The organism is Bradyrhizobium sp. AZCC 1721 (genome assembly GCF_036924715.1).
Lineage (GTDB): Bacteria > Pseudomonadota > Alphaproteobacteria > Rhizobiales > Xanthobacteraceae > Bradyrhizobium.
Genome location: NZ_JAZHSB010000001.1, coordinates 4,433,762 through 4,488,148 on the forward strand (window position 1 = coordinate 4,433,762; position 54,387 = coordinate 4,488,148).

At 62.4% G+C, this 54,387-nt stretch carries 59 protein-coding genes and 1 pseudogene (2 of these 60 only partly in view); 23 read left to right on the forward strand and 37 right to left on the reverse strand.

The window, feature by feature from the left end; all coding sequences use genetic code 11:
* The 7 genes from V1273_RS21400 to V1273_RS21430 all read right to left on the reverse strand — a co-directional run.
* Positions 1 to 52, reverse strand: partial view of an SDR family oxidoreductase gene (locus tag V1273_RS21400; protein ID WP_334410780.1) — the beginning only. The gene continues 827 nt to the left of window position 1, outside the view; the window shows 52 of its 879 coding nt (coding positions 1-52); the start codon lies at positions 50 to 52; its stop codon lies beyond the left edge, outside the window.
* Positions 53 to 205: 153 nt separating this feature from the next.
* Positions 206 to 1,066 carry a MaoC/PaaZ C-terminal domain-containing protein gene (locus V1273_RS21405; RefSeq protein ID WP_334363294.1) on the reverse strand — a complete coding sequence of 287 codons (861 nt, stop codon included), beginning with the start codon at positions 1,064 to 1,066 and terminating at the stop codon, positions 206 to 208.
* A 205-nt stretch (positions 1,067 to 1,271) separates the two neighbouring features.
* Positions 1,272 to 1,661, reverse strand: coding sequence for a Zn-ribbon domain-containing OB-fold protein (locus V1273_RS21410; RefSeq protein ID WP_334363295.1), 390 nt, complete (start codon positions 1,659 to 1,661; stop codon positions 1,272 to 1,274).
* On the reverse strand, positions 1,661 to 2,809 hold the full coding sequence (locus V1273_RS21415; protein ID WP_334410781.1) for a thiolase domain-containing protein: 1,149 nt from the start codon (positions 2,807 to 2,809) through the stop codon (positions 1,661 to 1,663). Before V1273_RS21415 ends, V1273_RS21410 begins: the two co-directional genes overlap by 1 nt.
* A 323-nt stretch (positions 2,810 to 3,132) precedes the next feature.
* Entirely contained in the window at positions 3,133 to 3,459 is a 327-nt protein-coding gene (locus tag V1273_RS21420) for a GcrA family cell cycle regulator (protein ID WP_334363297.1), read from the reverse strand.
* 178 nt (positions 3,460 to 3,637) lie between these two features.
* Positions 3,638 to 4,147, reverse strand: a complete 510-nt coding sequence (locus V1273_RS21425) for a DUF4262 domain-containing protein (protein ID WP_334410782.1) — start codon at positions 4,145 to 4,147, stop codon at positions 3,638 to 3,640.
* 384 nt (positions 4,148 to 4,531) lie between these two features.
* The gene (locus tag V1273_RS21430; RefSeq protein ID WP_334410783.1) at positions 4,532 to 8,023 is read right to left on the reverse strand and encodes an indolepyruvate ferredoxin oxidoreductase family protein; all 3,492 of its coding nucleotides are present in this window, start codon (positions 8,021 to 8,023) and stop codon (positions 4,532 to 4,534) included.
* A 337-nt stretch (positions 8,024 to 8,360) separates the two neighbouring features.
* Between V1273_RS21430 and V1273_RS21435 the strand changes: the two genes are divergently transcribed.
* From V1273_RS21435 to V1273_RS21445, 3 genes are all read left to right on the forward strand, one after another.
* On the forward strand, positions 8,361 to 8,648 hold the full coding sequence (locus V1273_RS21435) for a hypothetical protein (protein WP_334412322.1): 288 nt from the start codon (positions 8,361 to 8,363) through the stop codon (positions 8,646 to 8,648).
* Positions 8,603 to 9,013 (forward strand): hypothetical protein, encoded by a 411-nt coding sequence (locus V1273_RS21440; RefSeq protein ID WP_334410784.1) that lies wholly within the window; start codon positions 8,603 to 8,605, stop codon positions 9,011 to 9,013. Before V1273_RS21435 ends, V1273_RS21440 begins: the two co-directional genes overlap by 46 nt.
* 201 nt (positions 9,014 to 9,214) lie before the next feature.
* Positions 9,215 to 9,955: a class I SAM-dependent methyltransferase gene (locus V1273_RS21445; RefSeq protein WP_334410786.1), complete on the forward strand. Its 741-nt coding sequence runs from the start codon at positions 9,215 to 9,217 to the stop codon at positions 9,953 to 9,955.
* A 117-nt stretch (positions 9,956 to 10,072) separates the two neighbouring features.
* Here V1273_RS21445 and V1273_RS21450 read toward each other — a convergent pair whose 3' ends face one another.
* Positions 10,073 to 10,885, reverse strand: coding sequence for an isocitrate lyase/PEP mutase family protein (locus V1273_RS21450; RefSeq protein ID WP_334410787.1), 813 nt, complete (start codon positions 10,883 to 10,885; stop codon positions 10,073 to 10,075).
* 66 nt (positions 10,886 to 10,951) lie between these two features.
* Positions 10,952 to 11,260 carry an NIPSNAP family protein gene (locus V1273_RS21455; RefSeq protein ID WP_334363304.1) on the reverse strand — a complete coding sequence of 103 codons (309 nt, stop codon included), beginning with the start codon at positions 11,258 to 11,260 and terminating at the stop codon, positions 10,952 to 10,954.
* Positions 11,261 to 11,512: 252 nt separating this feature from the next.
* Here V1273_RS21455 and V1273_RS21460 point away from each other — a divergent pair, with 252 nt between their 5' ends.
* The 3 genes from V1273_RS21460 to V1273_RS21470 all read left to right on the forward strand — a co-directional run bounded on the left by V1273_RS21460 (position 11,513) and on the right by V1273_RS21470 (position 13,708).
* A complete protein-coding gene (locus V1273_RS21460; protein ID WP_334363305.1) occupies positions 11,513 to 12,217 on the forward strand; it encodes an ArsR/SmtB family transcription factor in 705 nt (234 codons plus the stop codon).
* A gap of 130 nt (positions 12,218 to 12,347) precedes the next feature.
* A complete protein-coding gene (locus tag V1273_RS21465) occupies positions 12,348 to 13,370 on the forward strand; it encodes an alpha/beta fold hydrolase (protein WP_334410788.1) in 1,023 nt (340 codons plus the stop codon).
* Between the two features lie 83 nt (positions 13,371 to 13,453).
* Positions 13,454 to 13,708, forward strand: a complete 255-nt coding sequence (locus tag V1273_RS21470) for a GCG_CRPN prefix-to-repeats domain-containing protein (RefSeq protein ID WP_334363306.1) — start codon at positions 13,454 to 13,456, stop codon at positions 13,706 to 13,708.
* A gap of 77 nt (positions 13,709 to 13,785) precedes the next feature.
* Here V1273_RS21470 and V1273_RS21475 read toward each other — a convergent pair whose 3' ends face one another.
* Both V1273_RS21475 and V1273_RS21480 read right to left on the reverse strand, forming a co-directional pair.
* Positions 13,786 to 14,115 carry a twin-arginine translocation signal domain-containing protein gene (locus V1273_RS21475; protein ID WP_334410789.1) on the reverse strand — a complete coding sequence of 110 codons (330 nt, stop codon included), beginning with the start codon at positions 14,113 to 14,115 and terminating at the stop codon, positions 13,786 to 13,788.
* 225 nt (positions 14,116 to 14,340) lie between these two features.
* On the reverse strand, positions 14,341 to 14,655 hold the full coding sequence (locus V1273_RS21480; protein WP_334410790.1) for a hypothetical protein: 315 nt from the start codon (positions 14,653 to 14,655) through the stop codon (positions 14,341 to 14,343).
* Positions 14,656 to 14,758: 103 nt separating this feature from the next.
* Here V1273_RS21480 and V1273_RS21485 point away from each other — a divergent pair, with 103 nt between their 5' ends.
* Positions 14,759 to 16,006, forward strand: a complete 1,248-nt coding sequence (locus tag V1273_RS21485; protein ID WP_334410791.1) for a glycerophosphodiester phosphodiesterase family protein — start codon at positions 14,759 to 14,761, stop codon at positions 16,004 to 16,006.
* A gap of 317 nt (positions 16,007 to 16,323) precedes the next feature.
* Here V1273_RS21485 and V1273_RS21490 read toward each other — a convergent pair.
* The 7 genes and pseudogenes from V1273_RS21490 to V1273_RS21520 all read right to left on the reverse strand — a co-directional run bounded on the left by V1273_RS21490 (position 16,324) and on the right by V1273_RS21520 (position 23,238).
* Positions 16,324 to 17,329 (reverse strand): annotated as a pseudogene (locus tag V1273_RS21490) (Bug family tripartite tricarboxylate transporter substrate binding protein).
* 210 nt (positions 17,330 to 17,539) lie between these two features.
* A complete protein-coding gene (locus V1273_RS21495) occupies positions 17,540 to 18,127 on the reverse strand; it encodes a GNAT family N-acetyltransferase (RefSeq protein WP_334410792.1) in 588 nt (195 codons plus the stop codon).
* 38 nt (positions 18,128 to 18,165) lie between these two features.
* Positions 18,166 to 18,885, reverse strand: a complete 720-nt coding sequence (locus V1273_RS21500; protein ID WP_334381872.1) for a DUF899 family protein — start codon at positions 18,883 to 18,885, stop codon at positions 18,166 to 18,168.
* Between the two features lie 142 nt (positions 18,886 to 19,027).
* On the reverse strand, positions 19,028 to 20,548 hold the full coding sequence (locus V1273_RS21505; RefSeq protein WP_334410793.1) for a sensor histidine kinase: 1,521 nt from the start codon (positions 20,546 to 20,548) through the stop codon (positions 19,028 to 19,030).
* Positions 20,548 to 21,267 carry a response regulator gene (locus V1273_RS21510; RefSeq protein ID WP_334363313.1) on the reverse strand — a complete coding sequence of 240 codons (720 nt, stop codon included), beginning with the start codon at positions 21,265 to 21,267 and terminating at the stop codon, positions 20,548 to 20,550. Before V1273_RS21510 ends, V1273_RS21505 begins: the two co-directional genes overlap by 1 nt.
* Positions 21,268 to 22,622: 1,355 nt before the next feature.
* Entirely contained in the window at positions 22,623 to 22,751 is a 129-nt protein-coding gene (locus V1273_RS21515) for a hypothetical protein (protein WP_334410794.1), read from the reverse strand.
* A gap of 28 nt (positions 22,752 to 22,779) precedes the next feature.
* Positions 22,780 to 23,238: a DUF3237 family protein gene (locus V1273_RS21520; RefSeq protein WP_334410795.1), complete on the reverse strand. Its 459-nt coding sequence runs from the start codon at positions 23,236 to 23,238 to the stop codon at positions 22,780 to 22,782.
* A gap of 330 nt (positions 23,239 to 23,568) precedes the next feature.
* On the opposite strand from V1273_RS21520, the gene V1273_RS34090 reads away from it, so the two are divergent.
* Positions 23,569 to 23,907, forward strand: coding sequence for a winged helix-turn-helix transcriptional regulator (locus V1273_RS34090; RefSeq protein ID WP_442894101.1), 339 nt, complete (start codon positions 23,569 to 23,571; stop codon positions 23,905 to 23,907).
* 212 nt (positions 23,908 to 24,119) lie between these two features.
* Here the strand turns inward: V1273_RS34090 and V1273_RS21525 are convergent, their stop codons facing one another.
* From V1273_RS21525 to V1273_RS21545, 5 genes are all read right to left on the reverse strand, one after another.
* Complete coding sequence (locus V1273_RS21525) at positions 24,120 to 25,667, reverse strand: FAD-binding oxidoreductase (protein ID WP_334412251.1); 1,548 nt, start codon at positions 25,665 to 25,667, stop codon at positions 24,120 to 24,122.
* Positions 25,668 to 25,761: 94 nt separating this feature from the next.
* Positions 25,762 to 26,502, reverse strand: coding sequence for a protein-L-isoaspartate(D-aspartate) O-methyltransferase (locus tag V1273_RS21530; RefSeq protein WP_334410796.1), 741 nt, complete (start codon positions 26,500 to 26,502; stop codon positions 25,762 to 25,764).
* Positions 26,503 to 26,666: 164 nt separating this feature from the next.
* Complete coding sequence (locus tag V1273_RS21535; protein WP_334381868.1) at positions 26,667 to 27,485, reverse strand: hypothetical protein; 819 nt, start codon at positions 27,483 to 27,485, stop codon at positions 26,667 to 26,669.
* A gap of 223 nt (positions 27,486 to 27,708) precedes the next feature.
* Positions 27,709 to 28,956, reverse strand: a complete 1,248-nt coding sequence (gene ftsZ, locus V1273_RS21540; protein WP_334363317.1) for a cell division protein FtsZ — start codon at positions 28,954 to 28,956, stop codon at positions 27,709 to 27,711.
* A gap of 48 nt (positions 28,957 to 29,004) precedes the next feature.
* Complete coding sequence (locus V1273_RS21545) at positions 29,005 to 29,511, reverse strand: hypothetical protein (protein ID WP_334410797.1); 507 nt, start codon at positions 29,509 to 29,511, stop codon at positions 29,005 to 29,007.
* A 241-nt stretch (positions 29,512 to 29,752) separates the two neighbouring features.
* Here V1273_RS21545 and V1273_RS21550 point away from each other — a divergent pair, with 241 nt between their 5' ends.
* The 4 genes from V1273_RS21550 (at position 29,753) to V1273_RS21565 (ending at position 31,859) form a co-directional block, all read left to right on the forward strand.
* On the forward strand, positions 29,753 to 29,962 hold the full coding sequence (locus V1273_RS21550) for a hypothetical protein (protein WP_334363320.1): 210 nt from the start codon (positions 29,753 to 29,755) through the stop codon (positions 29,960 to 29,962).
* A gap of 112 nt (positions 29,963 to 30,074) precedes the next feature.
* On the forward strand, positions 30,075 to 30,425 hold the full coding sequence (locus V1273_RS21555; RefSeq protein WP_334363321.1) for a cupin domain-containing protein: 351 nt from the start codon (positions 30,075 to 30,077) through the stop codon (positions 30,423 to 30,425).
* A 164-nt stretch (positions 30,426 to 30,589) separates the two neighbouring features.
* Entirely contained in the window at positions 30,590 to 31,051 is a 462-nt protein-coding gene (locus V1273_RS21560; protein ID WP_334363322.1) for a VOC family protein, read from the forward strand.
* A gap of 220 nt (positions 31,052 to 31,271) precedes the next feature.
* Positions 31,272 to 31,859, forward strand: a complete 588-nt coding sequence (locus V1273_RS21565) for a hypothetical protein (protein WP_334363324.1) — start codon at positions 31,272 to 31,274, stop codon at positions 31,857 to 31,859.
* A gap of 99 nt (positions 31,860 to 31,958) precedes the next feature.
* Here V1273_RS21565 and V1273_RS21570 read toward each other — a convergent pair whose 3' ends face one another.
* Positions 31,959 to 33,491 carry an acyl-CoA carboxylase subunit beta gene (locus V1273_RS21570; protein ID WP_334381865.1) on the reverse strand — a complete coding sequence of 511 codons (1,533 nt, stop codon included), beginning with the start codon at positions 33,489 to 33,491 and terminating at the stop codon, positions 31,959 to 31,961.
* 133 nt (positions 33,492 to 33,624) lie between these two features.
* On the opposite strand from V1273_RS21570, the gene V1273_RS21575 reads away from it, so the two are divergent.
* Entirely contained in the window at positions 33,625 to 34,032 is a 408-nt protein-coding gene (locus V1273_RS21575; RefSeq protein ID WP_334410798.1) for a DUF4260 domain-containing protein, read from the forward strand.
* 22 nt (positions 34,033 to 34,054) lie between these two features.
* Here the strand turns inward: V1273_RS21575 and V1273_RS21580 are convergent, their stop codons facing one another.
* Positions 34,055 to 35,425 carry a serine hydrolase gene (locus V1273_RS21580; protein WP_334410799.1) on the reverse strand — a complete coding sequence of 457 codons (1,371 nt, stop codon included), beginning with the start codon at positions 35,423 to 35,425 and terminating at the stop codon, positions 34,055 to 34,057.
* Between the two features lie 204 nt (positions 35,426 to 35,629).
* Between V1273_RS21580 and V1273_RS21585 the strand changes: the two genes are divergently transcribed.
* Positions 35,630 to 36,115, forward strand: coding sequence for a hypothetical protein (locus V1273_RS21585; RefSeq protein ID WP_334410801.1), 486 nt, complete (start codon positions 35,630 to 35,632; stop codon positions 36,113 to 36,115).
* A gap of 7 nt (positions 36,116 to 36,122) precedes the next feature.
* Here V1273_RS21585 and V1273_RS21590 read toward each other — a convergent pair whose 3' ends face one another.
* From V1273_RS21590 to V1273_RS21615, 6 genes are all read right to left on the reverse strand, one after another.
* Positions 36,123 to 36,941, reverse strand: coding sequence for a penicillin-binding transpeptidase domain-containing protein (locus V1273_RS21590; RefSeq protein ID WP_334363328.1), 819 nt, complete (start codon positions 36,939 to 36,941; stop codon positions 36,123 to 36,125).
* A gap of 130 nt (positions 36,942 to 37,071) precedes the next feature.
* Entirely contained in the window at positions 37,072 to 37,338 is a 267-nt protein-coding gene (locus V1273_RS21595) for an EscU/YscU/HrcU family type III secretion system export apparatus switch protein (protein WP_028349018.1), read from the reverse strand.
* A complete protein-coding gene (fliK, locus tag V1273_RS21600; protein WP_334410802.1) occupies positions 37,335 to 38,921 on the reverse strand; it encodes a flagellar hook-length control protein FliK in 1,587 nt (528 codons plus the stop codon). Before fliK ends, V1273_RS21595 begins: the two co-directional genes overlap by 4 nt.
* Positions 38,922 to 38,998: 77 nt before the next feature.
* The gene (locus tag V1273_RS21605) at positions 38,999 to 39,772 is read right to left on the reverse strand and encodes an ATP12 family chaperone protein (protein ID WP_334410803.1); all 774 of its coding nucleotides are present in this window, start codon (positions 39,770 to 39,772) and stop codon (positions 38,999 to 39,001) included.
* A 159-nt stretch (positions 39,773 to 39,931) separates the two neighbouring features.
* Positions 39,932 to 41,071, reverse strand: coding sequence for an amidohydrolase family protein (locus tag V1273_RS21610; protein WP_334410804.1), 1,140 nt, complete (start codon positions 41,069 to 41,071; stop codon positions 39,932 to 39,934).
* A gap of 197 nt (positions 41,072 to 41,268) precedes the next feature.
* Positions 41,269 to 42,471 carry an RluA family pseudouridine synthase gene (locus V1273_RS21615; protein WP_334410805.1) on the reverse strand — a complete coding sequence of 401 codons (1,203 nt, stop codon included), beginning with the start codon at positions 42,469 to 42,471 and terminating at the stop codon, positions 41,269 to 41,271.
* A gap of 128 nt (positions 42,472 to 42,599) precedes the next feature.
* Between V1273_RS21615 and V1273_RS21620 the strand changes: the two genes are divergently transcribed.
* From V1273_RS21620 to V1273_RS21640, 5 genes are all read left to right on the forward strand, one after another.
* Entirely contained in the window at positions 42,600 to 43,544 is a 945-nt protein-coding gene (locus V1273_RS21620; RefSeq protein WP_334410806.1) for an alpha/beta hydrolase, read from the forward strand.
* A gap of 128 nt (positions 43,545 to 43,672) precedes the next feature.
* Positions 43,673 to 44,134, forward strand: a complete 462-nt coding sequence (locus V1273_RS21625) for a hypothetical protein (RefSeq protein WP_334410807.1) — start codon at positions 43,673 to 43,675, stop codon at positions 44,132 to 44,134.
* Positions 44,131 to 44,811, forward strand: coding sequence for a winged helix-turn-helix transcriptional regulator (locus V1273_RS21630; RefSeq protein WP_334410809.1), 681 nt, complete (start codon positions 44,131 to 44,133; stop codon positions 44,809 to 44,811). Before V1273_RS21625 ends, V1273_RS21630 begins: the two co-directional genes overlap by 4 nt.
* A gap of 11 nt (positions 44,812 to 44,822) precedes the next feature.
* On the forward strand, positions 44,823 to 45,218 hold the full coding sequence (locus tag V1273_RS21635) for a TfoX/Sxy family protein (protein ID WP_334410810.1): 396 nt from the start codon (positions 44,823 to 44,825) through the stop codon (positions 45,216 to 45,218).
* Positions 45,215 to 45,502 carry a hypothetical protein gene (locus V1273_RS21640; RefSeq protein ID WP_028349025.1) on the forward strand — a complete coding sequence of 96 codons (288 nt, stop codon included), beginning with the start codon at positions 45,215 to 45,217 and terminating at the stop codon, positions 45,500 to 45,502. The genes V1273_RS21635 and V1273_RS21640 overlap by 4 nt, the downstream gene beginning before the upstream one ends.
* 18 nt (positions 45,503 to 45,520) lie before the next feature.
* Here V1273_RS21640 and V1273_RS21645 read toward each other — a convergent pair whose 3' ends face one another.
* The 4 genes from V1273_RS21645 to V1273_RS21660 all read right to left on the reverse strand — a co-directional run bounded on the left by V1273_RS21645 (position 45,521) and on the right by V1273_RS21660 (position 49,422).
* Positions 45,521 to 46,234: a tetratricopeptide repeat protein gene (locus V1273_RS21645; protein WP_334363340.1), complete on the reverse strand. Its 714-nt coding sequence runs from the start codon at positions 46,232 to 46,234 to the stop codon at positions 45,521 to 45,523.
* Entirely contained in the window at positions 46,231 to 47,568 is a 1,338-nt protein-coding gene (locus V1273_RS21650; protein ID WP_334410811.1) for a replication-associated recombination protein A, read from the reverse strand. The genes V1273_RS21645 and V1273_RS21650 overlap by 4 nt, the downstream gene beginning before the upstream one ends.
* On the reverse strand, positions 47,565 to 48,962 hold the full coding sequence (locus V1273_RS21655) for a DegQ family serine endoprotease (protein WP_334410812.1): 1,398 nt from the start codon (positions 48,960 to 48,962) through the stop codon (positions 47,565 to 47,567). The genes V1273_RS21650 and V1273_RS21655 overlap by 4 nt, the downstream gene beginning before the upstream one ends.
* A gap of 82 nt (positions 48,963 to 49,044) precedes the next feature.
* Entirely contained in the window at positions 49,045 to 49,422 is a 378-nt protein-coding gene (locus V1273_RS21660; protein WP_334410813.1) for a winged helix-turn-helix transcriptional regulator, read from the reverse strand.
* A gap of 129 nt (positions 49,423 to 49,551) precedes the next feature.
* Between V1273_RS21660 and V1273_RS21665 the strand changes: the two genes are divergently transcribed.
* From V1273_RS21665 to V1273_RS21680, 4 genes are all read left to right on the forward strand, one after another.
* Positions 49,552 to 50,622, forward strand: coding sequence for a zinc-binding alcohol dehydrogenase family protein (locus V1273_RS21665; RefSeq protein ID WP_334410814.1), 1,071 nt, complete (start codon positions 49,552 to 49,554; stop codon positions 50,620 to 50,622).
* 128 nt (positions 50,623 to 50,750) lie between these two features.
* The gene (locus V1273_RS21670) at positions 50,751 to 51,728 is read left to right on the forward strand and encodes a Bug family tripartite tricarboxylate transporter substrate binding protein (RefSeq protein ID WP_334363345.1); all 978 of its coding nucleotides are present in this window, start codon (positions 50,751 to 50,753) and stop codon (positions 51,726 to 51,728) included.
* A gap of 7 nt (positions 51,729 to 51,735) precedes the next feature.
* The gene (locus V1273_RS21675; RefSeq protein ID WP_334410815.1) at positions 51,736 to 53,229 is read left to right on the forward strand and encodes an amidase; all 1,494 of its coding nucleotides are present in this window, start codon (positions 51,736 to 51,738) and stop codon (positions 53,227 to 53,229) included.
* 193 nt (positions 53,230 to 53,422) lie between these two features.
* Positions 53,423 to 53,791 (forward strand): hypothetical protein, encoded by a 369-nt coding sequence (locus V1273_RS21680; RefSeq protein ID WP_334363347.1) that lies wholly within the window; start codon positions 53,423 to 53,425, stop codon positions 53,789 to 53,791.
* 61 nt (positions 53,792 to 53,852) lie between these two features.
* Here V1273_RS21680 and V1273_RS21685 read toward each other — a convergent pair whose 3' ends face one another.
* Both V1273_RS21685 and V1273_RS21690 read right to left on the reverse strand, forming a co-directional pair.
* Positions 53,853 to 54,203 (reverse strand): DUF1236 domain-containing protein, encoded by a 351-nt coding sequence (locus V1273_RS21685; protein WP_334363348.1) that lies wholly within the window; start codon positions 54,201 to 54,203, stop codon positions 53,853 to 53,855.
* 87 nt (positions 54,204 to 54,290) lie between these two features.
* Positions 54,291 to 54,387 carry the 3' end of a DUF1330 domain-containing protein gene (locus tag V1273_RS21690; protein WP_334410816.1) on the reverse strand. The gene runs 200 nt beyond the window's last position, so 97 of the gene's 297 nt are visible here — the last part of the coding sequence; its start codon lies off the right edge, out of view; its stop codon occupies positions 54,291 to 54,293.

Sequence of the window (54,387 nt, forward strand, 5' to 3'; positions counted from 1 at the left end):
GCCCGCCGCCTGCACCGGTGATGATGGCAACTTTGCCGTCGAGCAATCCCATGGTGTTTCTCCCGCCTTGTTTTCCGTTCTCGTGTCCCGGACGCGATGCAGCGTGAAAGGCTGCGTCGCAGAGCCGGGACCCATCGTGGCTCCGTCATGGGCCCCGGCTCAGCAGCGCATCACTACGTGCTGCGCTGCGTCCGGGGAACGAGATCTAACCCAGCACCGTCTTGCCGCTCTTGATCACCGTGACGCCGCGCGACTTCACCTTGGCTTCGAACGAGACGATGTTGCCGTCCTTCCACATCTCCATCGTTACGGTCTCGCCGGGATAGACCGGCGAGGAAAAGCGGGCAACGTGCTGCTTGAAGGCCGATGGATCGTAATCGGCGTAGGTCTGCAGCACGCCGCGGCAGGTGATGCCGTAGGTGCACATGCCGTGCAGGATCGGCCGCGGAAAGCCAGCCTTCTTCGCAAACTCGGGATCTGAGTGCAGCGGATTGCGGTCGCCGCAGAGCCGGTAGACCAGCGCCTGGTCCGGGCGCGTCGTGATATCGACGATCTTGTCGGGCGCGCGGTTCGGAACCTTGTGCGGCTCGGGCTGGCCTTCGGATGGGCCGCCAAAACCGCCGTCGCCGCGGGCGAAACGCGAAGCGACGAGCGTGGCCAGCTTGTCGCCGTTCTCGTCCTTCAACACGGTCTGGTGCCGGATGACGGCGCCCTTGTCCTTGCCCTTGTCGAAGACGTCGAGCACGGTCGAGTCGGCCGTGATCTTGGCCGCGCTCGGCAGCGGCTTGTGGAAGGTGATGTCGCGCTCGCCGTCGACCACCATGACACGGTTGAGGTTCATTTCGCCGGGGCTTGAGCCCCAGGCCGCCACCGAGGCGAAGGTCGGCACGACCTTCAGGGGACGCGGAGTTAAAGTGCCCTCGTTGACGAAGGCGAGTTCGCTCTCGTCCATCGGATCGGCGCCCATGCCGATGCCATAAGCGTAGAGCATCACCTCGCGATCGGTATAGGCGTATTTCTGGCCGAGATTTTTCAGGGCCATGAGCTGTTCGTAGTTGATCGGCATTTCGTTTCTTCTCCCCGAACCTCTTTTGCCGGCGCCCGTTACAGCGCCCTCTCCCCTTGCGGGAGAGGGCTACACCGGCGTCGAACACAAACTCGCTTGGGAGAGAGGTTGCCTCGGCAAATACATCTCTCTCGTGGAGAGACACCCCTCTTCCGGCAGCTTCGCTGCCATCTTCCCCCGCAAGGGGGGAAGGTACTTTCTAGGGCTAGGCCGCGGTGAAGAACGGCAGTGGAGCGCCGTCGGTTGGCTTCCACACCAGCTTCACCTTCTGGCCGATCTTCAGGCTCGTTAGATCGCAGTCGACGATGTTGGTCTGCAGCGACGGTCCTTCCTTCAGCGTCACATAAGCGATCGCATATGGACCAGTCGGCGACTTCCGCATCAGGCTGTAGGTGTAGACCGTCGCCTCGCCGGAAGCTTCCTCCCACACCGTCTTGTCCGAAAAACAGAACGGGCAGATCGAGCGTGGGAAGTAGTGCGCCTCGCCGCAAGCCGTGCAGCGCTTGATCATGAACTTGCCGGCCTTGGCGGCTTCCCAGAACGGGGCAGTTTCGGGATTGGTCACCGGCGCCGGATATTTCTTTGCTTCAGCCATCACACGCGCTCCAGAATGCAGGTTGAGGCGGCGTGACGCACGCCGAGAAGACCGCCGGTGCCATGGGCGATCGCGAGGTCGCAATTCTTGACCTGCACCTTCGGGTGCGCTTCGCCGCGCAATTGGCGGACGGCCTCGAGGATTTTCGTCATGCCGCCGCGGTTGACCGGGTGATTGCTGCAGAGGCCGCCGCCGTCGGTGTTGAACGGCAGCTTGCCAACGCCCGAAATGAGATTGCCGTCGGCGACGAACTTGCCGCCCTCGCCTTTCTTGCAGAAGCCGAGGTCTTCGAGCTGCATCAGCACCGTGATGGTGAAGCTGTCGTAGATCGAGGCGTACTTGATATCCTTTGGCGTCACGCCCGCTTCCTCGAAGGCGCGCGGGCCGGACCAGACGCCGGCGGAATACGTAAGATCGAGATCCTTGCCGCCGCGCGGACCCTTCATCGCCTCGCCATGGCCGATCAGCCGCACAAGCGGCTTCTTCAGGCTCTTGGCGATCTCCGGCGTGGTCACGATCATCGCGCCGCCGCCATCGGTGACGACGCAGCAGTCCATGCGGTGCAGCGGGTCCGAAATCAGCGGCGAGTTGATGACGTCCTCGACGGTGACGACTTCCTTCAGCATGGCGTGCGGGTTGTACTGGGCGTGATGAGATGCCGCGACCTTGATCCAGGCGAGCTGCTCACTGGTGGTGCCGTAGTCGTGCATGTGGCGCATGGCACACATGCCATAGGCATTGTGGGTGGTGGCGCCATAGGCCGCCTCGAAATCAGCCTCCGCGCCCGCTGCGCGCGGCGGCATCGGGCCGGTGCGCGGCTTGCCCGCGAGCGTGACCAGCGCGATCGAGCATTTGCCCGCGGCAATCGCTTCAGCCGCATGGCCGAGATGGATCAAATAGGAACAGCCGCCGGTCTCGGTGGAATCGACGTGGCGCACCTTCAATCCGAGGTAATCGACCATCGGCCAGGCGCCGCCGGGAGCGTCACCGGCACAGAAATAGCCATCGATATCGGCTTTGGTGAGCCCGGCATCCTCGATCGCGCCCTTGGCGACCTCGGCGTGCAACTGTGCCGTTGATTTATCGGGTGCGTGCCGGGTGGGATGCTCGTAGATCCCGGCAATGTAGGCTTTGCCTTTGATGGTCAAATCGTTCTCCGTTGGCGTTTCTTCTTTCCGAAAGTTTTTCTGGCCTGTCGCCGCCCCCTTGGCAAGCGCGGAAATATTCCGCCGGGCGAGAGCGTAGCGACTAGACTCAAGTCGGGATGATTATCGGCGAAAATCTTATCAGGCCGGAACGCGCGCCCGCCGTTCGGCTCCACGTTTCACAGCGCCGCGTTCTCGCGGCGCGGCGCCCTCATTGATGAGAGGGTGCAGGGAATGCCGGGTGACGGCAGCGGGCTTGTGGATGGTTTTGGATGGGTGCCGCACGGCGGCGCCCGCTGGTTTGCCGACGGGCCAATCAGCAAGCGTCAGCCGGTATTCCTGACCGCATCGACCAGCATCGCGTAGAGCTGGCGCTTGGTGAATTCCTTGGGCTGCGTTGCCGCCGGCTTGCGCTGGGACACGACCTTGTCGGCCGGGCGGGCACAGGCCGACTGCGCTACCTTTCGCTTCGGCACCGACACGATCCTGGGGTTCGCGGTTGGCGGCTTGCGACCGCGCTTCTGGCCCATGCGCTGCAACTTGGCGCTCACGGCATTACGGCTCAGGCCTAGCCGACTTGCGATCTGACCGGCGCTGTGGCCATCGGCCCAGAGCTTTTTGAGCAGTGCTACGTCTTTCGCATCCCAACCCATGGAGATGATTATACATCGACTGCGAGCGACAGGCTAGTCGTTGCTCACGTTGCTTGAGCGAGGAAATGGTCTCGTCGGTAATGCCGCGTCGTTGAGGACCGATACCCCTACTCGGCTTTCCACTTCACTGCCATCTGCCGCGCGGAGACGACCCACTCCTTGATTGCCCAGCAGGCAATCAGTTGTAGCGATCGCGCACGCCGGACCAATTACCGGCGGTCAAATCAGGCTGAGCCTCTCGAAAATCCGCCGACGATCCCGCTGTCCACGGAAACTCTCCGCCTCGATCCGGGAATACCAGTTGGAGACATTCGAAGCTGTCATTTCCATAAAACCATCTGCACCATCCGAGGTGAGATTGATACTGCGCGCGCGACACTGGCAGAAGCACGGCCGCGGCATTGTCGAAGATCTGACCGGTTGGCTCACCAACCGGAGAACGTCGCCCGGCTTCGAGTTCGCGATAGATGTGCCAGAACGTATCCTGGGCGTTCTCTTTCGACATCGAGAACAACAACACCTCTGGAAACCTGAACTTCAGCCAGAAGCCGGTTGTGTAGGAGAAACCAGGCCCTTTATCGTCTGGCATGACGTGCATGCCAAACCAGCCATGTTCGCGAATCCGCCGAACGAAGTTCTGCTCGTGTTGGTCAAGCCGTTCAGGGTCGGCATCAAGGGCAGTGAACATGCATGCACATCGGGTGTGATAGGCGTACGGTGGGTTACGCTTCGCTAACCCACCGTACGCAGCCACATCTACATACCTCATCCTGAGGAGACTGCGAAGCGGTCGTCTCGAAGGATTGCCGCAGGTGGGATCGGGGCCGCATGGTTCGAGACGCTCGAAGACGCGCTCCTCACCATGAGGGTTTAGGCTTTGCAAGGCGGGCACGGCGCTTTGCGCCTTTGCCCACCCCACCCGGCTCTCGTGCCCCGGACGCAGCGCAGCGCGCTAGCGGTGCGCTGCTGAGCCGGGGCCTATGCGGTGAGATGGGTCCCGGCTCTGCGGCGCAACGCACCGGACGATGCTTCGCATCGCCGGGAGCGTTGCGCCGCGTCCGGGACACGGGGCTTACTCCGCCGCCAACTGCCGCGGCGCGGGGGGCGGGCTGGCGAGGTCGGCGGTTAGCTGCGCGTGGCGGGCTTTGGCGTCCGCGACCGCCTTCTCCTTGATCGGGCCATAACCGCGGATGCGGTCGGGCAAGGACAACAACTCGACGGCGGTGTCGTGCGTGATCGGCGACAACAGGCCGAGCACGGTTTCGACATCCCTCTCGTAAGCCACGATCAGGTCGCGCTCGAGCTTGCGGTCGGCACTGTAGCCGAAAATGTCGAGCGGCGTGCCGCGGAGGAAGCGAAGCCTCGCGAGCGTCCGGAACACGGGCATCATCCACGCGCCGAAGGCGCGCTTCTTCGGCCGCCCCAGCGCATCGAGGCCACCGCCGAGGATCGGCGGCGCCAGATTGAAATTGAACTTGAACTCGCCTTCGAACTGGTCGCGGAGCTGCTTTTCGAAGCGGCCATCGGTGAACAGCCGCGCGACTTCGTACTCGTCCTTGTAGGCGAGCAGCTTGGCGTAGTTGATCGCGACCGCCCGCGGCAAGGCCTCGCCATAGCCGCCGTCGATTGCCGCATCACGGACTCGCTTCACGAGAGCCCGATAACGCTCGGCGAGCGCGGTATTTTGGTAGTCGGCGAGGTGCGCGCTGCGATGGACGATGATCTCGTCCAGCGTCATCACCTCCAGCGTCTTCGCCACCACTGGCTCGTCCTGGCCCTTCATCATGGCGTCGAGCCGCGCCGGATCGGCCGCGGCGAGACGGCCGAGCTGGAAGGCCTGCGTGTTCATCTTGATCGAAACGCCGTTGACCTCGATCGCCTGCAGTATAGCCTTTGCCGACAGCGGCAGCAGGCCCTTCTGATAGGCATAGCCCAGCATCATGATGTTGGTGGCAATGGAGTCGCCGAGCAGCGCTTCGGCAGGCTTGGTGAAATCGTAGAAACACGAATCCTTGCGCAGCTCGGTCTCCAGCACGTGGTTGACCTTGCGGCTCTGGAAATTGAAATCGCGGTTGAGGATGAAGTCGGCAGTCGGGATCACGTGGGTATTGATGACGCCAACGGTACGGCTAGCTTCACAAAGCGTGATGGTATCCTTGGCAGCGGCGACCACCTCGTCGGCGGCCATCACGAGATCGGCGGTACCGGTGACGATCCGCGAACAGGTGACGTCGGCGGTGTGTTCGGAAAGCCGGACGTGGCTCAGCACCGCGCCGCCCTTCTGCGCCAGGCCGGACATGTCGAGGATCATGCTGGCCTTGCCCTCGATATGGGCGGCCATGCCGAGCAGCGCACCGATGGTCAAGACGCCGGTGCCGCCGACGCCGCCGACCGCGATGTTGTAGGGCCGTTCCAACGACGGGAGTGAGGCCGGCTCCGGCAAATCGTCGATATCACCAAGGCTGGCCGGCGCGCGGCGGCGCGGCTTGCCGCCGTCGATGGTGACGAAGGACGGGCAAAAGCCCTTCAGACAAGAGTAATCCTTGTTGCAGGTCGACTGGTTGATGGTGCGCTTGCGGCCCATCTCGGTTTCCAGCGGCTCGACCGAGATGCAGTTCGACTGCACCGAGCAATCGCCGCAGCCTTCGCACACGGCCGGATTGATCATGACGCGGCGCGCCGGGTCTTCCATCAGGCCGCGCTTGCGGCGGCGACGCTTTTCGGCGGCGCAGGTCTGCACGAACACGATCGCCGAAGTTCCCTTCAGCATGCGACAGATCTTCATGACATCCTGAAGCTCGTCGCGATGCGCGGTCTTGACGCCGGGTGCTATCTCGGACGCCGGATAGGCGTCGGGATTTTCCGAGACGAGGTAGATGTTGCGGATGCCCTCTGAATGGAGCTGGAAGGTGATCTGCTGCGGCGACAACTCGCCGTCGACGTGCTGGCCGCCGGTCATCGCGGTCGCGTCGTTATAGAGGATCTTGTAGGTGATATTGGCGCCCGAGGCGATCGCCTGGCGGATCGCAAGGCTGCCCGAATGGAAGTAGGTGCCGTCGCCGAGATTGGCGAACACGTGCTCTTCCTTGGTGAAGGGTGCGACGCCGACCCACGGCACGCCCTCGCCTCCCATATGGGTATAGGTCTCGGTGTTGCGGTCCATCCACAGCGCCATGAAGTGACAGCCGATGCCGGCGAAGGCGCGGCTGCCTTCCGGCACCTTGGTCGAGGTGTTGTGCGGGCAGCCCGAGCAGAAATACGGCGTGCGGGTGACCGGCGCGACGGCCTGCATCTGGGTCGCCTGTCGGCCATTGAACCAGTCGGCCTTGGCGCGCAGCATCGCGGCGATTTCGGGGTTGAGATTAAGTCGAAGCAGGCGTTCGGTCAGCGAGCTCGCAAGAGACGCAACGCTGAGCTCAGCGGCGAAGGTGAGAAACCGCTTGTCGTGGTCGTCCATCTTGCCGACGATGCGCGGACGGACGTCGTCGCGCCAGTTGAACAGCTCCTGCTTGACCTGGTTCTCGACGATCTCGCGGCGCTCCTCGACGATGAAGATTTCCTCGAGGCCGATGGCGAAATTGCGCACGCCTTCCGGCTCCAGCGGCCAGGGCATGCCGATCTTGTAAAGCCGCAAGCCGATCTTGGCGGCGACCTCCTCGGTGATCCCGAGCTCGCGCAGCGCCTGACGGATGTCCTCGTAGCTCTTGCCGGATGCCATGATGCCATAGCGGGCATTCGGCGAATCCATGGTGATGCGGTTGATCTTGTTGGCGCGCGCAAACGCGATCGCGGCATAGCCCTTGTAGTCCTGCAGGCGCAGGTCCTGCGCATAGCGGTCGTCGGGCCAGCGCAGGTTGAGGCCGCCCGGCGGCATCTCGAAATCGGTCGGGATCGCGAACGGCGTCATCTCGTCGGTGAGGTCGATCTCGGCGGTGGTTTCCACCGTCTCGGTGATCACCTTCATGCCGACCCAGCAGCCGGAGTAGCGCGACATCGCGATACCCAACAGACCCATCTCGATCATTTCATGGATGCTGGAGGGATAGAGGTACGGCATCAGCGCGGAGATGAAGGCGTGGTCGGACTGATGCGGGACGGTAGAGGATTTGGCGCCGTGATCGTCGCCGGCGAGACACAGCACGCCGCCATGTTTAGCCGAGCCGGCCGTGTTGCCGTGGCGGAACACGTCGCCGCAGCGGTCGACGCCGGGGCCTTTACCGTACCAGATGCCGACCACGCCGTCGTACGTGGCGCCGGGCGAGAGATTGAGCTGCTGCGAGCCCCAGATCGCGGTGGCCGCGAGATCCTCGTTCACGCCGGGCTGGAACTTGATGTTGTACTGTTCGAGATGTTTGCGGGCTGCGAAGAGCTGCTGGTCGTAACCGCCCAAGGGGGAGCCGCGGTAACCGGAGATGAAGCCCGCGGTGTTGAGCCCTGCGGCGCGGTCGCGGCGAATTTGCGCCATCGGCAGGCGGACCAGCGCCTGGATGCCGGTCAGGAAGATGTGGCCGGACCCTTGCGTGTACTTCTGATCGAGACTGATCGGACCCTGGTTAATTCCCATTGCAGCCCTCTTTGGCGGTAAGCCTTGATCGTGACGACGCTTTTTTAGCTAAGCATCTGAACTCGTTAGAACCAGTCTATGTCGGTTTTTCCGGGCCGCGCACCACAAATCTCGGCAAGAAAGCCGCGCCCTCAAACTTCGCAATATCGTGCCGGGAAAATCGACGCGGCATTTCGGTTTGTGTCGTCCGGAAGCCTCGGCGCGAAACGGCATGGCGCCCCCGCTGTGCGCACTTTCGCGCCACAACGCTCCAGAAGGTCAATCGGTGCAGGGACGACCATGCGGGCGATTCTCGCGGCGCTGCTTTTGTGCACTGCGTTAGTGGCCGGCGAAGGTCATGAACGCCGGCGAACTGATGTCGGAGGTCGTGATCAACTCGACCTCGCAGATGAGCGATGCGGATGTCAGGGCAATCGCGGTTTACCTGCCCGGCAACGCCAATCTGCAATCGGCCGATCCCTCCTTCGAGGGAATCACCGGGTTCCAACATTACGGGGTTGCAACATTGGCTCGGAACATCCGCGCACGCCAGCCATTGTCTCCACGCTTACTTGGGATGCCTAACGGAGGAACCCATTCATGGCACACCAACCCGATCCGAACGATCCTTACCGCGCCGGCCTGAGCGATGAAGAAGTCCGCCGTCAGGCCCGCTTCAACAGTCTCGACAATGAGCTGCAGCCCGATCCCGCGCTGTCCGAAGGTCCGCCGAGTGGCGCCAAGGTTGCGATGTTCGCCGTTGCCATCGCGCTCGTACTCGGCGCGCTGTTCTATGGCCTGAACAACACCACCGTGCAGCAGGCCGGTACCTCGTCGACCAACACCGCGCAGCAGACGCAGCCGGCCAACCCGTCGGCGCCTCCGGGCATGCGTGACGTAACGCCGCGCACTAACACCGATCCTGGCACGACCACGGGCGCCGCGACCAATCGCCCGACGCCGCGATCGCAGGAACCGACCGGCACCGAGGTCGATCGCTCCAAGCAGTAGCGGTTGATCAATCCCAAACGACGTACAGCGGGCAAAATGGCCCGCTGTTTTTTTGCGTTGTCCAGGCTCAGAACCGATTGATCAAAGCCAGAGGATAACGATCGCGCGATGCACACTGGCCAACCCTGGCCTCGCCCCTCGCGGGCGAGGTCTATCGGCTCTTGAAACGTGCCTCGCCCTCGCTCCATTACGGAGACAAACGTGGCGCAGAATATCTACGACAATCCCGATTTCTTCGCCGGCTACAGCCGATTACCTCGCCAGGTGCAGGGGCTGGACGGCGCGCCGGAATGGCCGGCTGTCCGGGCTATGCTGCCCGCGCTAACCGGCAAGCGCGTGGCCGATCTGGGTTGCGGCTTCGGCTGGGCCTCGCGCTGGATGCGCGCGCAAGGCGCGGTCTCGGTGCTGGGCCTCGATCTGTCGCAGAACATGATCGCACGCGCCAAGGTCGATACCTCGGACCCGGACATTGAATATCTGCTCGCCGATCTTGAGACATTGGAGTTGCCCGAAGCGGCTTTCGACCTCATCCACAGCGCCCTGACCTTCCACTATGTCGAGGATTTCCGGCGCCTCGCGCGCATGATCCACAAGGCGCTGGTCGGCGGCGGAGATCTGGTCTTCACGATAGAGCATCCGATCTTCATGGCTGCGGCGCATCCGCATTGGATCGCCGATGAAGACGGCCGCAAGACCTGGCCGGTCAACGGCTACTCGGTCGAGGGCGAGCGCCGCGCGGACTGGTTCGCCAAGGGCGTGCTGAAGTATCACCGGACCCTCGGCACGACGCTCAACACGCTGATTGATACGGGCTTCGAGTTGCGCCGGGTCGAGGAATTCGCCCCGACGCACGAACAGATCGAGCGCTTGCCCGAACTGGCCGAAGAGCTGGAGCGGCCGATGATGCTCCTGGTCTCAGCGCGAAAGACAGAAACGCGTTGAGAGTCGAGCCGCCCGCGCCGCATGACACGGGCGGCTCGCGATTGACCACCGCCTTAAAGATCGATGGCCGCTATCCGGGAGAAGCAGCAGTCATCTGACGCCTTCGGCCATTGGGACCTAGCTGAACATCTTGTTGATCTCGCCGCCGGGATAGCCGTTGGCGAATTCGCCGAAGGTGCCCTTCTCCGCCATCTCCTTTGACGCCTTCATGAAGCCGGCCCAGGCCATCCGCGCCAGCGAAGCGCCGACGCTGATGCGGCGCACGCCGAGATCGGAGGCCGCCTGCAGCGATGGGCCGGCCGCGCCGACCAGGAGATTGACCGGCTTTGGATGCACCGCTTTCACGACCGCCGAAATCTCTTCCGGCGTCGCGATGCCGGGCGCATAGAGGCAATCGGCGCCGGCTTCGGCATAGGCGGTGAGCCGGTCGATCACGAGCTTCAAATCCTTCTGCCCGCGCAGGAACGCCTCGCAGCGGCCGGTGAGCAGCACGCCGCTTTTGTCGGCATCGATCGCCTGGCGCGCCGCTTTGATGCGATCGACGGCGAGCGCGCGATCGAACAGCGGCTTTGCGTTGTCGCCGGTAAAATCCTCGATCGACAGGCCGGCCACGCCGGTCTTAACCGCGCGCGCGACATTGGCGCCGACCTTGTCCGGCTCGTGCGCAAAGCCGTCCTCGAAATCGGCGTTGACCGGAATATCGACCGCCGCGCAGATCGCTGTGAGATGGGCGCAGACGTCGTCGACGGTGACGTGGTTGTCGGCCTTGCCCAGCGTCCAGGCAAAGCCGGCGCTGGTGGACGCCAGTGCCTTGAAGCCGAGATGCTGCAACGCCTTCGCGCTGCCGACGTCAAACGGATTGGGGATGATGAAGCATCCGCTCTCGTGCAACTTCCTGAATGCGGCGCGTTTGTCAGCAGATGTCAGCATGGGTCGCTCCCCTCGGTTTGTTGGCGCCGCCTACATAGTAACGCTGCATCTTCTCCGCCAGACGTCTCACGCCACGACCTTGCGCAGAAACGTCCGCTCCTCCGCGAGGATGAACTTGTTCTCCTCGGCGAAATCAAAATTGGCCTTGCCTTCGCTGTCCGCGCGCAGCCGTGCGCGGTAGCTTTCGTAAGACGCAAGGCTGTCGAACGAGATCAGCGCGAATGCGATGTTGTTGGTGCCCTCGTGCGGCATCCAGTAGCCGATCAGGTCGCCGCCGCATTTCGGAATGATGGTGAGCCAGTTTTTGGAGTATTCTTCGAACAAGGCGCGCTTGAACGGGTCGAGTTGATAGCGGATGAAGACGGTGACGGTCATGATGCTCTCCAATGTTTCCCCGTCATTGCGAGCCACCCGGTCGGCGCAAAGCGCCGCCGGATGACAGGCTCCGCGAAGCAATCCATAGCTCCACAAGCGGAGGAATGGATTGCTTCCGCCTTCGCTAAAGCTACGGCGGACAAGTCGTCGCTGCGCTCCCTTGCGCAAACGCTTCGCGTTTGTCGCAGGCAATGACGTTCGAGGCGAGACTACCCGCTTGCCCTACCGCGATGCTTCGGCTATCATCGAACTATGAAAGCAGGTCCTGATATCGCCATGGTCGCCTCCCTGGTCGGCGATCCCGCCCGCGCCAACATGCTGACCGCGCTGATGGACGGCCGCGCGCTGACCGCGAGCGAGCTGGCGCACCAGGCCGGCATCACGCCGCAGACCGCCAGTTCGCATCTTTCCAAGCTCGAGACCGGCGGCCTGATCGAGCCGGAGAAGCAGGGCCGTCATCGCTATTACCGTCTCACCGGCCCCGATGTTGCGGGCGTGCTCGAAGGGCTGGCGGGCCTTGCCGAACGCGCCGGGCACACGCGCGTGCGCACCGGGCCGAAGGAGCCGGCGCTGCGCCGCGCCCGGATCTGCTACGATCATCTGGCCGGCGATCTCGGCGTGCAGATGCTCGACAGCATGCGAAAGCAAAAGCTGGTCCGGCAAACCAAACAGGCGATCGAACTCACCGGCGAGGGCAAGCGCTTCATCGCCGAGGCGCTGCAGATCGACGCAGATATGCTCGCCCATCCGCGGCGGCCCGTGTGCAAGGCCTGTCTCGACTGGAGCGAACGGCGGCACCATCTCGCCGGCACGCTGGGCGCTGCAGTAATGAACCGCTTCACCGAATTGAACTGGGCGGCGCGCGATCCCGCGCCCGGCAGCCGCGTCGTGAACTTCACGCGCACCGGCGAAAAGCGGTTCGCAGCGCTGTTTGGGAGCAGCGAAGCTCATTCGTGATGGCTCTTGCGCGCCTTCTCACCATGAGGGTTAATCAACTCGCGCTCTCGCCAAAACGTGAAATGCAAAGTCTTTACACCGCGCGACATCGGCACCAATACGCTCCTGTCTTGGGAACAGGAGTTCTGGGATGCGAGGGATGTGCGTCGGCGCGTTAGCAGCCGCATTGGCCGCGATGCCGTTGTTGTCTGCGGCCGCGGCGGAAACCGAACGACCGGCCACGCGCGAACCCTACGGCATTGCGCTCGAAGGTTTTGCCTATCCCTACCCGGTCCATCTGCTGCCGCTGGTCAACGACGGCGAGCCGGTGCGGATGGCCTATATGGACATAGCTCCCGCGCAGCCCAATGGACGCAGCGTGGTGCTGCTGCACGGCCGTAATTTTCCATCGAGCTACTGGGCGCCGGTCATCAAGACCTTGAGCGATGCCGGTTACCGCGTGGTGGTGCCGGACCAGATCGGCTTTGGAAAATCATCGAAGCCGCAAGGCGATTTGCATTTCGATACGCTGGCGCGCAACACGATCGCGCTGCTCGATCATCTGCAAATCGCCAAGGCCGACATCGTGGCGCATTCGCTTGGCAGCATGCTCGGGGTGCGGATCGCACGCGCCTACCCTGACCGGATCGCGCATCTGGTGCTGACCGCTCCGATCGGGCTGGAGGATTATCGGCTCTACGTCCCGCCGACGCCGACCGAAAAGATTTTGGAGAACGAAGATAAACTCACAGCGGACGGCTATCGCAAGCAGCTCGAGACCAATTACGCGCTAAAGCTGCCGCCCGAACAAATCACGCCGTTCATCGATGCGCGTTTCAACATCAAGGGCAGCGCCGAATATTCGCGCTGGCTGCGCGCGTTCGTCAGTTCCGCACAGATGATCTATCGCGAGCCTGTCGTGCGCGAGATCCCGCTGATCACGCAGCCGACGCTGTTCGTGATGGGCGCCGACGATCACAACGCGCCGGGAAGAGCCAGCGCACCGGAAGCGCTGCGCGCGAAAATGGGGCAGAACGCCGAGCTGGCCAAAGCGCTCGCCGCCAAGATGGCCCGCGGCAGAGCCGAGGTGATTCCGAACACCGGACACCTGGTCTTTCTGGAAGCGCCGGCGAAATACGGCGAGCTGGTGCTTGGATTTTTGGCCGCCCCATAGCATCAGGGAACATTCATGTTCCATTCAGGTCTCGTAACTAAGTTCCGTTGCGTGCCGCCTTGCGGCCAAGAACGGGAGAAAACATGAAGTACCTTTTCGCAGCAGTTTTGGCCCTGGGCACCATTGCCAGCTTTAGCGCGGCGGAAGCTGCGGGCGGATGCGGCCCCGGCTGGCATCGCGGCCCCTATGGCGGCTGCCAACCCAATCGCCGGGTCGTTGTTCGGCCGGCGGCACCGGTCGTCGTGGTGCGTCCTGCAGCTCCGGCCGTCGTGGTGCGGCCCGGCCGCGTGTGCCCCTACGGCACCGTGTGGCGCTATGGACGCTGCCGCGCTTACTGAGAATTCGCAAGCATGACAAAAGCCCCGCTCGCGCGGGGCTTTTTTTATTGCTTCTCTAAACAATCCGCGGCGAAGTCTTACCAGTAGCGACGGCGCCAGTAGCGGCGGCGCCAGCGACGGCGGCGATACCAGCCCCAGTGCCGGCGGCGCCAACGGCGGCGGCGCCAGCCCCAGTGCCTTCGGCCCCAACCGCGACGTCGGCCGCGGCCCCATCGTGCTTCTTCAGGCGCGAGGCGATCGACCTCTTTGCCTGACGTGACAGCAGGTTGAGCATCCTTGTTGGCGGGCAGTTTCGCGTCATCGGCGAGCGGTGCCGGCATCAGCGGCGCGGCCTCCGCGCTCGCTGCGAGCGCGACACCGCCCGCGGCAAATCCAAAGGCGAGCTTCAGAAAGTGGCGGCGTTCCATCACATCCCTTCCTCCGTTTGCTGTGTGCAAGAAAGAGAGTTTCGATGTGCCGAGATGAACGCGCGGTGAACTGCGTGTTCAGCTTTGCTGCGAACGGAGTCGTTCGAGAATTATTTTCGCGCGCTGTTTTTTGCAGCGGAACTTTTTGTCGTCTTCGCGGTATTTCTGCGTCGCGCGCATGTGTGACGACGCGTCTTCTCTACGGCGGACACGTCGTCTCGCGTCTTACGCCACGCGCTCCTCGGCAAGCACCAGCACCTCGCGCGTCCGCGTCACGTCCGGCCAGTCGCGGTTGAAGTCTGTGACCAGGCGTTTCATCTCCGGCCCCTCGATCGCGCGATCGAGCGCAGCCTTGTCCGTGAACTGGTACATCGCCTCGTGCAGCGATGGATCGGTCGCGCTCCAGTAGCGCCACGCCTTCACCGCGCCGAACGATTTCATCGCATCCGGCAGATGCTCACGTGAGTACCAAGCGTCGAAGGCCTGACGCCTGGTGGGATCGGACACGGTGGCGCGGACGACGAAAAAAGCTGCGGGCATTTCATTCTCCCTGCTTTGGCTCTACGAAACCTATTCAACACGCAACTGTCACATGCTCCGTGATATCAAGGCTGCGCGCAATGCGTTATCCGAGGTGCCACCCATGCCCGTCCGCCATCGCTCCGCCCTCCTCTCAGCGCTCTGGCTGTTGACCGCAATCCCTCCCGCCGCGGCCGAGGACATCCCGCTGCCGCGCGAGCCACAGATTGGCCCGCGGCCGTTCTATCTCGTCGACAAGATGAAAGACGGGCCGCTGAAGCAACAACTCAGCCAGTGCACCGGGCCGTTCCGCAAGACCGATTTTTCCATCGGCCACCGCGGCGCCGCGCTGGAATTTCCCGAGCATACCAGGGAGTCCTATATTGCCGCCGCCCGGATGGGCGCCGGCATCATCGAATGCGACGTGACGTTTACGAAAGACCGCCAACTCGTGTGCCGCCATTCGCAGTGCGACCTGCACACCACCACCAACATCCTGACCGTGCCGGAGCTTGCCGCAAAATGCACGCAAGCCTTCAGCCCGGCAGATTCCGCGACGGGCAAGAAAGCCTCCGCAAAGTGCTGCACGTCAGACATCACGCTCGCCGAATTCCGGCGGCTGCGCGCGAAGATGGACGGCTTCAATCCCGACGCGAAGACGCCTGAGGAATATCAGAACGGCACGCCGCGCTGGCGCACCGACCTCTATGCAAGCTCCGGCACGCTGATGACGCATGACGAGAGCATCGCGCTGATCAAAAGTCTCGGCGCCAAGTTCACGCCTGAGCTCAAGGCACCCGAGGTGGCGATGCCGTTCGACGGCGATTACACGCAGGAGAAATACGCATCGCAGATGCTGGACGCCTACAAGAAGGCCGGCATTCCGCCGAGCGATGTCTTTGCGCAAAGCTTTAATCTCGCCGACGTGCTCTACTGGGTGAAGACCGAACCGGAATTCGCGAAACAGGCGGTCTATCTCGAAGAGCGCTACGAAAAGCAGGGTCTCGATCCCAACAAGCCGGAGACGTGGAAGCCGTCGATGGCGGAATTGAAGTCGCAAGGCGTCGCGATCCTCGGCCCACCGATCTGGACCATGCTGACGCTGAACGACAGACGAGAAATCGTCCCGTCCGAATACGCCAAGGCTGCGAAGGCCGCCGGCCTCGACCTGATCGGCTGGTCGCTGGAACGCGACGGCCCGCTCAACAAGGGCGGCGGCTTCTATCACAAGTCGATCAAGTCGGCGGTCGACCGCGACGGCGATACGCTGACGGTGCTGGACGTGCTCGCCAAGCAGGTCGGCATCCGCGGCATGTTCTCGGACTGGCCCGCAACGACGACGTTTTATGCGAGCTGCACGGGGATGAAGTGAGAGGCTTGTAGGGTAGAGCGGAGCGAAACCCATCGCGTCTAATTGGCCACTGCTTGCAATGCTGTGAGGGACGCACCAGGGGCAGGGTTCCCTCCCCCCTTGCGGGGGAGGGTTAGGGAGAGGGGTGCCGCACGACGTGCTCTCTCGATGTGGGCGTCACAACGGGCGACCGAGATTGAATTGAGGAGGCGGTGCGCACATCGACTCATCTCGCCCGCGGCTTACCCCTCTCCCCAACCCTCCCCCGCAAGGGGGGAGGGAGCCTGACCGATGTGCTCACCTCACACAGGCCCGTAGGCTAACTACCCCTACTTACGCTACGCCGGCTCCAGGCCAAGCGCCTGCGCGGTCTCGATCCAGGTTGGCAATTCGCGCTGATAAAGCGCATTGCTTTCCTTGAAGCCGATTGCCGGCTCCAGCACGAACGTCGCGAGAACTTCCTTCACTTTCGGATCGTTGTTGGCGGCCACGCAGAGTTCCGAAAGCCGATCGACGATCGGCTGCGGCGTCGCCTTCGGCAATGCCCAGCCTGTGAAGCCGCTGATGGTGAAGAACTTCGATGTCGCGCCTTGTTCGGGAAGGGTCTTGACGTCGCGATGGGCAGACGTTCGGGATCGCGGCGACCTTCTTCGAATGCACCGCGAACACCACGCCGTGGTTGCCTTGCAGGACGGGTTGAGCGGCCGTGTAGCTGCCCATCGCGACGTCAAGCGTGCCATCCATCAGGCCCGTCCACATCGGCGCTTCGCCCCGGTAGTGGATCGGTTCTATCTTGAGGCCGTACTGCTTGTTGAGTTCGTTGATCGTCATGTGCGGGGCCGAGCCCGTGCTATAGGTGCCGAAATTCACCTGGCCCTTCTTGCGCGCGAACGCGACGAAATCGTCCAGCGTTTTGACGCCGGACGCCAGGCTCGCGACCAGCAGCAGCCCGGCACCCGGAATGATGCTGACGAGCGTCAGGTCTCTGTCCATGTCGTAGCCGGGGTTCTTCATCATCACCCGATTCATCACATAGGTGGTCGAAATCGAGCACAGGATGGTGTGGCCATCGGGCGCGGCGCGTGCAACTTCGGCCGCGCCGATCGAGCCGGAAGCGCCCGCCTTGTTTTCGATGACGACGTTCTGCCCCACCTGCCTGGAGATGAAATCGCCGAAGGCGCGCGCGAGCAGATCCGTCTGCCCGCCCGCCGGGTAGCTGCAGACCATGCGGATATTCCGCGACGGCCACGCGGCTTGCGCGGAGGCGCCACGCGACAGCAAGGGCATTGCGGCAGCGGCGGTACCAGCAGCGATGAAATGACGGCGGTTGAATTTTAAGGGCATCTTTTTTCCTCCTTGATTTTTCAAGGAGGGTATCCCATCGCCCGGCTTCTGCCATAACAGAAAGCCGGGACAGATTAGCGCAGTTAACAAAATCCGGATCTTTCGCCACAACTCGCGGGCGTGTCAGCTCGATGATAGCATCTGCAACTGCAATTTTCCGAGAGCTGGAAAATGTGGTGCGGTGATGCTCGGTTGAGGCAACTTGAGCGTTCAGGATGCGGGCCGCAGCATCGGCGTCACCACTGGCGAAGAGCCGCTTTGGATTCTGCCGGTGATCTTGAAGCCGTGGCGTTCATAGAGCGAAATGTTACGCGGGTTCGAGCTTTCGAGGTAGGCCGCGATGCCCTCCTCGTCGCATCGTCGAAGCGCGTGTTTCATCAGCAACGAGCCAAGCCCCTGCCCGATCCATCTCGGATCGGCGGCGATAAGAGGCAGATACCAATGCGGCTCATGCGGATGATGTTCGGCCATTCCTTTCATGATGGCCCCGATATCCCCTGATATCTCCGGGCGCAGGGACTCCTCCATGATTGCGTTCATTTCTGCTTCGTCCGGCTCGACGCCTGGTGGTAGCCATAGAGCGGCAGCGCGAGCCCCTTCGGTGATGTAGGCTGTGCCATGCTCGAACGCACCGCCGCCGAAAGCATTGACCATCCGCGGCATTATTCTGAGGTATACGGACGGATCGGGCCAAGCAAAACGCGCCATCGGGTCAGCCGCAAAGCCGAGCACAATGGTGCTGATCGCGCTTGCCCGATTGTTCGCGTCTGCGGATATGACTTCCGGCACCGCCGACATCGTGTCGCTCCCTCGGTCACTCACCGTCCATCCAAGGGTCAATCGTACTTTACCTTGGGGAAAAAGTCTCCACGCCCCTCGGGGGTCATATCGAGCAGACCCCACAAGGGGTCGACCAGATCCCCGGCGCGATGATGTTGATTAGGCTCGGTTGGTGCGAAGCTCATCTCCGATCCCCAGAAGTGACGGATTGCTCCGCCGCTTTTCTTGAACACGTTGAAGATCGTTTCGTCCCAGTTCTCGCCGTCCGGAACGCGATGCTGTGCCCGCACGCCCTTGGGAAACTTCGACGTGTCACCAAAATAATCCGCGTCGTAGCTATTGCCCGCCGTAGACACCAGCGGAAGATGGTCCCAGCCGCGCTCGTGAGCCCACGCGGCAAGACGTGCGATTGGGGATTTCGCAACGATGTAAAGTGCAGCTCGCTGGCCGATGTGCCTTGCCGCGCCGTCGATCCCATCGAGCAGGTGCGTGCAGCCTGGACACGGCAGCTCCCGCTCGGGCCCATACATGAAGCTGTACAGAATGAGCGTGTCATGCGGACCGAACAGCTCGGACATCTTGACCTTCTCCGGCGCGGCATTCTTGCCGATCCGCTCGAATACATAGTCTTCCGGTACTTTGCCGCCGAGCGGCAAGGCGCGGCGCTTCGCTGCAACAGCTTCAATGTGGGCACGAAGCGCGATCTCTTCGTCCAGAAGCGCGTTTCTGGCAGCACGATACTCGGCGGTTTCGTTCGGGTAGCGGAGATGCTCCATGGCTTCCCTCCGGATTGAAGGTCTGTGAACCCATAAACTCATCCGTGAGTAGCGAGTTCCCTATTGCACCCGCTTGCCGCAACACACCCAACGCGCTGCACAAATCTGACCTTCGAAGTCAGTTATCTTGCGTCACCCCTGATCAATGAATGGCCGCCGTTGGCGTGGCCACCGACGAAGGCCCTGCCTTTTCGAGAGTGCTGGCAACGTCCTTCGCTACTGCGACCGGGCGGCTGATGGGAGGTGGCGGCCCGCCTTCCAGCGCTGGCAGGCTAATAACCGCCTGCAGCCCCTTCTGCTTGTTGGTCAAGACGATATCGCCGCCGTGGTGGCGGACAATGGTCCGGGCAATGGAAAGGCCGAGACCTACGCCTCCTGTTTCGCGGTTCCGCGAATTCTCCATCCGGAAAAACGGGGTAAAAACCTGCTCTTTGGCACTGTCTGGAATACCTGGGCCGTCGTCCGAGACGGTGATTTCGACACTCTCGGCTTGCCTTTCCACGCTGACGCGCGCCCGCTCGCCATACCGGATGGCATTTTCGACGAGGTTGCGGCACGCGCGGCGCAGCGCGTCTGGCCGGCAGCTATAGCTGATCTTCTGTCCTTCAGAAAAAGAGATGTCATAGCCGAGTTCAGCGAGATCATCGCAGAGACTTTCCACGAGAGCCGAGAGGTCCACGGTCCGCGTGCTTTCTGCGGTTGCGTCTTCGCGAGCGAATGCGAGAGTCGCCTCCGTCATCGTCTGGATCTCGGAAATGGTGGAGAGCATTTTCTCGCGAACGTCTCCGTCGGGCACGAATTCTGCTCGCAAGCGGAGCGAGGTCAAAGGTGTACGCAGATCATGACCGATGGCGGCCAGCATTCTGGTGCGGTCGTCGACGAAACGATGCAGGCGCGCTTGCATGCGATTGAATGCCTCGGCGGTGCGCCGGATATCGTCGGGGCCGGTTTCCGGCAGCGGCACGATCTCCTGGCCACGACCGAAAGCCTCGGCCGCTACGGCGAGCCGGCGCAATGGTTGCGCGATGCCGCGTGCGGCGAATACGGCAATGATCGACAACGACAACGCGGAGAGGCCGAGCGCCAAGGTGGATTTGGAGGTCCAGAAGCCATCTTGCGCGGGCTTGGCAAATGCAGTGTTCAGCCATGCTCCGTTAGCCAACTGAACGGCCAATCCCATGCCGGTGGCATCATCGAGATAAAGAAATTTCGCTGGTCGGGACAGCGGCCAAGCTTCCGGCCTTAGGTCGACCCATTGCGAGGAGGCGCCACTGCTGCTGGCAGTGTTTCGGGCGAAATCCGGTCTCACCTCGGCGGGCACGCTGTGGCCGGCAAAGGACATGCGCGGCAATGGCTGCGCCAGGCGCTCCCATGCCTCCTCTCGCCACGCGGAGGCATCCTTCAGTCCGTTGGTCGATATCCAATATCTCGCTGAACTGGTGTTGCTGGCATTAAGGATATCGGTCTGCAGCGACGGAGGCGTCGCCTCCAAAACCCGGGCGAGCGAGGCGCTCCGGCTGAATATCTCGCCCTTGGCGGCCTTCCGAATCGCCTGCCCGTGCTCATCCCAAGAAATGAAGAACACGATGGCTTGCGACAGCATGAGCGACAGCAGCGTGAAACAGATGAAGCGGGCCGCAAGGCTGCGCGTCCACAAGCTCATCATGGTTGCTCGACCTCTGCGACGAGGCTGTATCCACCGCCCCAGTGAGTCTTGATCAAGGCTGGTACTTTCGGGTCGGCCTCGATTTTCTTCCGCAAGCGACTGACCTGATTGTCGATGCTCCGGTCGAACGGATCGGCATCTCGGCCGACCGTCAGGTCGAGGAGCTGATTGCGGCTGAGTACCAGGCCGGGATGGTCGAGAAATGCACACAACAGGCGGAACTCCGCCGTGCTGAGCGGCACAGCAACGCCGTCGTCTCCCGTCAACTCGCGCCGGTTGACGTCAAAGGTCCATCGATCAAAACGTACAACCTTGGTCGCAAGCCGGCCCTTCTGCGGCGGCAGGCTTTGGACTCGCCGAAGCACTGCTTTGATGCGGGCGAGAAGTTCGCGGGGATTGAATGGCTTGCTCACATAGTCATCGGCACCTACTTCCAGGCCGACGATTCGATCGGTCTCCTCAGCCATCGCAGTCAACAGGATAACGGGAAGGTCCGTGGTGCTGCGCAGATGGCGGCAGAGAGACAATCCGTCCTCGCCTGGCATCATGATGTCAAGAACCACCAGGTCCGGAGCATTTCGTTCGAGCAAACGGCGGAATGCAACGGCGTTCTCCGCAAGACTGATGCGGTAGCCATGCTGCATCAAGTATTTGCCGACCAGATCGCGAATATCGCGATGATCATCCACGACGGCGATGTGAGGTGCCGAGTCCATCTAGTTTGCTCCGTCCCGGATCATACTGAAGTCCTGCACCCACCCCATCGAAAAACTGTAACAGAATGTATCGGCCGCGTATGATCGATCGAAATCAAATGCTTGTGGCTGGCTTCACTGACAGCGCCGCGGCATCGGGATCGCAGGATCCCGATGCCGGCCGATCCGAGCGGGAACCGGCCTCAGGTGCATGATTCCCCGATCTGGCTGAAGCAATCTAGGCACAAGCTGTCGCAGAACGTTGTCCTGGTGAGCCATCTTTGTCGCAATTTGTCGCAAACCCGTATGCCTGTTCAGACTTGATACAACTTAAGAAACCGCATTGAGAGCAAGGTCATTCAAGAGCGGATGACAGGAGCGGCCATCACCGATGGCCGCAACTGTCGCGAACTATCCAATGCAGCATTCCTGAGACAGATCGCGACAATTTCCGGCCGTCGTCGGCAAAGTTCTGCGACATCCGGACCCCATCGTGCGCACGCTCAACGAAGCAGGAGCGTTACATGTACGATGCGATGCACGCCGTTTTCCGCGGGGCCATTCCGGAAATCTCGAAAGGCTCATCGGCCGAGGGCGATGAAGACCACACTACACCGAAGGGACTGTTTCTTCGTAGAGCCGCAGTGCGGATAGGTTGGCTGCTCGTTTTCGTGTTGCGGAATACCTCGGCCTCCACCACCCCACCTGATTTGATGTACTGTGGAGATCGTATGGCTGTTTCGCGCCTCGTGACGGAGGACGATTTGACGTCCGAGCAGAAACCCAAGTTCGTGTGCAGAGTGTCCGACTTTACTTCTTGTAGGCCATGTCTTCGTATCAATCACGAAAGCTCATCCTCTGGTCCGATCAGCCTGACTGCCGCCGCACGCAAACAAGATGACGTCTCGCCCGGGCCGGTTTGAAGTCGCGATGCGCCGCATCATCGCTTCGCCGGTACGGCGCCGCTGCTGGGCAGACGCAACGGTCCAGCCCCTCCGGAAGCTCGCAAAGCCGATCCCGATCCCTGCGCTCCAGCCCGCTTAGACGCAATCAAGCACCCTGCGCCCGTCGCATTGTCCGATCCCAAATTGCCAGTTTGCGGACTTCTTCAACACAATCAGCGCAAAGCGGACGTTCGGCGTGTATCGGGTGTCGGAGAAAGGCCAGAGGACTAAACCGCTCGCGCGGTAGGGCGCTGCAGCAGGCAGGGCAGCCAACAGGATAGCGCAACAGGGCGTCCTGTCTTGAGATGAGGGGTTCGCAACCTTCACTCAAGACAGGAGCATTCCCATGACCGACGAGGCAATGAGCCCGTTGCGCCGGCGCATGATCGAAGACATGACGATCCGCAAGTTCGCGCCGAAGACCCAATATGACTACGTGCAAAGGGTCAAGAACTTCGCAGCATTTCTTGGGCGATCACCCGATACGGCCTCCTCTTTCACCAGCATCTCGAGGCGCGCGGCTTTGCAGGCCTCGGGCGAAACGATCGGCGGTGTTTTCATCGGAGTCACCTCCTGCGCGATGTCGCTTTCACTGCATGAAGCCTTCGGCGAGGACCTTCCCGGTCGCCAGGCTCGCGGTCCCCACACCCCAGATCTGCCGCTCATTGACCCAGCCATATTCTTTGGACGCGGTGGAGAGGCGGACGTTTGCGAAGATGTCGAGCACCGGCTCGCCGGGTCGCGGCGCCGCTTGGCCGTCGCCAGACAACGCGATCCGCTGGCCGTCCTCGGTCTCGATGATCAAGTGCAGGTCGAGCTCCATGCGACCATCAGCGCGGACCCGCACATAGTCGACGCCGTGCGCCCGGCCCGCGAGGCGTCCCTCGTACCGCCCAGCGACCGCAAGGTCGAATTGGGCTCCGTGTAGCGGAATCGCTTCCTGACCGGAAAGGATGGCGTTCAAGCTCACGCCGTAGTCGGTGACTCCCGTGAGATCGAGTTCCATGTCGTAAATCTTCTCGCCCCTCATCGCAGTATTTCCAGTCATCTTGCTTCTCCTGCTGTAAGGCTTCCTTGTGAGAACTTCGAGAGGGCCAAAACTGAGCATCGATTTATTCTTTTTGCTCTGCGACTTTTGTCAATGAGGTACACCGGTGTTCCTCATTGTGCTTTTGCCGACCGCCGTTGAAAATGACCGGGGCGCTTGCTGATTGAATTGCGTCGGCAATCGAATGGATTAAGAAATCCGCCAAGCACCGATGAATTTCAGTGGTTGCGCCGGTCTCACACACCGGGCTGGCAAGCCGGCTGACGTTGCCGTCTTCCGGATCACGACGCGAGGGCATTCAAAAAAGGACAGCCGGGGAGCTGAGGCAAAATGAAAGACAGATTTGACGTGCATCTGCGTGTCACCCCTACGCTTTTCATCGGCAAATGGACGGTCAGGATCCTTTTCTTGTTGGAGGAGCGGCCCTACCACCATGGGGAGCTGCGGCGCCGCTTGGGAGCCATCTCACAGCGGATGCTGACCCATACGCTTCGCAACCTTGAAACGACCGGGCTTATCTCCAGAGAGGTCACGCGATCAAGATCCCCAAGAGTCAAGTACTCGCTGACCAAGTTAGGCAGAAGCTTCATGGTTCCGCTAAACAGTGTCTGCCGTTGGATTGATCGCAATCGCACGGGCTTAAGCGCGACAATCGATCTTTCAAAGTAGCCGCGCGCGCCCGTCTCGACCGATGCCCACATTAAACGCCGGATGTCCGCAAGGGGGTCATAACGCGACCTCACCAAATCGGCGCTATTGGCGCAAAGCGGACGTTCGCCGAAAACACGAGGTGCGATCAGTGCCAACAATGGACTCGCGCAGCAAATGGCAATTGTTCGACACAGCCTTGCCACCAACTCCCGTTGGCGCGTCGATCAGCCTTACGGGTCGATGAGCACTCCAGGGTTGAGCATGCCTTGCGGATCGAGCTCTCTTTTTGCGGCCCGAAGCGCGGCCGCGAAAAGCTCCGGGCGCTGACGATCGTACCAGGGACGATGATCACGGCCAACGGCGTGATGATGCGTGATCGTCCCGCCCGCCTCGATCAGCGCATCGCTGGCCGCATTCTTGATCGCCTGCCACTGTTCCAGAAGCGCACCATGGCGGCCGAGTGCATGGAAAGAAAAATATGGCGCGGGCCCGTCAGGATAGACATGGGTGAAGCGGCATGTGACCTCGCCCTTTACGCCAGTCGCATCGAAAATCGCGCGCTCCGTTGCCGCCTTCACTTTGTCGTGGAAGCTTTCGAACCGATCCCAGGTGATAGCGGTCTCGAAGGTGTCGTTGATGATGCCGGCCGGGGTCAGGAACTCGCGCGCATAGGGCATACGAATGAATGCGTTGCGCCAGATTCCTGCCGCGCCTTCGAGATGTGCATCGCCGGCCTTTGCCGCCTCCGGTATCCCGCCATGGTCGGCGCAGCATTCGAGCGCGCGTGCCATCCAGGCATCCGGCGAATGGTCGCCCGATTCGAAACCGAGCACCATAATCGCGACGCTGCCGTCGGCAGCCCCGGTGTTGAATGCCTCTTGCGCGTCAAGGATGCGGCAGTTCGACGGATAGAGACCGGCCTGTGCGATCGCGCGCAGCGCGCGCGCCGCACCGAAGAACGAGTCGAAACGAACCGATGCGCCAGAACGGAATTTCGGGCGTGGCTGCAATCGCATCCAGGCGCGCGAAATCACCCCGAGCGTTCCTTCGGAACCTATGAACATGCGGTCGGGGCTCGGCCCAGCACCCGATCCCGGCAAGCGACGTGTTTCCATTATGCCGCGCGGCGTCACGACGCGCAGGCTTTCGACAAAGTCGTCAATATGCGTGTAGAGACTGGCGAAATGACCGCCCGACCGCGTCGCGATCCAGCCGCCAAGGGTTGAATACTCGAAACTCTGCGGAAAATGACGCAACGTGACGCCATACGGCTTGAGCTGGTTCTCCAGAGATGGACCAAAGGCACCACCCTCGATCAATGCGGCGCGCGATATCTGATCCACCTCGACGACCTTGCCGAGATTGCGCAAGTCCAGCGTGACGGCCGCCTTGTAGCTGATACCGTCAACGCGCGGCTCGACACCGCCGCAGACGCTCGACCCGCCTCCGAACGGCGTAAGCGAGGCACTGACACCACCGGCCCAGTCCATGACAGCGGCAATCTCTGCTTCGTTTCTTGGATAGGCGACCACGTCGGGCGCGCAATCGTAATCGCCGAGCATGGCTCGCACGTAGTCCGGATAGGATTTGCCGTAGGCGTGCGCGACGCGGTCGTATCGGTCGCTCGTGCAAAAAGCGGCAAGTGAGGCCGGTGGCACCACGCGCGGCGCGCGCAATGCCAGGTCCTCGAGGCGCGGGACAACTTTTGTCTCAAACGCATCGCGTGCAAATTTTTCGCGATAACGGCCGAGCACAAAGGCCTGCTCCTCAGCAGTCATGCCTTCGTCTTCGCGGCCCCAACCGTAATGTTTTAGCCTTGCACCGCTCACGGCCGCCTCCCTGCTTTTTCCATCTGAGCCGCCGTACCGGCTCTTAATCTTTTGAACGCGTAAAGGGCACAAAGCGCACCGGGGCGACGGCACGCGTCGTCGTCTTGTCGGGGGCCACTTTCTCGACGACCGTGAGTTGCTGACTGGCATAGGCCGATCCCACCGGCATCACGATCCGGCCACCCACTTTAAGCTGCTCGATCAGCGGCGGCGGCACTTCGCCAAGTGCCGCGGTGACGACGATGCCATCAAATGGACCGCATTCGGGCCAGCCAGCATAGCCGTCGCCATGCCTGACGCTCACATTGTCATAGGCGAGCTCTTTGAGTGTTTTCGCGGCGACCTCGGCCAATGACTGGACGATCTCGATGGTGCAGACCTTGCGCGCCAGATGCGCAAGGATGGCGGCCTGATAGCCCGACCCCGTACCGACTTCGAGCACGACATGATTGGACGCGACCCCGGCCAACTCTGTCATCAAGGCCACGATGAACGGCTGCGATATGGTCTGGCCGTGGCCGATCGAAGCCGGCCTGTCCGCGTACGCGATGGCGCAGGACCGCTCAGGGATGAACAGATGGCGTTTCGTTCGCCCCATGGCCTCGAGAACTCTCTCGGAGAGGCCCTGTTGTCCCAAAACACTGGCGTGGGAACGACGAGCGTAGGCTCTGATAGATTCAACCATGGCCGCGCGTTCGCGGTCGCATTGCACTTCCTGTGCCGCCGCCTCCTGTGCGACGACAACCATGGACAGAACGAGCAGCAGCAAGATCTTCATGATCATGCGGCCATCCAAAATCGAAGGCTCCGTCCGCTATCTAGGATCGAAGCCCCGTGGAACAAGTTGTCTTGTCCCTGGGCAGAGTGAACTTACTCTGCCCGAGTTCCAACTGTCGTTTGTCCCCATCTGGCGGCGGGAGGACAAGCCTTCGGCCAGCGCGGCGAAAACTACTGTTGTCCGGACTGCAACTGCACCGGCGCTCGCGCTTGCACTCTGGTTTGTGTCGGCGGAGGCGTCGAGACGGGCTTACGCGAAGAGCCGGCAATTGGCGGTGGCGGATTGGCTGATGTCGTCGCTGGTGCTTTGGGCCGCGGCTGTTGCGCGGAGGCGTTCGCGATCACCTGCGCCATTTGCTCCTGGTTTGCCTTGAGCTGCTGGGCGGTGCTGGCATTTTCGCGGACCAATTCTTCCTGGCCAGCCTTGAGCTGCTCGATCTCCTGCTGCACGTTGGCGAGATCACGCGCCATCGTTTGAAGCAACTGTGTCACCTCGGGAGAGACCGGGGCGGCCGCTGCGTCTTGCGGTGCGGTCTGAGCCGGAGGTGGCAATTGCGAAACTGAAGCATCCGCCGCAGCTACCTGAACGGTAGGCTCGCTCTGCTGGGCGGCGAGCCTCGGTGTTTCCGATGGCAACGACGAAGCCGGAGCCAGTTGCGGTACCCACGGGGCGATCATCAGCCTCGCCGCCTCGCCATAAGATTGCGAAGCGAAAGCAGCGATACAGATGCCCGCGGTCAACAGCAGGCCGACCAGGCCGCGCAGCGCCGGCCTGCCCCGCGACGACTGAGGAAGCCTGTTAACGGGCTTTTTCTCCAGCCTGGCAATCTGTTCATTGACAAGCGCGAGCTGTTCATCCGCGCGGGCAATCTTTTCATAAGCATGCGCGAGCCGTTCATCGGCGCGCGCCACCAGTTCGATGTCTTGCGTGGACAGTCCCGGATTAACATCGCGTGGATCGGTTTGCCTGTTATTTACCGCGGTATCCATGAGCGCCTCCTGCCCGGTTTGCGATCACCTGAATGGACGGTCGTCGGATTTTAGACACTTCCCACCGCCGTTTTGACCAAAGCAAGGCTGGAGGATGGAAAGTATAGGACCGATTTTGGGCATTAGACCTTCAGGCACCGCCCGGGTGCCTGGACGATGGACCTGTTGAAGTCGCATCGCGGCGGTCTACCACCTTGAGGCGATATGGCTCTCTTATGACGGCTCAGTTGGCCTTGCTGCCCAGGAAAGCCGGGATATCCAGAACCTTTTCCTCGATCGGAGTGCGTGCGGGAGAGGCGCGACCGTAGGGATCGAGGCGCTGCGATGCCGCGTGCCGCGCCTGTTCGGCGATCGGCGGCCGTGCTTCGAGGTGGCGCGGCGGCGGGATTAGCGACGGCGGGCTGGCGAATTGCGGCGACGATACGCCACGCTCGGCGATGCGACGCCGGTCGTTGCTCAGCCTACCGGCGAGGTCCGTGAGCAGGCCTTCCGCGGCTTTCGTCTGGCCGGTCGCGTCGAGATTGTCGATGCCGGTGGCCACGACCGAAACGCGGACGATGCCTTCCAGGGTGGCATCGAAGGTCGCGCCGACGATGATGTTGGCGTCCGGATCGGCCTCGTCGCGAATGCGCGTGGCGGCTTCGTCCACCTCGAACAACGTCAGATCCCTGCCGCCGGTGATGGAAACGATCAGGCCGCTGGCGCGCTTGATCGAGGGATTCTCGATCAGCGGGTTGGAAATCGCAGCTACCGCAGCGTTGAGCACGCGCTTGTCGCCGGAAGCCTCGCCCCTGCCCATCATCGCCTTGCCCTTCTCGCGCATGACCGAGAGGACGTCGGCGAAATCGAGATTGATCAGGCCTTCCTTGACGATGAGGTCGCTGATGCAGGCCACGCCCGAATAAAGCACCTGGTCGGCCATCGCGAAGGCATCGGCAAAGGAGGTCTTCTCGTTGGCCACCCGGAACAGGTTCTGGTTCGGGATGATCAGAAGGGTATCCACCGCCTTCAAGAGTTCCGCGATGCCAGCTTCGGCATAGCGCATGCGGCGCTGGCCCTCGAACTGGAACGGCTTGGTGACGACGCCGATGGTGAGAATGCCGAGCTCACGCGCGGTCCTGGCGATGACCGGCGCGGCTCCGGTGCCGGTACCGCCGCCCATGCCGGCGGTGATGAACACCATGTGCGCGCCGGTCAGATGATCGCGGATCTCGTCGATGGCCTCTTCCGCCGCCGCGCGTCCGATATCGGGCTGGGCACCGGCGCCAAGGCCTCCGGTTACCTGCGTACCCATCTGGATGACGCGCCTGGCCTTCGAACTGGTAAGCGCCTGGGCGTCGGTATTGGCGACGATGAATTCGACGCCTTCAAGCCCGGCGTCGATCATGTTGTTGACGGCATTGCCGCCGGCACCGCCCACCCCGAACACGATAATGCGCGCCCTCAGCTCGCGAATATCGGTGCCACCCATTTTTGCCCCACGGTTGCTCCGCCAAACCGCGGAATAGGAAGAGATTTGTTACCCACGACCAGCCTTGCGGTCTGCTTCCACCAAGCTCGCAGCCAGATGCCCCAGCCGGCGCGCAGAATGTCCGTGATTCTCGTTCGGACTGCTAGTTCGGAGAGCGGTCCGAAGCGCTGCCACCTGCCCCTCAAGCCGCGCCGTCGCCTCCCTGGCGGCTTTGGTCTCGGCAGTCGCCTGCAGCAGCTCAGCGATCAGGTGATCGGCGCGCTGGCGTTCGTACTCGAAATCTGCGCGATGATCGGCTGCCCTGGCCTCCAACTGCGCGACCTCGGCCTGCAGCGTTGCGACGAGTGCCCTCAACTGAGCGGCCTCGCCCGCCCGGTGACCACCCGGTGGATGTGGCGTATGCCTGATTTCAGCGAGATCAACGCTCACCAGGGCCTTCCCATCCTCGGAAAGCGAGCGCGGCAATCGGAGCCGCCTGGCAAGCGAACGGGCGGCCGCTGCCGAGATGTTCAGGCGGGCGCCCAGGGCTGCATAGGTCAGAATCTCAACGGACATCGGCTGTTCTCCTCGAACGAACCGCACTGGAATCGTCTGATGATGACCGGATAGTCCCCTTAAGTTAGAGGCCCTATGGTTAACAAACGGTTAAAGGACGGCCAGGTGCCGACTTGAGCGTGCCGCGGCCGCCACCTTGCTCGGCCGGGTGGTGAATCCCACCGGGATTGGGGTGATGCAAGCTGTGCGAGATCAACGGGTTGCGGTATATTCCGGCCATCGCGGCTGAGGCGCGATAGCGATGGATGACGAACAGCTTGCTGACCTGCACCGATTCCTGGCCGACTACCACCGAAGACTCGCCAAGGAGGCGGTCCTCGACGTTGTGCAACAATATCACTCCGACCTTGCGCAACGGCTCGCCGACGAGGCCTCGCTGATCCCAAGACGAACGGCGATCGCGCAACGGCTGCGTGAGGGTGAGCAGCGCATAAGGGACGACAAGGAGTGAACAACGGCAGTTCCGTAGGACCTCCCCTGACGGTTTCGCGAACGGCAGAGCAAGGCTATCATTTGCGCGGCATCACCATGCGATGGGGGCGGATGATCCGAAGGAGGCCGTCATGAACCAGCCGCAGCCCATCAAGGACGCCAGTCACCTTTACGAAGTCGAGCGTCGCGCCGAGCACGCCGCGCGCCCCGGCTTCCGCATCATGGAGTTGCAGCTCTCTGCAACCCAGAAAGTGCCGTGGCACACCCACACCAATGTCTCCGATACTTTTTACGTTCTGGAAGGCCAGATGAGGCTGTTCCTGCAGGATCCGAAAGAGGAAGTGAACTTGAGCCCCGGCGAAGTCTATGTCGTCAGGCCCACGCGACCGCATCTGGTGACCAACGGGAGTACGAAGTCGCTCACCTTCCTGGTTCTGCAGGGGGTCGGCGAATACGATTTTGTTCCGCGCCTGCCGGGTTAGGTTCGTAGCGGAACTTGGCAGCGGATACACATTGACGCGACCACCAGTGCGCGGACCGCAGCCGCCACACTTTGCTCAAAGACCGGATCGAACATCCCGGTAAAACAATAAGCGGGCTGGGCCGTTCTGTATGGATCAAATCCATCAAACCAGAGGAGACAGCCATGGCAACACAGGTGAAGCCGGTTCCCAAGGGATTTCACACCGTCACGCCTTATCTCGTCGTCGATGGGGCGGAGAAGGTCATTCGCTTCATGAAAGATGCCTTCGGAGCCGAACCGGTATTCGAGCCGATGATGCGGCCCGACGGCAAGATCATGCATGCGGAGTTCAAGATCGGAGATTCCATCGTGATGATTTCCGACTCCTCGGAGCGTGCACAAGCAACATCCACCATGCTGTATCTGTACGTACCCAACGTCGATGCAGTTTATCAGAAGGCGCTTAAGGCCGGCGCGACATCGTTGATGGAGCCGGCGGATCAATTTTATGGCGACCGCAGCGGCAGCGTGAAGGACGCGGCCGGCAATAGCTGGCACATCGGCACCCACATCGAGGACGTATCGCCGACTGAACTCAAGAAGCGCGCGACGGAGTTCATGAAGCAGCAGCACAAGGCGGCGTAGGCGAAGCTCGTGAGCTTCGTTGGCGGATTAGCGCTCGCGTAACTCGCGAATGTGCTGGCCCGCAGTCGCGGCGCGTTAGGCGAAAGCGGCTCCGGCCCCGCGGGCAGCACTATTGGCCGGGCAGTTGAGTCTAGGAGGAGAGGCAAGAAGCACTGCGGCAGGCGGCAGCGCCTCTAATTCGGCTGGATCGCTGCGCCGGCATGCTAGACAATAGAGCCCTATGTCCAGGTGGCTCAAAAACCTTCTGTTCGGGATTTGGGGTCTTCTGCTCGTCCCGCTGATCGCGCCTGCCCTCAAAAAATGGTTGGAGGAAAACATCTTCTCCGACCCTGAGGGTATGGCCACGGCGGCCTTTCGTGACGCGACGGCCACGCCCGTTTTCAGTAACTTCCTGGCACTGGGCCAACAGCCTTGGTTCAAACTTGCGCTGGTCTTCCTGACCGGGATTATCGTTGGCGTCTCACTCGAATGGCTGAACCGGAGGTCGGACGGGAAGAAAGCCTCCGAGCTGCGAAGCCTCGGCTGGAAGTTTCGCAGTCTTTCAGAGAGTATCAAGACGCGGACCGCGTCCTCGAGATGGCCGGACAGTGTGCCCGATCTCAAGCCTGCACTGCAGTCTGTACTAAGCTCAGCCAGGAAATTCGAGCTGTGGGTCCCGAACGAGCACGTGTACCAGTTGCCGGATGCGTCATTCCTTTGCGAATACCTCAGATGCGTCGGCAGGCTTTTGGAGGATGGCGATTTTAGCGAAGCCAGAAGGGAAGCGCTCTCCTGGAAGCCATTTCTCGACAACGGGGCGCTGTCCTGAGTTTTCGAACTGATTCAATCAGCCCGGATGCCAGGCCAACAACAATCAATCACGATGGGACGCGCTGGCGGTGCTGGACTTCTCGTGACCGCTGACCTCTCACAACGGCAAATTGTCGTGCTTCTTTGCCGGCATCTCGACCTTCTTGTCCTTCAGCATCGCCAGCGCCCTTGCGATCCGCTTCCTGGTCGAATGCGGCATGATGACGTCGTCGATGTAGCCGCGTTCGGCGGCGATGAAGGGGGACAGGAAGCGGTCCTCGTATTCCTTGGTGCGCTTGGCGATCGCCTCGGGATCGTTCATGTCGGCGCGGAAGATGATTTCGACGGCGCCCTTGGCGCCCATCACGGCGATCTGCGCGGTCGGCCAGGCGTAGTTCATGTCGGCGCCGATTTCCTTGGACGCCATCACGTCGAACGCGCCGCCATAGGCTTTGCGGGTGATGACGGTGACGAGCGGCACCGTGCATTGCGAGTACGCAAACAGCAGTTTTGCGCCGTGCTTGATCAGGCCGCCATACTCTTGAGCGGTGCCCGGCAGGAAGCCGGGTACGTCGACGAACGTCACGATCGGGATATTGAAGGCGTCGCAGAAGCGGACGAAGCGCGCCGCTTTCCGCGAGGCGTCAGAGTCGAGCACGCCCGCCAGCACCATCGGCTGGTTGGCGACGAAGCCGACGGTGCGGCCGGCGATGCGGCCGAAGCCGGTGACGATGTTTTTGGCGAACGCTTCCGAGATTTCGAAAAAATCGCCCTCGTCCACGACCTTGAGGATCAACTCCTTCATGTCGTAGGGCTTGTTCGGATTGTCGGGGATCAGCGTATCCAGCGACATGTCCATGCGGCCGATGTCGTCAAAGCTCGGCCACTCCGGCACGCCGTCGGTGTTGTTGGACGGCAGGAAGTCGATCAGCCGGCGCATCTGCAACAGCGTCTCGACGTCGTTCTCGAACGCGCCGTCGGCGATCGAGGAGCGCGTCGCGTGCACCGAGGCGCCGCCGAGTTCTTCCGCCGTCACCACCTCGTTGGTGACGGTCTTCACCACGTCAGGGCCGGTGACGAACATATAGCTGGTGTTCTTCACCATGAAGATGAAGTCGGTCATCGCCGGCGAATAGACGTCGCCGCCGGCGCAGGGGCCCATGATCACGGAGATCTGCGGGATCACCCCTGACGCGATCACGTTGCGGCGGAACACGTAGGAGTAGCCCGCGAGCGCCGCCACGCCTTCCTGGATGCGCGCGCCGCCGGCGTCATAGAGGCCGATGATCGGCGCCCTCGCCTTCATCGCCATGTCCTGGAGCTTGGTGATCTTCAGCGCGTGGGTTTCCGACAGCGAGCCGCCGAACACGGTAAAATCCTTGGCGAACACAAAGGTCTTGCGGCCGTTGACGGTGCCCCAGCCGGTGACGACGCCGTCGCCCGGCACTTTCGTCTTTTCCATGCCGAATTCGGTCGAGCGGTGCTCGACGAACATGTCGAATTCCTCGAACGAGCCCTTGTCGAGCAAAAGCTCGATGCGCTCGCGGGCGGTCAATTTTCCGCGAGCGTGCTGCGCCTCGATGCGCTTTTCGCCGCCGCCGAGCTTGGCGCCGGCGCGCCGTTCTTCGAGGGTGTCCAGGATATCCTTCATGCTGCTTCGGCCCGCCTTTTGAGTAACGATTTGAAGGCCTTCTAGCACGGCCTTTTCGGAAGCGGAAACACCCCGGCCTCTGGTACCGCCGGCCCACGGCCCCTATATGCGCATCCTGACTATGGGGACCGGAATGACCGATACCGCAAGCGCCGACACCTCGGGCGCCGTTACAGGGGGTGTGCGAACGGTGCTGCGGCTGGAGGGATTAGCGCTCTTTATCGGTATGACGCTGCTTTACTATATCTGGGACGGATCGTGGTGGGTTTACGCCCTGCTGTTCTTCGTGCCGGACCTCAGCTTTGCCGCCTATCTGGGAGGACCGCGAACCGGGGCCTTCATCTACAACGCCGGGCACAGCTACCTCGCGCCGATGGCGATCATGACCACCGGATTTGCCACCGCCGCACCGCTCACGCTCTCGATTGCCATGATCTGGCTGGCCCATATCGGCTTCGACCGCGCGCTCGGCTACGGGCTGAAATACACTACCGGTTTTAGCTTCACCCATCTGGGGCGGATCGGGAAGTCTCCGAATTGACCTTGGCTGCATTTGGATCACGCTAAGGCAGCCGCCTGCCCGGCAGGTCCTTGCCGTTCTGATGCAGTGTCAACGACGGCGCCGCGCCGCCTTCGGGCCGCGCGAAGGCGATCTGGGCATCGACCACGCGATAGAAAAATTCCGTCTCGCTCTCGGCGTAAACCTCGAACTCGGGCTGCGCCGTCGCCTGGATGAACAGCCGCGCGCCTTCCGTACGCACCGTCAGGATGAAGTTCGGTGACACCTCGTAACGTCCGGCATAGGTTGCAAGCACGGCCGGATCGACCGGCACCTCACGGCGAATTTTTGCAAGCGGATATGCCGTATTGATGAGATGCGTGCCGAGCGCGATATTCGGGTTATAATCAGCCGCATTGGAGAGCACGATGCAGTTGCGCCGGGTCTTGGTCGAATAACCGATGAAGGCTGCATAGCCGCCGGTGCCGCCACTCTTCAAAATCAATTCATCGTCGAAGCGCGACGAAACGAACCAACCCAGCGCCACGTCACTCTCCTCCATCATTGGACGACGCTTGGAAAGCGTCATCTTCAGCGCAGCGGCAACCGGCCCATCGGGATTCATGCACATCCGCACGAACTTCATCAGATCGTTCGCCGTCGAACGGAACGCGCCCGCACCGGCGAGCACTGAAAAATCCCAGTTCGCGACGGGTGTCAGCGCGGCGCTGTGGCCACGCGCCAGACGTTGCCGCATCGAGCTCGACAGCGTGATGCGCGTATCTTCCATGCCGAGCGGCGCGCAAATCCGTGAGATCACCAACTCCTCGTAGCTCTTGCCGGCGCGCCGTTCGAGGATGTGGCCGAGCAGGCCGAAACCGAGATTGGCGTATTCGTAGTGGCTGCCGGGCTTGTGTGCGAGCTTGTGGTTCGAGAGAAAGTCGTAGAGCCGCTCGAAGGTGTAGTCGATATAGGGATTGCTCCAATCCTTCGGCGCGAAATTCGACGGCATCCGCGGCAGGCCCGACGTATAGGTCGCAAGGTCCATCAGCGTGATCGGCGCCCCCTCGAAATCGGGCATCCTGACGCTGGCAGGCAGATATTTCGCCGCAGGGTCATCAGGTGCAAGCTCGCCGCGCAGCACCATGTCGGCAAACACCAGCGCCGTGAACACTTTGGTGATCGAGCCGATCTCGAACACCGTGTCGCCATCGAGCGGCCGATTGTCGGGGGAGCCGGATTGACCATACGCCGTGATGCTGTGCCGGTCCCCGTCGAGGAAAGCGGCAACGAGGCCCATCGTCTCACGCCCGACATCCACCCTCTCCTTGAGGATGGCGGCAACATCCTGCCCCGGTGTCATCTGGGCCCAACCCCAATCCGGCCAAAGCGAAAACGCCAAGCCTCCTAACAGCACCGAGCGACGATGCGGCATGCACGATCCCCCTGGTAGCCATGGCACGCTAGTACAACTTGCTCCCGCGCACCAGTCGATCGGGCGCGGCCGCCAATGCATTGTCCGGATATCGGAGAGGCATCGCTGCAATCTCGGGCACGGAACCTCGCCGCACGCTGTGCCGGTGGAGGAACCGTGAACCCTTTGGGGGCGTTGATTGCCAAACCGAAGGAGGCCATCAAGATGTCTGGATACAATTTTGCGCGAACGGCGTTAGTGGCCGCATCGTTATGCCTGACCGGCAGTGCGCTGGCCGCACCCGCCTCGCCCTTCGCCGCCATGGCGGGTACGTGGTCGGGCGGCGGCGTGCTCAGCACCAGTGACGGACAAAGCGAGCAATTGCGCTGCCGCGCGTCGTACGATGTCCTAGGAAGCGGCGATCAGCTTCAACTCAACCTGAGGTGCGCGAGCCAGAGTTACAATTTCGATCTCGCAAGCGAAGTCGAATACCGTGGCGGCGCGATTTCGGGCTCATGGAGCGAAGCGAGCCGCAACGCTTCCGGGACGCTTACCGGGCGCGCCGCCGGCGATCGTGTCGAGGCTGCCGCACGAGGCGACAACTTTTCGGCCCATCTGTCGCTGACGACCCGTGGCGGCAAGCAGACAGTGTCGATCCAGCCGCAGGGCACCAACGTCACGGCGGTCTCGCTGGCGCTGAACCGGCGTTAGCTGCGGGTTAAATCGCGACGATATCGGCAAGGCATTGCTGCACGACCGTCATGCGCGCGGCGATGTGGCTTTGCTCCTTGCAGTCCATGTTCATGGCGAACACCGTCTGCTGGCTGCCCTTCTCGGCCCAGCCGACCATCCAGCCCAAGGATGGCTTGCCCGCTTCCGCGCCCAGCAGGCCGCTCTTGGCGCGGATGGTGGCGTCGCCGACCTTCGTCACGGGGAGGATATCGCGCGTCAATTCCTGGCTGCGCTTGGAGACCGGCAGCACGCCGCGCCGCAGCCGGTCGACGAAATCGATCTGCTGCACCGGGTCGATGCGCAGATTGCCGGTCAGCCAGAACTGGTCGATGCCGCCGCCGATGTCGCGGTTGCCATAGTCGAACAGGTCGACATATTTCTGCATGCGCTCCTGCCCGATGCGGCGCGCGACCTCCTGATACACCGGCACCACGGAAGCCGCGATCGCCGAACGCAGCGTATGATCCTTATTCCAGGGCTCGATGCTGCGCGTCACGCCATCCCACTTGAAGACGTCCTTGTCGGGGTCCTCGACAACGCCAGTCTCGAGCGCGATGACCGAGTTTGGAATCTTGAAGGTCGAGGCCGGTAGCCTGCCCTCGCCCGAGCGCACCTTGTCGCTGGCGATGATGAGGTAGTCGTCTACCTTGTAGCCAACAAAGGTGCCGGTCGTGCCGAGATCGAAAAACCGCTTGGAAAGATCGTCGCGAAACTCGCTGCGCTGGTAGGAGACATTGGCAAGGGTGCGCGCGGGCAAAACAGTGGTCGCGGCAAGGAGGCCGAGCGCATGACGACGATTGATCACGAGGATATCCGAGCTGGTTGAGGAATGCCGACGATGCGGATGGCATCGTGGAAAAACTATGACAGGCGGGCCTTTAGTTGCCCTGTGTTCCCGGCGCAAGCCGACATCCGCTCGCGCGAAAAAAACGCAGTCACCGTATTCGCCCCGACAGCCGCAGCACGAAGATCAGCACTTCGGCAACTGCCTTGTAGAGCTCCGGCGGAATCTCGTCGCCGATCTCGACATGGGACAGAGCGCCCGCCAGCACCTCGTTCTCTTCGATCGGGATATCGTGTTCCCGGGCCAGCTCGATGATCTTCGCACCGATGACGCCCTTGCCCTTCGCCACGACCCGCGGCGCGCCGGTCTTGTCATAGTGCAGCGCGACTGCAAGCTTGCTCCTGGTCTCGACGCTCATAGCGCGCGATCCAGAAAATGACCGGCACGGGCGGCGGGCGCGGCCTGCGGCGGCGCGCCGTCGCGGATCACGATATCGCCGGGCTGCAATTCGGCCCGGCTGAGCGCCTCGCTCAATTGCGATGTCCCGGCGCGCAGTTGCTCTGCGGTTGCGGGCCGCTCCGCCCAGATCCGCACTGAAGTCTTGTCGCCGGTCAGCGATATCAGCGCGTGAACCGGACCGGCCGGCTCGACATCGAGGGAAAATCGCGCACGCCACACCCGCTTGACCGCCTCGACGGCCTCGCTGCCGCCATCGCGGGAAATCTCGAACTGCGCCATCGCGGTGCCCTGCGGCGTTACGAAGGGAATTTCGAAATTCCAGCGTGGCGCCGTGATGTCGGCTTTTGGCCCCGCATCGATGCGATCAGGCAAGGAGGCGACCTGCAGCAGCGTCTGTCGCGCGATAGCGGCATCGGTATCATCGAGCAGATGATGCGCGGTCGCCTCGAGCGGCGCCTGCGGCGCGATGGTGGGAGAGGCGATCGGCTGTGCGGCCGGCAGTCCGCCCCGGATGGGTGGCGGCGGCGTGTTGGTATGGAAGGTGACGTCACCGCCCCGGACGTCTTTCGGCGTGGCTGTGGCACTCCTGATTGGAACGCCGAGTTCCTGCAGCGCTTCCTGCAGCAGCTTCAGCGTAGCGCCGGCATCAGGCGGGGCGGCCAGCGGGCTTCGGGCGGCATGGACCGGCAGCGCGAGATTTTCGGCTGCAAGCAATCGCGCCTGCGGCAGCAGGATTTCCGGCACATCGAGGTTGGGCGACAAGGACGGCGCAAGGCTCGCGGCGGCCTGTGGCGGCGCAGCTTGTTGCGCCCCGACCGGTGTCGCCGGCGAGGCGGTCGTCGAATTGAGGCCGAGCGCCGACTGCAGTGTCTGACGCAGCACGATCAGCGCGGCCTTGAGATCGGGTACGCCACTTGGGGGGACTGAGCCCGACGCCAGCGACGCTTCGAGGAATATTCCGGACTTCTGGAACGCCGTCTTGATGTCGGCGCCGTCGAGGTTCTGATCGAGACTGGTCTGTTGCGCCAGCACCTGCGCGATCGCCGCTTGCAATTTCGGCGGCAGATTGCTGGACGAAATCGCCGCGCTCAGATTGGCAAACAGCGGCGCCAGGCTGTCCTGTTCAGTCGCCGCGGCTTGGGCGGCGGCGGAGACGGCAGCGCGCTCCAGCGGCGTCAGCACGTTCTTCGCCGACACGATGGCCGGCCGATTGACGGCCGCATCGGCCAGCGCATCGGGCGACAAAGTGACGGCGTCGGCGGATGCCCCGGCGGCATCACTGCCCTGCCCGACCACGGCCAGGCGGATGCCGTCCTTGGTCTGCGACACCGCCAGCTGCAGGTTCTGGCCTTGCTGCAGCGGAATTTCCGTGGCCACGTCGATCGAGAGGCTGGCGATCGCAATCCGCACGAGATCGGCCGATAGCACTTTCAGGACCTGGGCGTTGACCACGCTACCCGGCTGCAGCACGAGTTCAGGCGCAATGCCGCCAACCTCTTGGGCTGATAGCACCGGCAGAACGGGATTGATCGAATTCGCCATGTCTCGAGGTCTCGGCCAGGGCCAAGCCCGAAGCCTACCCCGGCGCCGTAAACCTCTCCTTAACCGGCAGCAGGCGCTCAGGCCTTCAGGGCGTCCAGAATGGTCACCGCGGCCCGGAAATCGACCAGCCGGGCGGCCCGGCGAGCCGCCACCTCCTCGTCGACGCCCCATTTCTCGGCGTTCCAGTCCTCATCGACATGGGCGGCCGCCCAAACCTGGTCGGAATCGAGGGGCCCGCGCAGCAACGCCAACGCCAGTAGCGCGGAGCCTGTCAACGTCGTCACCACATGCAGCGCCGCCACGGCCCAGGGGTCGGCCGGAAACACACTACGGGCGGCCTTGATCGCCTGCTCCGGCTGGGTCACATGCACGATCCCCTCGGACAGGATGAAATGAGCCCCGAGCTCGTTCGCGGCCCATGACAGCACCGGGTCCCAATGCGCCGCTTCCCGGGCGACCAGCGCCTCGGGTTGGCCGGCACGATAGAACAGCAAGTCGGAGCCGAGGTATTTTGCGACATCGTCGGCCACGGCATCGACGCGATCGGCGACCTCGGCGACAGAATTGGCGAAGCGCGTCAGCGGCATGGTTAGGGGATCGATAGTCTCGCCCTGCGCATTCCATTCGGCGGCGATGTGCTCGGCAATGCTGCTAGCCGGCGCTATGACCTGGCGGCCGGAAGGCGTGCGGATCGGCTTGCCATCCAGCGTCACGGCAAACCCGCCATCGGCCGGCGCGACGCCAACCTCCTTGTAGATGCGCTTGCGCTGGGGCGCGCGCGTGGCGCGGCGCACTGCTTCCGTCGGATCGAGCGGAGACTGTCCGGCAACTTCATCGAATAGTTCACGCATGCGGTGTCCAAAGGTCGGGTGATTATCCAAGCCTGACAATACGATGCCGGTGGATGCAAATAAAGGCGATGAGGAAGTTAGGCCAGCAAGCTGCGATGCTGGTTCTGCCGGCTGAAGTCGGGTTCCGCTCGCCGGAATCGCCCGGTTCGCCTAGTCAGCTCACTTCCGATAGATCACCTCTCCCGCCCGGATCGTGTAGGCGACCTTGGCGAGATTGGTGACGTCGGCGAGTGGATCGCCGTCAAGCACCACGAGATCGGCGTCGAAATCCTTCTCGACCCGCCCCTTCTTCGCCGCCTTGAAATATTGCGCGGGATTGATCGTCAGCGACGCCAGGATCTGGCGCGCGGACAGCGCGCGATGCATCAGCTCGTATTCGAGCGTGGTGTCGTAATAGGTGGTGAAGCCGACATCGGTGCCGAACAGGACGGGACCGCCATTGTCGGAGAACGCCTTGACTTGAGCGAAGGTCGTCGCGATGAGGCGCGCAGCGATATCGGGCGCAACGGGAAGCTTTGCAAACAGCGAGAGCGTCGGAACCAGGGCAATGCGCTGCTGCTTGAATCGCGCGAGCTGCTCGGGCGAATAGACCGCCTCGCCGGGCACCGTGTGCGCCATGATGTCGACGCCGGCAGCGATGACGGCGTCGACGCCTGCCATGTTTTGCGGATGGGCGAACACCGGCTTGCCCGCAGCATGCGCCACGTCGACTGCCGCTTTGGCAATCGCTGGGTCCATGTTCACGACCGGCTTTCCGGTGCCCTTGAAGGAGCCGGTGAACAGTTTCACACCGTCAAGACCAAAGCCCATATAGGTGCGCGTCAATTGCGCGGCCTCTTCCGGCGTGGAAGCTTCCGGCAGCTTGATTTCGGCGGGCAGATAGGCCGGATGGCCGTCTTTGGGAAAGATGCTGCCTGCCGTATAAATATCCGGGCCCGGTATCTCGCCGGAATTGACCCGGCGGCGCAGCGCCAGCGTATCTCTTCCGTCTGAGCCGATATCCCAGACCGTCGTAAAGCCCCAGCGCGTCAGCATCGCCTGCATGTGCTCGGCCAGCGGTGCGGCAGGAGCTGAGCCGGCGTTCTTCCACACCTCTTCCGTGAAATGGACGTGGCTGTTCCAGAAACCGGCAACCACAGTCTTGCCGGTGCAATCGATGACGCGCGCATCGGAGGGAATTTGCACCTCCCTGCGGGTTCCGACCGCGGCGACGGCGCCATTGGCGATGAGAATGACGGCGTCGGCAAGCGGCGCAGCGTCGGGCGAAGCGTAGACACTGCCGCCGACGAGAGCGAGCATCTGCGCACGGGCAGAACCAGGTACGCTGGACGCTCCTATCGCGAAAAAGCAAAACGCGAGTCGGACCAGATTTCCGTTCATGCGCAATCCCCCTGCACCTGACGGCCTGACGTTAGGACCGTCCGGATCGCACAATATCAAATCAGCGTGTTCTTACGTTTGACAGCTATTGCGCCGGCCAGTGCGTTGCGTGCCCGCTACTCCTCCGGTGCGTTCTCGATCGGATCGAACCGGTCGTGCTCCAGCCCGAGCAGATTCCAGGATTGCAGCATGTGCGGCGGCAGCGGCGCGCTGACATCGATCACGCCGCCGCGCGGATGTGGGATAACGAGCCGCCGCGCCAGCAGATGCAGGCGGTTCTGCAGGCCGCCCGGCAGGTCCCAATTCTCCTTATTGAAATATTTGGGGTCGCCGACGATGGCGTGATCGATATGCGCCATGTGGGCGCGCAACTGGTGGGTTCGCCCGGTGACCGGCTTCAGCGACACCCAGGCGAGCTTCTGCGCCGAGGTCTCTACCACGGCGTAATACGTCACCGCGTGGCTTGCGCCCTCGTCGCCATGTTTTGCGACCCGCATGATGCTGTCCTCCTCGCTCTCCTCCTTGGCGAGATAGGTCGAGATGCGGCCCTGCTTCGGCTTCGGCACGCCCGCCACCAGCGCCCAGTAAATCTTGCGCGCGGAGCGGTGGCGGAACGAGCCGGTCAGTGCGGTGGCAGCGAAGCGCGTCTTGGCGACCAGAAGACAGCCGGACGTTTCCCTGTCGAGCCGATGCACCAGCCGCGGCCTCTGCCCCTTGGCGTCGCGCATCACTTCCAGCATGGAGTCGACGTTGCGCGTGATGCCGGAGCCGCCTTGCACCGCCAGCCCCGCCGGCTTGTTCAACACCACGACGTCGGCATCTTCGTAAAGCGTCATCTCCTTCAGGGCCTGCAGCGTCTTGGTCGCGGCTTCAGAGAGCGGACCCGTTCCCTTCGGCGCATCGAGTCGCAGCGGCGGAATACGAACGCTCTGGCCTTCTTCCAGCCGGTCCTTGCTGTCGGCGCGCTTGCCGTTCACGCGCAACTCGCCCTTCCGGACGATGCGCTGGATGTGGGAGAACGACAGGCCGGGAAAGCGCGCCTCGAGGAAGCGGTCGACGCGCATGTTGTTTTCGTCCGCCGTGACGACGACGGTCTGAACCTTGGTCGGCAGCGGAGCTTCGGCCTTGGTCTTTTCGGGCTCTGCCACCACGAAAGCCGGCTTCTCCCGGCGCGGCTCGGCAAACCGCGCAGGCTTGCCACCAGGACGGTCGCCCTGCGGCCGGTCGCCAGGCTTCTTGCTGCGGAACGGCGTGGCTCCCTTGGGACGGGAGCCTGGCGTGCGCGACTTGGCTAGCGGTTTTCGGTCGCGGCGGCTCATCTGGTTTCGCTCCAAGGGGTAGACCGTTGCCTAGCGCAAATGCAGCGAATCGTCACGGTGAATTCGGTGCCAATCCCGCTCCGGATCGGCCAAACTAGGCCAATTTCGACGATGCGCGGGAAACCCGGATGGCCCTATCAAGATTGGCTTTGGTCGTTGTGGCCGCAATGTTCGCGAACGCGGCCGAAGCGCAGCGGAGCCCGATGCCGGAGCATATCGCGCAGGCACTGTTGGAACTCGGCCGCGTCATCGATCCGCCCAGGACCTTCGCGCTGTATGCGCCGCTACAGGAAAAAGAGCCATATCAAGGCGTCAAGGTCGAGCGGGACGTCAAATACGGTCCGGCCGATCGCAATCTGCTCGATATCTTCATGCCGGACACGGCTCCATCTCCGCGGCCGGTGCTGATCTATGTACATGCCGGCGCGTATGTAGGCGGCAACAAGCGCACGACGCCGACCAGCCCATTCTATGACAACATCATGCTATGGGCGGTAAGGAACGGCTTTGTCGGAGTGAACGTCGCCTATCGCCTCGCACCGCAAGCACCCTGGCCGGCGGGCGCCGAGGATCTGGCCACCGCGGTGCAGTGGATTGCAAACAAGATCAGCGAGCGCGGCGGCAATGGCGCGCGTATCTTTCTGATGGGGCACTCCGCGGGCGCGGTTCACGTCGCGACCTATGTCTCGCATCCCGAACTTCACAGGATCAAAGGCGGCGGCCTCGCGGGGGCGATCATGATCTCGGGCATTTATGACCTGACCGCGATGCCGCTCGCCGATACCCAGCGGGCCTATTTTGGTGACGATGCTGCGCGCTATGCCGAACGATCCTCATCGAGAGGTCTGGCAACGACCGACATTCCGCTGATGATGGTTGCCGCCGAACTGGATCCGGAAGGGTTCGTGGTGCAGCTCGATATCGGGAAGCGAGCCACCTGCAAACGAGCCAGCGGATGCGCACGCGCTATCCTGTTGCCGCAGCACAGTCACATGTCGGAGGTGTATTCGATCAACACTGCCGACACGCGCCTGACCGATCAAATCCTGGATTTCGTGAAGACAGGGAAATAGCGACAAAGCTCAGGGCGCAATACGGCTCGCGCCCGGAACGCCGCACGGCGAAGCTGCCGCCCACGAATATTTGACTCCAGATTTTATAGCATGTACTATAAAAAATGTAGTACGATGGAGCTGTTCCGATGTCAGCAACGTCCGATGTTGCCCGTCCAACCGGCGCCCGCGGCTTTTGGCTTGGCTTTGCCGCCTACCTGCTTCCCTCGTTTCCGATCGCCTATGTCTGGCACCTCGTCCTGTTCGAGCAGAAGTACCACGCGCTCCAGATCTATCGCGACGAGCCGGTAATCGCGTTCGGACTGGGTTCGATGATCATCCAGGGCGCGATGTTCTCGTGGTTGTTCCCGCGCGTATTTGCACAACGTAGCGGCTCGTTTCTGAAGGACGGGCTCTTGTACGGACTTGGCGCTGGCCTGCTGTCATGGTCGTTCACCACGCTCGCGGTCGCAGCCAAGAATGTGATGGTTTCCGTGCCGGACTATGTGCTGCTCGAAACCGCGTTCACGATCCTGCAATTCGCAGTCGTGGGGCCGTTGATCGCCCTCGCCTACCGTCATGATGCGGAGGAACCAAGCTCGACGGCATGAGCAATCTTCACTATCCGCAATTCTGCGCACTCGCCCGCGCGGCGGAGATCATCGGCGAGCGTTGGACTCTGCTGATCATCCGCGAGCTTCTGCTTGGGCCGAAGCGATTTGGCGATCTCCTGGATCATCTTGACGGCATGAGCCCCACCTTGCTGACAACGCGCCTCACCGCCCTGATCGAGTGCAACGTCGTACGGCGAACCGCCTTGCCGCCGCCGGCCAATGCGCAGGTATACGAATTGACCGAGATCGGCCGGGAAGTTCAGCCCGCGATCCGGGAGTTGATCCGCTGGGGCGGCCGCTTCCTGTTCCCGCCGGTGCCGGGCGACACGTTCGAGCCGGATTGGGTGCTGCTTGGCCTCGACGCCATTGCAAAGCGTTCACCCGTGCCGGAAATCAGGATCGGCCTTACGGTCACCCATGGCAAGAAATCGGCAGCCTTCACCGTCGCGGGCGGCGGCTTCGGGACGGCTATTGAGAGGGGCATCACCGATTGCAAGGGGACGCTGGAAGCTCCGTTCGACGCGGTGCTCCAGATTGTCGGGACGAGCGTGTCCCTTCAGGACGCGATCGATGCGAAGCGCGCCAGCGTGAGCGGCTCGATCACCCTCGTCCGCAAGCTTCCCCTTCTGTTCGACCTTGCGGAACGCCGGCGCATAGCGCCCGCTGCAAACTGACGGAGGGGCCGGTGGCCTGGACGAAATCACCGCAGTCGCTGATCGACCTGTTCGACCAGTCGGTTCCGCCAGGCGCAAATATCTCGCGCCGCAAGATGTTCGGCTACCCGGCGGCCTTCGCCAACGGAAATCTGTTTATCGGGCTGCACCAGAACGATTTCGTCATGCGGCTCTCGGAGAAAGATCGCGCCCGGTTCACCGCCGAATTTGGCGAACGGACCTTCGAGCCCATGAAGGGCCGGCCGATGCGCGAATATGTGCGATTGCCCGAGGAGCTACTGGCCGACGCGGAGAAGCGCGCATTCTGGATCGATCTTTCGCTGCACTATGCCGAGGCAATCGCGTCGAAGGCGACGTCTCCAAAGAAAAAGCAATTGCCCCGATCGATGAAAAGGAGCCGAGCATGAAGAAGTTCGTTCTGCTGCATTACGGATTTGAAAAGCCCACTCCGGAAATCATGGCCGCCTGGGGCAAATGGTTCGAGGCTACCAAGCCGCATACCGTGGACATGGGCGGCTTCGGCAATGGTCGCGAAATCTCGAAGGGCGGAACGAAGGACCTTCCGCTCGGACCCGACTCCATCACAGGCTTCACAATCGTCAACGCGGCGACGCTCGACGACGCCGAGAAGATGGCGCAAGGTAACCCCTTCATTTCGAGCATTCGAGTCTACGAAGTAAGGTCGGGCTGACGCGGAAGATCACCGGCGCTATTTGCACTGCGCGGCGTTTCTCACCGCGGTCAGGTCGGCCCCGGAATTGTTGGACGGACGCTTCTTGGCGGCTTCCTCCACCGCTGCGCAGGCCGCTGCGTCGCCGTTCTGGAAGCGGGCGATGGCGAGATTGGTCCAGGCGTCGCCGAAATCCGGCGCATCCTTGACCGCCTGCTCCAGCACGAGCTGCGCGTCGCGCGGGCGCTTCGCGATCAGCAACATGCGGCCATAGTCGGCCCTGAGCGCCTTCACCGGATTGGGCTGTTTGAGCGCGATCCTGAACAGTTCATCGGCGGCATCGAGATCATTGAAGCGAAATTGCGCGACCACCGCGAGGCCGTGATAGACGGCGCTCTGCTCCGGTGAAATGAGAAACGCCTGGTTAAACCGCAGCGCGGCCTCACGTATCTTGCCGGTATTTACAGCCCTCCAACCACGCAGGGTTATTTCGTCAAAGGCTTTTTCGCGAGAGCCTGTCGCGCCGATGATGGCGCTTACGAATTTCTCGTCGGCGGTCTTCTCCTCCGAACTCTTGACTGCAAATCCGAAGAACGGCTGCTCGTTGGTCGGCGCTGTATAGCTTCGCTTCGTCACCTGCACGCCCGGCGCCACCTCGGCGCTGTCAGCCGCGGCAGCAAGCGGCGACGCCAGCATCACCACACATGCGACGGCCCGAATAGCCTGCCTCAGATAATTCTCGAAACTGTTCATTCGCGCTGGCCCCGTTCCTTACGCAGCTTGGCCCAGTAATCCAGCCGCTTGCGAATCTCGCGCTCGAAGCCGCGATCAGGCGGATCGTAAAACGTCTGCCGCCCCAGCGCTTCCGGAAAGTAGTCCTGTCCGGAGAAGGCGTCCGGCGCGTCGTGATCGTATTCGTAGCCGGAGCCATAGCCTTCCGACTTCATCAATTTTGTCGGCGAATTGAGAATATGCTTTGGCGGCAGCAGCGAGCCGCCCTCTTTCGCCGTGCGCGTCGCCGCGCCGAAGGCCTTGTAGGCGGCATTCGATTTCGGCGCAGTGGCGAGATAGATCACGGCCTGCGCGATCGCGAGCTCGCCCTCGGGAGACCCAAGAAAATCGAAGGCGTCCTTGGCAGCATTGCAGATCACCAGCGCCTGCGGATCGGCAAGGCCGATATCCTCCACCGCCATGCGCACGACGCGCCGCGCCAGGAATAGCGGGTCCTCGCCCGCGTCCAGCATGCGCGCGAGGTAATACAGCGCGGCGTCGGGGTCGGAGCCGCGCACGGACTTATGCAGGGCCGAGATCAGGTTGTAATGGCCATCGGCCGACTTGTCGTAGATCGGCGCGCGGCGCTGCAGGATCTCCTGCAACTGCGCAGCATTGAAGACTTCGTCCCTGCGCGCGGCGCGCCATACCTCTTCGACGAGTGTCAGCGCGGCACGGCCGTCACCGTCGGCCATCCGCACCAGCACGGCGCGCGCCTCGGCATCGAGCGGCAATTTTCGTCCCTCGACCCTCTCGGCATGCGCAAAGAGTTTTTCGATCGCGGCAGCATCGAGCGAATGAAACACCAGCACACGCGCGCGCGACAGCAGCGCGGCGTTGAGCTCGAATGACGGATTTTCCGTGGTGGCGCCGACCAGCACCACGGTGCCGTCTTCCATGACAGGCAGAAAGGAATCCTGCTGCGCGCGGTTGAAGCGATGCACCTCGTCGACGAACAACAGCGTGCCCTTGCCCATTTCGCGACGGGCGCGCGCGGCGTCGAATACCTTCTTCAGATCGGCAACGCCGGAAAACACCGCCGAAATCTGCTCGAAATGCAGTTCGGTGGCATCCGCCAACAGCCGCGCCACCGTGGTCTTGCCGGTGCCCGGCGGTCCCCAGAACACCAGCGAGCCCAGCGTACGCGTCTCCAGCATGCGCGTCAGCGCGCCGTCGGGACCGAGGATGTGGTCCTGCCCGACGACATCGGCGAGCGAGCGCGGGCGCAACCGGTCGGGAAGCGGACGCGGCGCATCCTCCTCCATCCCTGCCGCAGCAAAGAGATTGGTCGCCTCGCGGGGTTTCTTCGGGCTCATCCGCCGAGCGTCACGTTGATCTGCTGGCCGCCGCGCACCACGACGATGCGCCAGAGCCTGGAGGAGGTTTTCGAAGCCTTGTCGAGGTCGCTGGTCTTGCTGATTTTCTGATTGTTGACCGCAAGGATGATGTCGCCCTTCTGGAAGCCGACGCTGGCCGCGGTGCCGTCGTCGGCGAGGTCGATCACCACGACGCCCTCGGCCTGAGAATCCAGGTGCAATTCGTCGGCAATCGCCGGCGAAATATTGGCGACCTTGGCGCCCTGGAACGGCGAACGTCCGGTGAGCACGATTTCATCGCGGTTGGTGTCGGGGGCGGTTTCCAGCGGCACCGTGACCTTGACGGTCTTTCCGCCACGCTGCACGTCGATCTGCGCGGCGCCGCCGAGTTGCCTTGTGGCGAAGCGGTAGTCGAACGCGTTGGGTTCGTCGATCGGCTGCCCTTCGATGGCGACGATCAGATCGGACGGTTTCAGACCGGCGCGCGCGGCCGGACTGTTTGGTGCGACATTGGCGACCAGGGCGCCGTTCGGCAGTTTCAGCCCCAGCGTCTCGGCGATTTCAGGCGTCACCGCCTGCAGTTTCGCACCCAGCCACGGCCGCTTGACGGCCTTGCCGCCGCTCTTGGCGGAGGCCACGACCACGCGCACCATGTTGGCGGGGATCGCAAACCCAATGCCCTGCGAGCCGCCGGAGCGCGAGAAGATCGCGGTGTTGATACCGACGAGCTTGCCGGTCATATCGACCAGCGCGCCGCCGGAATTGCCGGGGTTGATCGCCGCATCGGTCTGGATAAAGAACTGGTAATCCGTGATGCCGACCTTGGTGCGGGCCAGCGCCGAGACGATGCCGTGGGTCACGGTCTGGCCGACGCCGAACGGGTTGCCGATCGCGAGCACGACATCGCCGACCAGCAATTCATCGGAATTGGCAAAGTCCAGCGTCGCAAATTTCTCTCGTCCGTCCTTCACGCGCAGTACGGCCAGATCCGTGCGGCTGTCCTTGAGCACGATCTCGGCCTCGAACTCGCGCTTGTCGGCGAGCGAAATCTTGACCTGATCGGCGCCCTCGATAACGTGGTTGTTGGTGACCACGAGCCCCGAGGCGTCGACCATCACGCCCGATCCCAGCGAGCGCTGCATCTGCTCGGGCTGCATGCCCGGGACGCCGAAGAAGCGGCGGAAGATCGGGTCATCCAGCAGCGGGTTGCGATTCTGTACGGTCTTGGCAGCATAGACGTTCACCACTGCCGGCTGCGCGCGCTGCACGATCGGCGCGTACGACAGCCGCAACTCGGCGCCCGAGGTTGGCACGCGCCGATCCTGCGCCAGCGCCGGCGTTGCAACGACTGCGGAAACCAGCAGCAAGGCGAAAGAGCGGATCGTCAACGTCATGCAAGAATCCCAAAATTGATGGCCTCAGATATAGATGCGAGGCGGCAACGAGAGAAGATAAGGCGGTCTACCATGTTGCCGGTCAGGCCGCGCGATCGGGCACTTTCGCGGCGTCGGAGGCCGGCGCACAGGATAGCCTTTCCTGATGTCCCTCGCCCCATGCCCTGAGTGTCTCGATCACTGGCCGCAGGCTCTCGCCGATCTCCGACAGCGTGTATTCGACCCGCGGCGGCACCTCGGCGTAGACCTTGCGGATCACGAGCTTGTCGTCCTCGAGCGCGCGAAGCTGCTTGGTCAGCATGCGCTGGGTAATCCCTGGCATCCGCCGCCGCAACTCCCCAAAACGCTGGGTGCCGGCCTGCAGGTAAAACAGGATCACGCCTTTCCACTTGCCGTCGATCAGATCGAGCGTCGCTTCAACCGCGCAGCCCGGCCGACGGGCAAAATTCCGCCGTTTCATGAGTTTTTCCTGGAGTTTCCCCAATAGTATCCAAACAGGGACTAGTTCCCCAAATTTACAGTACTTGCCAAGCGGATGCTAGAGCGACAGTTAGGCAATCAATCTGTCAAACACGGAGGAGGCACGGACATGAAGGCCGTCGGATACAAAAAATCGCTCCCCATCGAAGATGCGAATGCGCTGATTGATTTTGAGGCCGCCAAGCCGGAACCGACGGGCCGCGACATCCGCGTCGCCGTCAAGGCGATCTCAGCCAATCCGGTCGATTACAAGGTCCGCAAGCGCGCCGCCCCGCCCGAGGGCGAAACGAAAATCCTGGGCTACGACGCTGCCGGCATCGTCGATGCCGTCGGCCCGGACGTAACGCTGTTCAAGGCAGGTGACGAAGTGTTTTACGCGGGCTCAATCCTGCGCCAGGGCACCAACGCGGAATTTCACCTGGTCGACGAGCGGATCGTCGGCAAGAAGCCGAAATCGCTGTCGTTCGCGCAGGCCGCGGCGCTGCCGCTGACTTCGATCACCGCTTGGGAATTGCTGTTCGACCGGCTCGGCGCCGTGCCGCATGGCGCGGGATTTCCACTGACGTCAAATCCTCACGCGCAAATGCTCCGCGACCTGTACCACGTGCGTGACGACAGCACCCTACTGATCACCGGCGGCGCCGGCGGCGTCGGCTCGATCCTGACCCAGCTCGCGCGCCGCCTCACCGGGCTGACGGTGGTCGCTACCGCCACGCGCGCCGAGTCGCAGAAATGGTGCCGCGATCTCGGCGCGCATGCGGTGATCGATCATTCCCAGCCGATGAAGGAGCAGATCGAAAAGTTGAAGGTGCCGCCGGTCGCGCTGGTTGCGAGCCTCACCTTCACCGACCAGCACTACAAGGCGATCGCGGATTTCATCGCGCCGCAAGGCAAGTTCGGCCTGATCGACGATCCCCCGGAATTCACCGTCTCCGCCTTCAAGGGCAAGGCGGTCTCGATCCACTGGGAATCAATGTTCACGCGCTCGTCATTCCAGACGCCTGACATGATCGCCCAGCACCACCTCCTGAACGACGTCTCCGACCTCCTGGACAAGGGCGTGCTGCGCACCACACTCGACCAGACCTTTGGAACGATAAACGCCGCCAATCTGAAACGGGCCCATGCGCTTTTGGAAAGCGGCAAGTCGCGCGGCAAGATCGTGCTGGAGGGGTGGTAGCGGCCCAACAACGGGGTTGATCCGGAGGTCGATTCAAGGGAGCCTGTTCCATCGATCCGGGATGGCTGTCGCCGAAAAACCCCGGCGCGAATTGCCGGGGAACACGGAAGACAGGAGACCTGTTCGACATGATACGAATGTTTCTGGCGGCCACGCTGGCGTCGTCCTGCGTGGTGGGTTGCGCGTCGATCGCAACGGCACAAGGCAGTTACCCCGAAAAATCGCTGCAGTTGATTGTGCCCTATCCGGCGGGCGGAGCTGGCGACGTCGTCGGGCGCATCATTGCCGGCGAACTCGAGACGCGTCTGGGCAAGCCCGTGATCGTGCTCAATCGCCCCGGCGGCGGCACGACGATCGCCGCCAAGGAGGTCGCCAACGCGGCAGCGGACGGTTACACCCTGCTCACCAGTTCGAATTCGACCTTCACGTTGCAGCACGCCGTGAAGGAGAACGTGCCGTACGACAGCGCGAGGGATTTCGAGCCGATCGCCCAGACCGGTACCCTGACCATGGTGCTGGTCACCCATCGTGACAGCCCGATCAAGGACGTTGCGGCGCTTGTCGCGGCGGCGAAGGCCAATCCCGACAAGCTGTCGCTGGCGTCCTTCGGCGTGGCCACCATTTCGCATTTCGCCGGCGAGCTGTTCAAATCGAGCGCCGGCATCAAGATGGTGCACCTGCCCTACAAGGGTAGCGCGCCGGCGATGAACGACCTGATAGGCAAGCACATCGAGTACCACGTGGACACCGTGATCGCGATCAGGCCGCAACTCGAAGCCGGCACGGTTCGCCCGCTGGCAGTGTTCTCCGCCAAGCGCTCGCCGTTCCTTCCCGACGTTCCGACTCTCGCCGAACTCGGTTATCCCAATATCGACCTCGTCTCCTGGGGAACCGTGGTCGCGCCCAAGGGAATCCCTCCGGCCATACGCGACCGCCTGGCCTCGGTGCTGGAAGAGGCAATCGCAAGTCCTTCGGTGATCGAGCGCTTTACGAAGGTCGGGTACGAAGCCGGCTTCAAGCGCTATCCGGACTGGCCGGGTTTCATCGCCAAGGAAACGGCCGAGATGAAGGAACTGGCCCGCAAGGGCGGGATCAAGGAAGAGTAATCCTGATATGACCGAGCCGTGCGATCTGCCCGCGGTAACGGCCCGGGCGCTGATCGGCGAGCGCAAGCTTTCGCCGGTCGAACTCATGGACAGTTGCATCCGTCGCATCGAGGAAATCGATCCGGCCGTCAATGCGATCATCGCGCGCTCGTTCGATACGGCGCGCGCGGCGGCGCGGGAAAGCGAAGCTGCCGTGATGCGCGGCGATGCGCTCGGGCCGCTGCACGGGCTCCCGCTCGGCGTCAAGGACCTGATCGACGCCAAGGGGCTGCCGACGAGTTTCGGCAGCGTGCTGTTCGCGGACAATGTCGCGGCCGAGGATGAGGCGATCGTCGCGATGCTCAAGCGCGCCGGCGCCATCGTCATTGGCAAGACCAACGTCCCCGAATGGGGCGCGGGCGGCAACACACGCAATGCGCTTCATGGCGCCACCGGCAATCCCTTCGATCCCGAGCGCTCCGCCGCCGGCTCGTCCGGCGGATCGGCGGTAGCGCTTGCAACCGGCATGGTGCCGCTGGCGACCGGTTCGGACACCGGCGGCTCGGTCAGGAACCCCGCCGCCTTTTGCGGTGTCGTCGGATTCCGCCCCTCCCCCGGGCTGATCGCCAGCAATAGCCGCAATATGGCCTGGCTGCAGATCTCGCAACTCGGGCCGATGGCGAGAAACGTATCGGACGCCTGCCTGATGCTTTCCTGCATGCTGGATCGCGACGCGCGCGATCCGTTGTCGGCCATCCTTCACGCCGGCGGAACGCCCGTGTGCGAGACCTATCGTGATCCGCCGCGGACCGATCTCGCAAGCTTGCGCATCGCGGCGACCTGCGATTTCGGGTTTGCGCCGACGGAACGCGTCATCGCCGAGACGTTTAAAACGAAGCTCGCGACATTCGGATCGGCATTCCGCTGCGTCGCATGGACCCATCCGGATTGCAGCCATGCCGACGAGGTGTTCCGGATCTTGCGCGCCGTCGCGTTTCTGGGCCGGCACCGAGAGCTTGCCGAGAAGTATCCGGACAAAGTGGGTCCCAACATTCGCGACAACGTGGCCGAGGGGCTCGGCTATTCTGCCGTCGACGTGGCACGTGCGCTTTCGCTGCAGACCGCGCTTTATCGGAGCTGGCAGAAATTTTTTGGCGAGCACGATTTTATCATCGCGCCGACAGTCACGATCAGCCCGCGGCCCTGGTCCGAGCTTTACCCGGCCACCATCGACGGCACACCGACGAAAAGCTATTTTCACTGGCTGGCGCTGGCCTATGCCGTGACCAATGCCGGACACCCGGCGGTGGCGATACCGGCCGGACGCGACGGCGCCGGATTGCCGTTCGGCATCCAGATCATCGGTCCGCGAGGCGGCGACGTCGCGACGCTTTCAGTGGCCCGCGAGATCGAGGCGCTGCTTGAGGCCAATCCGGAGACGGCCCGTCCCGTACCCGACCTCGCCTGGCTGCGCCGACAGCCTCCGATTTCGAGCCGGCCAGGTTTTCTGGATTTCGATTGATCCGGCTCCGTTTCGAAGCCGTCGCCTGAACATTCGTTCATCAAAGTTAAATCTGACTCCAGAGCGGTCTGAAAGCCGGCACTTGGGCAACGAACTTCACTCGAATGTGTTTAGCGAGTGTCTGTTTTGCGAAAGAGCGAACTTCGCTCGAATGTAAAGTATTGGACGTCTGAATTACGGAAAGGAGTAGTCCATGAGAAAAGCACCTTTGGCTTTAGCCGCAGCGGCGGTCTTGGGCTTGACCGCGGTAACGGCCCCCTCGCCGGCGGAGGCCCACTGGCGCGGAGGAGGATTTTTCCCGGCCGTGGCTGGCGGATTGATCGCGGGCGCGGTGATCGGCGGACTGGCTTCGAACGCCTACGCCTATGGTCCCGGATATTACGGCGGGTACCCGGCCTATTACGGCGGTTATGCGCCGGCCTACTATGGTGGCTATTACGACGAGCCTTACTATCCCGTCGTTCGCTATCGTCGCGTGGTTCGCCCGGCGTTCGCCTACTATGGCGGTCCGCGATTCTATGGCCCGCGGTTTTACCACCGCCGTTACTGGCATCACTGGTGATCTGGAAATGAAAAGGGCCGCCAGACATGGCGGCCCTTTTGCATGGAGCGACGAGAACACCTCAGTCGATCTCATGCACCACCGTGCGCGTGGCGGGGTCGACCAGCATCACGCGATTGTTCGAGTAGACATAGCGATACTTCGTCACTGACGGGCCCCAATCCGAAGGCACTGCCTCGAGTTCGACCTCGGTCGGCACCTTGGCGCCCACCACGATCCTTTCTCGTGTTTCCACCGGCCGGATCTTGTGCTCGGTCACGTAGCTCTTGATCTTCGTGCGATACTCCGGCTCGATCCGAATTGTTGCGCCCGCAGTTCCGGTCGTCGTGTCGGGAGTGATGACCGTGGTTTGAGCGTTGGCCATGGTCGCAATCAGCGACCCTGCCGCCGCCAAAATAAGCAGCTTCTTCATCGGGTCCTCCTCAAGCCGCGTCAGCGCGGCATCAGGAAAAACGGTTTCCGAGCGTCCTTGTTCCGCCTGAACGACCGCTTCCACGGCCTAAACCGGCGCGACGCCTTCGACGAAAACCAGACGGCGATCCAGCGCGGTCTGCCGCACTCTCAACGCCTCGGCATATTCCGGCGAGGCGTACCAT

Excerpts from the sequence above, each read along its gene's own strand:
- V1273_RS21430 (WP_334410783.1), bottom strand. The coding sequence starts at position 8,023 with ATGGGAATTAACCAGGGTCCGATCAGTCTCGATCAGAAGTACACGCAA.
- V1273_RS21515 (WP_334410794.1), bottom strand. The coding sequence starts at position 22,751 with ATGAAAACACCGCCGATCGTTTCGCCCGAGGCCTGCAAAGCCGCGCGC.
- V1273_RS21500 (WP_334381872.1), bottom strand. The coding sequence starts at position 18,885 with ATGGAGCATCTCCGCTACCCGAACGAAACCGCCGAGTATCGTGCTGCC.
- V1273_RS21560 (WP_334363322.1), top strand. The coding sequence starts at position 30,590 with ATGGCAACACAGGTGAAGCCGGTTCCCAAGGGATTTCACACCGTCACG.
- V1273_RS21620 (WP_334410806.1), top strand. The coding sequence starts at position 42,600 with ATGGCCCTATCAAGATTGGCTTTGGTCGTTGTGGCCGCAATGTTCGCG.
- V1273_RS21665 (WP_334410814.1), top strand. The coding sequence starts at position 49,552 with ATGAAGGCCGTCGGATACAAAAAATCGCTCCCCATCGAAGATGCGAAT.
- V1273_RS21465 (WP_334410788.1), top strand. The coding sequence starts at position 12,348 with ATGCGAGGGATGTGCGTCGGCGCGTTAGCAGCCGCATTGGCCGCGATG.
- V1273_RS21645 (WP_334363340.1), bottom strand. The coding sequence starts at position 46,234 with ATGAACAGTTTCGAGAATTATCTGAGGCAGGCTATTCGGGCCGTCGCA.
- V1273_RS21475 (WP_334410789.1), bottom strand. The coding sequence starts at position 14,115 with ATGGAACGCCGCCACTTTCTGAAGCTCGCCTTTGGATTTGCCGCGGGC.
- V1273_RS21480 (WP_334410790.1), bottom strand. The coding sequence starts at position 14,655 with ATGCCCGCAGCTTTTTTCGTCGTCCGCGCCACCGTGTCCGATCCCACC.
- V1273_RS21615 (WP_334410805.1), bottom strand. The coding sequence starts at position 42,471 with ATGAGCCGCCGCGACCGAAAACCGCTAGCCAAGTCGCGCACGCCAGGC.
- V1273_RS21440 (WP_334410784.1), top strand. The coding sequence starts at position 8,603 with ATGGCACACCAACCCGATCCGAACGATCCTTACCGCGCCGGCCTGAGC.
- V1273_RS21605 (WP_334410803.1), bottom strand. The coding sequence starts at position 39,772 with ATGCGTGAACTATTCGATGAAGTTGCCGGACAGTCTCCGCTCGATCCG.
- V1273_RS21405 (WP_334363294.1), bottom strand. The coding sequence starts at position 1,066 with ATGCCGATCAACTACGAACAGCTCATGGCCCTGAAAAATCTCGGCCAG.
- V1273_RS21610 (WP_334410804.1), bottom strand. The coding sequence starts at position 41,071 with ATGCTCGCTCTCGTCGGCGGCAGTGTCTACGCTTCGCCCGACGCTGCG.
- V1273_RS21495 (WP_334410792.1), bottom strand. The coding sequence starts at position 18,127 with ATGTCGGCGGTGCCGGAAGTCATATCCGCAGACGCGAACAATCGGGCA.
- V1273_RS21545 (WP_334410797.1), bottom strand. The coding sequence starts at position 29,511 with ATGTCCGTTGAGATTCTGACCTATGCAGCCCTGGGCGCCCGCCTGAAC.
- V1273_RS21425 (WP_334410782.1), bottom strand. The coding sequence starts at position 4,147 with ATGTTCACTGCCCTTGATGCCGACCCTGAACGGCTTGACCAACACGAG.
- V1273_RS34090 (WP_442894101.1), top strand. The coding sequence starts at position 23,569 with ATGAAAGACAGATTTGACGTGCATCTGCGTGTCACCCCTACGCTTTTC.
- V1273_RS21505 (WP_334410793.1), bottom strand. The coding sequence starts at position 20,548 with ATGAGCTTGTGGACGCGCAGCCTTGCGGCCCGCTTCATCTGTTTCACG.
- V1273_RS21435 (WP_334412322.1), top strand. The coding sequence starts at position 8,361 with ATGAACGCCGGCGAACTGATGTCGGAGGTCGTGATCAACTCGACCTCG.
- V1273_RS21595 (WP_028349018.1), bottom strand. The coding sequence starts at position 37,338 with ATGAGCGTCGAGACCAGGAGCAAGCTTGCAGTCGCGCTGCACTATGAC.
- V1273_RS21580 (WP_334410799.1), bottom strand. The coding sequence starts at position 35,425 with ATGCCGCATCGTCGCTCGGTGCTGTTAGGAGGCTTGGCGTTTTCGCTT.
- V1273_RS21660 (WP_334410813.1), bottom strand. The coding sequence starts at position 49,422 with ATGAAACGGCGGAATTTTGCCCGTCGGCCGGGCTGCGCGGTTGAAGCG.
- V1273_RS21470 (WP_334363306.1), top strand. The coding sequence starts at position 13,454 with ATGAAGTACCTTTTCGCAGCAGTTTTGGCCCTGGGCACCATTGCCAGC.
- V1273_RS21565 (WP_334363324.1), top strand. The coding sequence starts at position 31,272 with ATGTCCAGGTGGCTCAAAAACCTTCTGTTCGGGATTTGGGGTCTTCTG.
- V1273_RS21520 (WP_334410795.1), bottom strand. The coding sequence starts at position 23,238 with ATGACTGGAAATACTGCGATGAGGGGCGAGAAGATTTACGACATGGAA.
- V1273_RS21555 (WP_334363321.1), top strand. The coding sequence starts at position 30,075 with ATGAACCAGCCGCAGCCCATCAAGGACGCCAGTCACCTTTACGAAGTC.
- V1273_RS21650 (WP_334410811.1), bottom strand. The coding sequence starts at position 47,568 with ATGAGCCCGAAGAAACCCCGCGAGGCGACCAATCTCTTTGCTGCGGCA.
- V1273_RS21670 (WP_334363345.1), top strand. The coding sequence starts at position 50,751 with ATGATACGAATGTTTCTGGCGGCCACGCTGGCGTCGTCCTGCGTGGTG.
- V1273_RS21685 (WP_334363348.1), bottom strand. The coding sequence starts at position 54,203 with ATGAAGAAGCTGCTTATTTTGGCGGCGGCAGGGTCGCTGATTGCGACC.
- V1273_RS21655 (WP_334410812.1), bottom strand. The coding sequence starts at position 48,962 with ATGACGTTGACGATCCGCTCTTTCGCCTTGCTGCTGGTTTCCGCAGTC.
- V1273_RS21535 (WP_334381868.1), bottom strand. The coding sequence starts at position 27,485 with ATGGATACCGCGGTAAATAACAGGCAAACCGATCCACGCGATGTTAAT.
- V1273_RS21640 (WP_028349025.1), top strand. The coding sequence starts at position 45,215 with ATGAAGAAGTTCGTTCTGCTGCATTACGGATTTGAAAAGCCCACTCCG.
- V1273_RS21585 (WP_334410801.1), top strand. The coding sequence starts at position 35,630 with ATGTCTGGATACAATTTTGCGCGAACGGCGTTAGTGGCCGCATCGTTA.
- V1273_RS21525 (WP_334412251.1), bottom strand. The coding sequence starts at position 25,667 with ATGACTGCTGAGGAGCAGGCCTTTGTGCTCGGCCGTTATCGCGAAAAA.
- V1273_RS21570 (WP_334381865.1), bottom strand. The coding sequence starts at position 33,491 with ATGAAGGATATCCTGGACACCCTCGAAGAACGGCGCGCCGGCGCCAAG.
- V1273_RS21485 (WP_334410791.1), top strand. The coding sequence starts at position 14,759 with ATGCCCGTCCGCCATCGCTCCGCCCTCCTCTCAGCGCTCTGGCTGTTG.
- V1273_RS21625 (WP_334410807.1), top strand. The coding sequence starts at position 43,673 with ATGTCAGCAACGTCCGATGTTGCCCGTCCAACCGGCGCCCGCGGCTTT.
- V1273_RS21680 (WP_334363347.1), top strand. The coding sequence starts at position 53,423 with ATGAGAAAAGCACCTTTGGCTTTAGCCGCAGCGGCGGTCTTGGGCTTG.
- V1273_RS21510 (WP_334363313.1), bottom strand. The coding sequence starts at position 21,267 with ATGGACTCGGCACCTCACATCGCCGTCGTGGATGATCATCGCGATATT.
- V1273_RS21675 (WP_334410815.1), top strand. The coding sequence starts at position 51,736 with ATGACCGAGCCGTGCGATCTGCCCGCGGTAACGGCCCGGGCGCTGATC.
- V1273_RS21460 (WP_334363305.1), top strand. The coding sequence starts at position 11,513 with ATGAAAGCAGGTCCTGATATCGCCATGGTCGCCTCCCTGGTCGGCGAT.
- V1273_RS21630 (WP_334410809.1), top strand. The coding sequence starts at position 44,131 with ATGAGCAATCTTCACTATCCGCAATTCTGCGCACTCGCCCGCGCGGCG.
- V1273_RS21550 (WP_334363320.1), top strand. The coding sequence starts at position 29,753 with ATGGATGACGAACAGCTTGCTGACCTGCACCGATTCCTGGCCGACTAC.
- ftsZ (WP_334363317.1), bottom strand. The coding sequence starts at position 28,956 with ATGGGTGGCACCGATATTCGCGAGCTGAGGGCGCGCATTATCGTGTTC.
- V1273_RS21420 (WP_334363297.1), bottom strand. The coding sequence starts at position 3,459 with ATGGGTTGGGATGCGAAAGACGTAGCACTGCTCAAAAAGCTCTGGGCC.
- V1273_RS21450 (WP_334410787.1), bottom strand. The coding sequence starts at position 10,885 with ATGCTGACATCTGCTGACAAACGCGCCGCATTCAGGAAGTTGCACGAG.
- V1273_RS21455 (WP_334363304.1), bottom strand. The coding sequence starts at position 11,260 with ATGACCGTCACCGTCTTCATCCGCTATCAACTCGACCCGTTCAAGCGC.
- V1273_RS21575 (WP_334410798.1), top strand. The coding sequence starts at position 33,625 with ATGACCGATACCGCAAGCGCCGACACCTCGGGCGCCGTTACAGGGGGT.
- V1273_RS21530 (WP_334410796.1), bottom strand. The coding sequence starts at position 26,502 with ATGATCATGAAGATCTTGCTGCTGCTCGTTCTGTCCATGGTTGTCGTC.
- V1273_RS21410 (WP_334363295.1), bottom strand. The coding sequence starts at position 1,661 with ATGGCTGAAGCAAAGAAATATCCGGCGCCGGTGACCAATCCCGAAACT.
- fliK (WP_334410802.1), bottom strand. The coding sequence starts at position 38,921 with ATGGCGAATTCGATCAATCCCGTTCTGCCGGTGCTATCAGCCCAAGAG.